Below are 57671 nucleotides of genomic sequence, written 5' to 3' on the forward strand. Positions count from 1 at the left end.
AGTTTAAGCTAAGTTTAATGAGAAGTGCTGATATGTTAATGAGGAGAGCCAATAAGTTAAAAGGGAGAGCCAATAAGTTAATGAGAAGAGCCTATAAGTTAAAAAGGGATGCCGATATGTTAATGAGGAGTGCGTATAAGTTAAAAGGGAATGCCTATAAGTTAATGAGGAGTGCCAATATGTTAATGAGAAGAGCCTATAAGTTAAAAGCGAGTGCGTATAAGTTAATAAGGAGAGCCTATAAGTTAAAAAGGGATGCCGATATGTTAATGAGGAGTGCCTATAAGTTAAAAAATTACAAATATTTCTGCCTCATTTTGAGACCACAAAAAACAGTTACACCCAATTTCTTACCACTTACGCCCGTATATGACCAGTTATTACTTCTCGCTTTTAATATTGTGATAAAAACCTTACTTTTCAATCAATTTAAAAACTATTCTATTTGAGATAGTTGACCTAAGAAATTACTATCAGAGTATTGGTGGTAATTCGACAATGAGTTCTGGTGTAAACAGCAATGAATACATCTCAATCTCATATATAAAGTATCAATTTGATACGCAGTGATTTTTAAACATTTAACTTAATTTAATATATTATGAATGCAAAAATCAGGTTAGCAGCGCTGTTGTTATTTTCAGGCGCATTTTGTGCACAGGCACAAAACACAGTAGTAGGAACAGGAGTTTCTGGAACCGGAAATGTGAATCCCCCTTCTACACAGAACACCGTTGTCGGGTCTCTTATTGGAGGGGCAGCAAACACGGGAGGCTCCAATTCCTTTTTTGGCTATCAGGCCGGAATGTCCAATGCAGGTGGTGGAAAGAACACTTTCTTGGGCGCGCTAGGGGGAGCAAGTAATATTTCAGGTGGTGAAAATGTCTTTACGGGCTATTCGTCGGGGAATAAAAATTCGTCAGGAAACTATAATGTATTTACAGGTGCCTACACAGGTTTTAATTCTTCCAAAGCAAGCAATAATGTTTTTACGGGCTGGTCTGCCGGATATTCTAACATTAAGGGAGAACATAATGTATTTAGTGGTTATAGGTCAGGTTATTTTAACTTAGCGGATGGAAATACTTTTTACGGAGCCTATTCCGGGTTGAATAATACGACAGGGATTGGGAATGTTTTTTCTGGAATGAATGCAGGATATAGTAACACCACAGGAGGCGCTAATACCTTTACAGGAGCCAATTCAGGATACTCTAATAGTGGAGGCTGGAACAACAGTTTTTATGGCTATGACTCAGGGCGCTCAAACACAACAGGATTTGCTAATACTTTTACAGGGAATAATTCAGGATATAGCAATACAACAGGTGAATCTAACAGTTTTTATGGCTATGATTCAGGCCGTTTAACCACAACAGGAAATCAAAATAGTTTCCTTGGCTTTAATGCTGGCTATGGTAATACTGCAGGTAATCAAAATGTATCTGTCGGTGCCAGTTCAGGGTATAAAAATGCTATAGGAGTTAACAACGTTTTTGTCGGTTTTGTAGCAGGATTTTATACAACTGCCTCATCCAATGCTTTTGTAGGTTCTGGAACTGGATTTTGGAATTCTACAGGTGAAGGAAATGCTTATTTCGGCTCAAATGCAGGATTTAATAACAAGACTGGTTCTCGTAATGTGTTTCTCGGTGATTCTGCTGGATATAATGAATTAGGAAGCAATAAGCTCTATATCGCAAATAATTCTGCGACAACCCTTATCTATGGCGACTTTTCAACCGGCAAAGTAGGTATTGGAGGTATCAATACCTATGCGACAGCAGATACATTTCCTACAACGGCAGGAGCTGTAAGCTTGGCTAATTATAAGCTTTTTGTTAAAGGAGGCATACTGACAGAAGAAGTACGTGTCAACCTTATGTCGGCTTGGGCAGATTATGTCTTTGCGCCAGACTATCAATTAAAGCCATTGGCTGAGGTGGAAACTTTTATTAAAGAAAACGGCCATTTACCAAATGTTCCTTCTGCAGCAAAAGTAGCAGAAGAGGGTCTTGAATTAGGCGAAATAGCTAAAGTACAACAAGAAAAAATTGAAGAACTGACACTTTATTTGATCGAACAGAACAAAAAAATTGAAGAACTTACGAAACAGGTGAAAATTTTATCGGAGAGAAATTAACTATACGTTTAACATCAAAAATAGACAACATGAAAAACGTATATTTAACTTACTTATGCTTGCTGCTGTTTGCCTTTAAAGGCTATTCGCAAGGAAGCGACGTGATATTCTGGGTAGACAATAGTGGTTCTATCGACCCCGATGAATACAATCAGATGGCTGGATCTATCCAAGCCATAATGGAAAAAGTAATAGCCTGTAATCCTGACAACAGAATTGCCGTAGTGCAATACGGATCAACCGGAGGAGCTGCAGGTGCCAAAATCTGGATTGAGACTCCTTTTACCAATGTGGCTACTGCTTTTGCAAATAGGGGAGGTACTGCTGGTGTTCTTGGAAATAGTGATTTTGCTCATGAATCGCTTGGATTGATCGGAAATGCGCTTGATGGTATACCCAACGCAGGCATAATAAGCCCTACAACCGTATTGAATCGAACGCCAGGCAACTCTCTAGTAATTTATTTTTTTACGGATGCTGCTAGAGATGGTGCAGGGTCGTATTTGGTTAATGCTGCTGCTTCAGGTGTTGGAACAAATGCTGCTTTCCAAAATTATACTACTTTTAAGACGACAAGAAATGCCACTTTTATCTTGACGATGGTTTCTACAGGTTTCGGTTCTTTGGACCTAGCAGCAAAATATGCTGGTGCAGCGATAGCGAGCGGAGGGGGCTCTTATACAGGAATAGTAGAATCATATCCTGCTGACCCCGATGGACCAGGCATAACCCCGCGATTCTTGCTTTATAAGACAACTTTTAGCTTGACAGCAACTGAAATTGATAACACAACAGAAGATATCTGCTCTGTTGCAGTTGAAAATTGCGTGCCCAATCTCGTTCTTGTGTCTCCAACTCATGACGTAAATATCGGGATTCAAGATAATCGCCAAGCATCGAATTCAATAACTGCATCAAATAGCATTTTTGGCACCGTTAGTAGTCCGGGTGTCGGGGTCTATCATGCTGGGAATACGATTGTGCTCGAACCAGGATTCCATAGTATGAATGGTTCCCGATTCAGAGCCTATATACAAGAATGCCCGAGTGATTTTGTGGGCAGGGAAGCTAATTCTGTGCTGACTAAAGATATCAATGAAGAAGAGAAAATCAGCCTGTTTCCAAATCCTTCCAGTACTAACGTAACCATTGCATTAACGCAGTCATTGATACAGCGCATTTCTATTGTATCTATGGACGGAAGGACGATGCTTGACAAGGAAGTCAGAGGAACTGAAAGTTATGAGGTTGCCGTTAACGATTATAAAGAAGGCATCTATCTTGTTACGGTTATAGCTATGGATGGAAAGATTTTTAAATCAAAACTGGTTAAAAAATAATCCATAAGCAGACAGCTAAAACCAAGAATACTACAACATTTTTTGATTGCGACGGCGGGCTATGATATATACCCGCCGTTTTGCATTTTAAGTTTTATCAGTTGCCGGCTTGAAGCTATTCTTCATTAAAAATGCATTTGGTATATTTGCGATACCCGTAACTAAAGCTGTTGCCTAATTGAGAGCCTTTCTTTTTATACTTGTGTTTTGTATCGCCCAGCATGCGGCTTTTGGTGCTGCGAAAGACTCCCTGTTTGCACAGCTCAGCCATGCCGTAAAGAACAAGCGAGCCTATACACAAGAAAAAGACAAGCGCATTTCGGTCTATAAGAAATTGCTGGCTGGCGAAAATTCTCCAGAAGAACAGTATAAGATAAACGAAAGCCTGTATAAGGAATACCGAAAGTTTAAGATCGATTCGGCTATTTACTATGTCAACCAAAATACAGAACTGGCAGCACAGCTGCAGAATAACGATTTAGGGGTGGCTTCGCAGATTCAATTGGCGAACCTTTATTCGTCGTCGGGAAAATACAGAGAATCAGAAGCTATACTCAAAAGCATCGACAGCAAGAAGCTGGCAAAGCCGATTCAGGTGCTGTATTATGAATTCTACAGCCAGTTTTTCGAGCATTATGCGACCAACAATTACAGCAAGTTCTATATCGAACAGATTGAGGTATATCGTGATTCGCTGTTGCATGTTCTAGATCCGAACTCGATCAAATATAAGATCAACCTGGCCCAGCAGAACATCTATAAAAACAGATTGGACGTTGCCAAAAAAGACCTGCTGTATTTGATGCGCACGTCAAAAGCAAAGGACGAGAATTACGCCATGTTCGTCTATTTATTAGGAGATATTTCTGGACTCCAGAAACGTTGGGACGACCAGCGGATGTACTACAGCCGCGCCGCGATAACTGATATCGAAAACGCCATTAAAGACAACGCGGCCATACAGAACTTGGCGGTTATTTATTATGATTTGGGCAATATCGATAGGGCGTATAGCTGTGCCCAATCGGCTATCGAAGATGCCATATTCTGCAACGTCAAATTCCGCACCCTGCGCATGTCCGAGCTGTATTCGATTATCAATACGGCCTATCTCGACAAGGAAGCGAAAAACAAAAGCGAGCTTAAAAACTACCTGATTCTTATCAGCGTGCTGACCGTATTCCTGGTGCTGGCCATCGTGTATGTGTACCGACAGATGAAAAAAGTGTCGCGCGTCAAAGAAGAACTTTCAAAAACCAGCCAGAAACTGGCTGAACTGAACAAAGAAATACTGTCGGCCAACGAAAACCTAAAAGACACGAACGGGCAGCTCTACGAATCCAACCGTATCAAAGAAGAATATATCGCCTATTTTTTCGATATCTGTTCTGCCTATATCAACAAGATGGAGGACTATCGGAAAATGCTGAACCGCAAAGCCCTTAACAAACAGCACGACGAACTGTTCAAATTGCTGAAATCAACCGATATTGTCGACAACGAGCTGGAAGAACTGTACAAGAGCTTCGATACGATATTTATCAGCCTCTATCCTTCGTTTGTTAAAGAATTCAATGCCCTGCTATTGCCAGAAGAACAGGTCACGCCAAAAGCCAACGAAATCCTGAATACCGAATTAAGGATTTTCGCCCTGATACGCTTGGGCATTACCGACAGTGTCAAGATAGCCGCCTTCTTGCGCTATTCCTTAAGCACGATTTATAATTACCGCACGAAAGCCAGAAACAAGGCCGCCGTTTCCCGTGAAGAGTTTGAAGTCATGGTCTCTAAAATAGGCGTGATACAAGCAAAACAATAATCTGCTACCTCGCAGGAAATTCAATACTGCTGCACAGTAGAAAAGCAATTATTGTACAACTGTATAGCTAATGTAGGGGTGTCAAAATCCATTTTAAACTTTCTATTGGGACTACTTTTTGAAGACCTCTTTTTGATGTAATCCCCTGTATTATCAAGGTGTTACCTTTTTGAATCACTACTTTTTTACTCGCGTCTTCCCAAACGCAACTATAACGTTATAGTTTTACATTCGAATCCGGATTTCAAACCAAGATTCAAATGTAAAACCTCCATAAAACCACACTTAGTTTTATTTGTTATGAAAAAAAGTATAATCACATTTTTGACCTGCTGCTTGGGAATCGTATCACAGGCACAGCAATCAAAAGACCCTAAAATGAATGCCTTCATCAACGACCTGATGAAAAAAATGACGGTAGAAGAAAAGCTGGGGCAGTTAAACCTTCCGAGCCAAGGCGACATCATTACCGGACTGGGCACTAACGACAACATTGGCGCCAAGATCAGAAAAGGCCAAGTAGGAGGCCTGTTTAATATAAAAGGTGTTGATAAGATCAGAGAAATCCAGCGCATTGCAGTAGAAGAAAGCCGCTTGAAAATCCCGATGCTTTTTGGGATGGATGTAGTGCACGGTTATGAAACTGTATTTCCGATTCCGTTAGGACTGGCGTGTTCTTGGGACATGAATGCTATCGAAGAATCAGCCCGAATTGGCGCAACAGAAGCCAGTGCCGACGGTATCAATTGGACCTTTGCGCCTATGGTGGATATTGCTCGCGACCCGCGTTGGGGACGTGCCTCTGAAGGAAGCGGTGAAGACCCTTTTCTGGGCGGACAGATTGCCAAAGCGATGGTACGAGGATTTCAAGGAAAAGACAACAGCTTTTCGTCGAATACCAACATCATGGCGTGTGTGAAGCACTTTGCCCTGTACGGAGCAGGCGAGGCAGGAAGAGACTACAATACCGTAGACATGAGCCATGTTCGAATGTACAACGACTATTTCTATCCGTATAAAGCAGCAGTAGAACAAGGTGTCGGCAGCGTGATGGCTTCCTTCAATGTTGTTGATGCTGTGCCTGCACACGCCAACAAATGGCTATTGACGGATGTATTGCGCAAGCAGTGGAACTTTGACGGCTTTACGGTTGCCGATTATGGCGGCGTGAGCGAAGTCGTTGCTCATGGATTGGGCGATTTGCAGACCGCATCTTCGTTAGCGCTTGCCGCCGGCTTGGATATGGACATGGTAAGCGAAGGCTTTCTTACAACACTTAAAAAATCATTAGACGAAGGCAAAATTACCGAAGCACAGATTGATACTGCTTGCCGTCGCATATTGGAAGCCAAGTACAAGCTAGGATTGTTTAAAGACCCATATAAGTTCTGCGATGCCTCTCGTGCCAAAAAACAGATTTTTACCAAAGAACATAGAAGCATAGCCCGCAGGATCGCTTCAGAAAGCTTCGTATTGCTCAAGAACGATAAAAATATCCTTCCATTGGCGAAAAACAAGACGATAGCAGTAATCGGTCCGCTGGCCGACAGCCGATCGAATATGGTCGGAACCTGGAGCGTTGCCGCCAAGCTAGACAAGCCGTCTTCATTAATCGAAGGATTAAAAGAAGTAGGAGGCAGCCGTACGACCATCCTCTATGCCAAAGGCTCGAACCTGCTTAGCGACCCTAAGATGCAGCAAGATGCCACGATGTTCGGACGCGACATACCGCGCGATAACCGAACAGAAGAAGAGCTGACGAAAGAAGCGTTGGCCATTGCCGCAAAAGCCGATGTTATCATTGCGGCTATGGGAGAAGCTTCTGAAATGAGCGGCGAATCCAGCAGCCGTACCGATATTGGTATTCCGGAGGTACAGAAAAGATTGCTGGCCAAATTATTAGAAACAGGCAAGCCCGTTGTCTTGGTCCTTTTTGCCGGACGTCCGATGACTTTGGTCTGGGAACAAGAAAACGTTCCGGCCATCCTGAACGTATGGTTTGGCGGAACCGAAGCAGCACAGGCTATTGGCGATGTCGTATTTGGAAATACCAATCCGAGCGGCAAATTGGTTTCTACTTTCCCAAGAAGCGTGGCGCAGATTCCATTGTACTACAACCATCTGAATACAGGAAGGCCAGCCTCTGATAAAGGGTTTGAGAAATTCCGAAGCAATTATATGGACGAGAAAAATGGGCCGCTGTATCCGTTCGGATTCGGATTAAGCTACACGCAATTTGAATACGGCGACATCAAGCTCAATAAAACAGACCTGGATGCGAGCGGAACGATAACTGCAACCGTTACGGTAAAGAATACAGGAAAGACAGAAGGTGCCGAAGTCGTGCAGCTGTATATAAGAGACTTGGTCGGCAGTATTTCAAGACCCCTAAAAGAATTAAAAGGATTTGAAAAAATCAAGCTGAAAGCAGGCGAGTCAAAAACTGTCAGCTTTACCATAAACGCCGAATTATTAAAATTCTACAATTCCAATATCGAATATGTAGCAGAGCCGGGAGAATTTGAAGTCATGATTGGCACCAACAGCCAAGACGTCAAAACGGGCCGATTTAATCTAAAATAACCGTTTTTATTATAGTTATTTTTTTGTGATGGAAATAGCCTGTAAGCAATTACAGGCTATTTTGTTGTATGCTATAAGCACGGCCTAGCTAAAGTGCGTGGGTACTCGGGCAGGCGATACGCCATATTTCTTTTTAAAAGCGAAAGAAAAATGCGATAAGTCTTCAAAACCGACTTCGAGATAGACTTCGGTCGGTTTTTTCTTTTTTTCGACCAGCTGATAATAGGCCAGCTCGAGCCTTTTTTCCGTCAGCCACTTTTGAGGCGTTGCCTTGAAATGTTTTTTAAAATCCCTGTTGAAAGTAGACAAGCTCCGTCCGGTCAGGTAGCCTAGTTTCTCCATAGGCATGTTGAACATGAAATGGCGCTGCATAAAATCGACCAAGTCAATTTTGCCAGGCTCGTCAAAATTAGCGAGTACGCTGTCTACGTCGCTATCAATCGCTCTTAAGATACTGATGGCTTCCGTAATTTTTAGGGATGCAATGTTTTCAGGAAACGCTCCTTCCATATCAAAATAAGGAATCACAGAAGCAAGGCAGCTTTCCAGCAGCGGATGGTTCTTAAAGCTATATATTTTCTGCGAAGGCTTTATCCTGCTGTCGATCTCGACCTTTTCATAGAACTTCTTTAATCGTTCTGTCGAAAGGTGCATGACCACTGTCTTATGCGGCTGTCCGTTTTTTGGATAATTGATGACCGTAGCCAATACGTTTCTCGGAATCAGGAAAATGTCGCCTTCCTTAAAGTGGAAAACCGCATCCGCCTGTATGATTTTAGTTTCTCCCGAAATAAACCAAATGAGCATGTGATCCTCAAAAATCAGATCCGATTTAAAAAGCCTGTCCTCATAGCTGGAGAGCTTGATATCGCGCGTCAGGTATTTAGATATAGGATTCATAAATAAGCAAGTTCAGGAATTTCGCCAACCCAAAGATACTAAACCCAAAAATTAATCCGATGGATTGGCGATAAGAATACGTTCCTCTATTAGTCGATTTTAAAAGATACTCCCGTCATTTCCTCACTTGCTTCCCACAATCTTGCAGCGTTGCTTTTATCGAGCGAATACAAACGCACGCCGCTTGAAGCTCCTGCAGCGGCACTATCGTCAAGCAATTCGGCAACTTCCACATCTTCGCAATAAACGCCTCCGATAGACTCAAGTAACGGACTTGTCGCGCACCATACTGTCGTAGCTGCGCCCTGCGGAATAGTTTTCAGGCTTGCCGCTACTTCTGGAAAGATATTGCCATCGGCATCACAAAAGCCCATCTTTTGGAATAGCTCTAAAGGCGCTTCCCTTCCTAATTCCGTTCCGCCTATGGAGCCGGGATGTAATGAATACGCTCGTATGCCGAATTTTTGCGCTCGGCTGTCTAATTCAAGAGAAAACAAGTTGGTTGCTGTTTTTGACTGTCCGTACGCCTGCAGCGTTTCGTATTCCCTATAAAGGAAATTAGGGTCGTCAAAATCAAAAGGCGCTATGTGGTGGCCCAAAGACGATACATTGACTACTCTTGCTCCGTTTGCTTTTTTTAGGGCAGGAAACAGTCTTGCCGTAAGGTGGAAAGTACCTAGATAATTAGTAGCCAATTGCGACTCGAAGCCGCGGCTGTCCCTGCGAAGCGGCACCCACATGATGCCCGCATTGTTGATCAGCAGATGCAAGGGCCTGCCCGACGCCAAGAATTTTGCAGCAAAGGCATCGATAGAAGCAGGGTTTATGACATCGAGCGCTTCGACTTCTACATTGTTAATACCTAGCAAGTTTCTTTTGGCTTTTTCGATATCCCTTGCCGGCACGATTACCGTGGCTCCGGCAGCAGCCAGCGTTTTTGTGGTTTCCAGGCCAATGCCCGTGTTTCCTCCTGTCACAATTGCGATTTTTCCTGTAAGGTCGATGCCTTTAATAACATCAGTTGTCGTCGATGCTGCATTGTAGCCAGAACCTATCGGCTGCTGCAATGCTCCTTGATAATTGTCGTGTCTCATTTTTAATTGTATTACTGTTATGAGGCAAAATTAGACACGGAACAGCCTCATGACTTTGTTTTAAAAGTCAATTTAGTTTGTTTAGAATGTCATCTGGATGGAAGATTATGGTGTTATATCTACTTGCCTTGGGAAATTTTTGATTTTAGAGGGTTGATTTTGGGGTGTTTGCGTAAAGTTTTTAAATTTTAAACCAAATACATTGTATAGCAATGTATTTGGTTGTATGTTTGTCTCATGGAAGAAAACTTTACAACCAAATGGATATCGCAGCTCAAGAAAGGTACTCTGTCCTTCTTGGTGCTTAGTATTTTGAAAGACGAGAAGGAATACTACGGATACGACCTCATCAATGAGATAAAAAAGAAAACGAGCATCGACATTGCCGAAGGCACGCTTTATCCCTTGATGAACCGACTAAAAAAGGAAGATCTGGTAGCCTCTCAATGGGTCGAGCAGGAGTCTGGCATTCCCCGGAAATATTATAAGATTACTCCGCTGGGACTGGCTACCGTTACCGAAATGAAAAATTATTGGGACAACCTCAATGCAACAATTAATCTGATATGAAATTCAAAGAAATAGAATTTAAGGACCAAAGCGCAAAAAGAATCTACCTCGATTATGTGTCAAGAGTCCAGCACGCCACAAAAGTGCTGAACAAAGAAAACCAGCAGGAAGTACTGTTGGAAATCAACAGCCATATTTATGAAAGCCTTAGCGATTATCCCGAAAACGGAAAAGGGGAGGTTGAAAGATTGCTGGATAGCCTTGACAAGCTAGGGCAGCCAGAGGTTTTCCTAAAGCCTTTGGTGGCAGAGAAGAAATTAGACGAAGCCACAAAAACCTTTAATCCCGTCAAGATTGTCAAAGCACTGGCGTTGAATATCGGAAATGGTATTTCGTATGCCGTCTTTGCGGTGCTCTATCTGTTACTGTTTGGTTTTCTTTTCCTGATTATAGCTAAGATTGCCGATCCGCAAAACGTAGGACTGTTTTACCGTCCGAACCAAGTTTTTATTCTCGGCTATTATAGCAAAAACGGAATCAGCTATACTGCCTACGAACAGCTAGGCAATTGGTTTATACCCTTGATGCTAGCGCTCGCTGTCTTCTTTTACCTGCTTATCACGCTACTACTACGATTAAAAAGAACCTTGAAATAATATACAATGACTAAAAAAAACATAGCAGGACTATTGTGCTGCTTTATCTCATGCCTTGCATCTGCGCAAAAGATAGACACGCAGCAACTCGACCGTTATTTTAACGCGTTGGAAGAAAACAACAAATTTATGGGCAGCGTTGCCGTTTCGCAAGATGGCAAGATCATCTATGCCAAGGCCATCGGTTTTTCTGATCTTGAAAACAATACGAAAGCCAATACGGCTACCAAATACAGGATCGGTTCTATCTCGAAGACCTTTACGTCGGTTTTGGTCTTGAAGGCCTTTGAAGATAAAAAGCTGGACTTGGATACCACGATAGAAACGTTTTTTCCGACCATCAAAAACGCCAACAAGATTACCATACGGCAGCTGCTTAGGCACCGAAGCGGTATCTATAATTTTACGGATGATGAAGAGTTTAAGATATGGAAAACGCAAGCCAAGACCGAAAAAGAAATGGTAGCGATTATCGCAAAAGGAGGAAGCGATTTTGAGCCGGATACACAAGCTGCCTACAGCAATTCAAATTATGTATTGCTGACGTATCTTTTGGAGAAGACCTACAAAAAGCCGTATTCTGAATTGCTGAAAACCTATATTGCAAAGCCAGCCGGACTGAAAAATACCTATTTTGGAGGGAAGATCAATACGAAGAACAATGAAGCCGCATCGTATGCGTTTGCCGATGGCTGGAAGCTGGAATCGGAAACGGATAGCTCGATACCTTTAGGCTCTGGAGGAATCGTTTCTACGCCCAGCGACCTCGTACACTTCAGCGATGCGCTTTTTACTGGGAAATTGCTAAAAAAGGAAACCTTGGAACTGATGAAGACCATCAAGGATACTTATGGCATGGGGCTTTTGCAGCTTCCGTTTTATGAAGACATAGCTTACGGACATCGTGGAGGGATTGATAAATTTACTTCTGTCTTTTCGTATTCTTCCGATAAAAAGCTCTCCTTTGCCCTGACCTCGAACGGATCAAACTACAACGGTAATGAAATTCCTGTTGTCGTGCTGAGCGCAGTCTATGAAAAGCCGTTTGATATTCCGGAATTCAAGACCTTCCAAAACAATCCTGAAGACCTTGAAAAATATGTCGGGACCTATGCGTCGAGTCAGCTCCCGTTCAAATTAACTGTATCAAAAGAAGGCAAGACGCTTGTAGCACAGGCTCCTGGACAAGCTCCGTTACAGCTAGAAGGCATTGAAAAGGACAAGTTTGCTTTTGAAAAAGCAGGAATCATTTTGGAATTCAAACCAGGAGAAAAGGCCATGGTGCTAAAACAAGGCGGCGGAGAATTTGCATTTGTGAAGGAATAAAGGCATTCGCATCGAGCTGTTTTTTTTCGTATTTTTAAGAGGAATAAGCCTTAATTATTAATAATTTTTATAACTGTAAAATATTATTAATTTGACTTATGAGCAGATAGCAGGTAATTTTGCCCTGTATTTCAAATACAAACAAATAAATGTATCTATCTTAAATCTTTAAAAAAATGAAAACAAGACTTTCCTTCCAAAAAATCAAAGCTGTATTTTTTACGGCTGTCATGATGAGCTTGTTCGGCTATGCTCCAAAAGCAATGGCACAGACAGGACAAACGGTTAAAAATGTCGTATTGGTCCATGGGGCTTTTGCAGACGGTTCAGGCTATAATGCGCTGTATGATATTCTTACGAAAAGAGGATATAACGTTACGGTCGTGCAAAATCCGCTAAGCTCGCTGGCTGCCGATGTTGAGGCTACGCTTGCTGCATTAGACAGACAAGACGGACCAACGATCTTGGCAGGGCACTCTTATGGTGGCTCGGTCATCACGCAAGCGGGTTCTCATAAAAATGTAGCCGCATTGGTTTATATCGCCGCCTTTCAGCCGGATAACGGAGAGTCTGCGTTGGATTGGGCACAAAAACTGCCGCCTGCACCAGAAAACGGAATCTTGCCTCCAGATGAAAAAGGCGTGCTTTATTATGACAAAGCAAAATACCATGCTGGCTTTTGTGCCGACATTCCTAAAGAGAAAGCCGATTTTATGTATGCTTCACAAGGAAGGTTCTTTGCTCAAGCGATTGCTGCCAAGATAACCGACGCCGCATGGAAAACAAAACCTTCTTACGGAATAGTAGCTACTCAAGATAAAAGCATATTGCCAGAAATACAGCGTACTATGTATAAAAGATCGAATGCCAAAATCACCGAAATAAAAGGCAGCCACGTCGTGTTTATGTCGCAGCCGCAGGCCGTTGCTGATGTCATCATCAAGGCATCAAAAGAAGTAAAAAAATAAGAAAGCTAACGCAAGGCTTCGGGAGTCTTGCCTTATAAATCCAAAAAAGAAGAACGGGCCTGTATAGATCCGTTCTTCTTTTTTTAGGCAGCCCATAAGACTGCCATTGAAAGCCATGCTTGCTCGTTAAATAGGCGGAAGGTTCTTGCCCAGATACGACTCGACAAAATCCTTTTTGTAGACTTCGCCTATCGGTATTTCAATAGTATTGATATAGATGGTATGGGCATCAAAAGAAGTAATGTGCTCAGTATTGACCACAAACGATTTGCTGACCCTCATAAAATGGTCGGAAGCAATCAGCTCGTGCACGGTCTTGAGGTTCATTCCGGCAATAATCTTGTTGTTTTCGAGATGGATCACGGCAAAATCTTTGAGTCCCTCGAGGTACAGTATATTCTTATAGGTAATCTTATGGTAGCGTCGGTCTGCCTTGATAATCATAAACTCCTTTTCCATCTTTTCGGGAGCCGGCTGGCTGCCGTTGAGAAATTGGTGATAGGCAGTCGCTTTCTGCAACGCTTTTTCCAGGCGTTCTTGAGATATCGGCTTCAGCAGGTAATCGATAGCATCTACGGAATAACTGTCGAAAGCATACTGCGGAAAGGCCGTCGTGAAAATAATCAATGTCTCTTTTGGAACTTTTACGGCAAACTCCAAGCCCGTCAGTCCCGGCATTTCGATGTCAAGGAAAATGAGATCGGTGTGGTTGCCTGTCAAGTATTCCAATGCCTTGTCGGCACTGTTGAATACTTCGCTTATCTCGATGCCTCCAATGGTTTGCAAGTGGAACAGGAGGCCCCTGCGTGCCAAAGGCTCATCATCTACTATGATGCATTTCATAACGGTATGGTTAAGGTGACTTTATACAATTCTTCGGTTTCATATAATTCCAGGTCATGCCTGCCTTCGTACAAAAGGTCGAGCCTTCTTCGGATGTTGGCTAATCCCAGCCCGCCTTCTTCCGGCCGAGGCGAGATGACTTTGGATTTGGTATTCTGGCAAGTAAAGACCAGCTTGTCCTTGCTCGATTTAAACGATAGGCTGACATTCGAAGGGGCATTCGCTGTCTTGCTGTGCTTGGCCGCATTTTCTACAAAAATAAGGAAGAGGTTAGGCGGAATCGACAGCAAGGCGGTTTCTTCGGGTGAATGGTTTTCAATCGAAAAGCTGAAATCGTCTCTTCGGATGTTTTCCAGTTCCAAGAAATTCGTAAGGAACTTGATCTCCGATTGCAAGGATACCGTATTCTTATTGTTGTCATAGAGCAGATAACGCAGGAATCCGGATAGCTTCATGATGATTACCGAAGCAATTTTAGGCTCCGTAAAAACAAGCGTATTTACGTTATTGAGCATGTTGAATAGGAAGTGCGGATTGAGCTGGTTTTTTAGCTCGCCCAGTTCTGCCTCTAGCGAGCTTTTTTTCAAGTCGCTCATGCGCACGGCATCCCTGCGGCCACGCTGGAACAGCTTTATGCTGGTGGAAGCTAGCATGACAATAATCCACAGGTTTGTATGGTCTATGATAGCCATAAACAGGCTTGAATTTTCCTGTTCTTTGAAACTTCTGTATCCTTCGAACTTGTACTGCAAGGTGCCTTCGATGCCTACATAAAACAGTATAATCATAAAAATGAGTACCAGTAGGTACTGTAGGTATTTTTCTTTAAAGAGGAGCCTGGGTACCAGTACGTACATGTTCAGGTAGACCAGCAGTGCAAACGACAATGTATTTGCTACCCTGAGATAAAAGGCATAATTGCCCGTAAGCTCTATAGGTCCCATGGGTTGGCTGAATTCGGTTAGGATAAGATACAGCCATATCACCAGGTGTCTGTAGATGCGGTAGCGCTTTTCTATTAAAAAATTAACCATCGGGCTCGGCTGGGAGGATAGTTCTTTTGCCATCAGTCTATTTTTTTGTAAAGGAACTAAAAAAGCAGGCTTGTTTGTAGTTTCTATACCAACCTTATAATTTTCTCTACCAACCCGGCCTGTTTTTGGGATGAAAGCCGAGTAGTATATGTCCTAGCGTTTTAGTAAGTAGTAGCTATGTAGCAGTTTCGTTGCACTCTTGTTCGGGTTTTGCCCTGTTTTTGGCATATAAACCAAAAGAGGATCGGAAGGAGACTGGGAGAAAACTGGGAGATAACTGCCAGAACATACGGTATGGATACGGTATAGCTATGGTATGGCTACGCTTTAGCTGCGGAATAGCCGAGGTATATGACGGGGTAATACAGGAGTTGGAATTGGCCTCAAGTAGGAAGGCAATTGTATAGGAAAGAAGTATAAAGATAGGTGTTTTTGTTGTTTTGTAGCTAACTTGTTGATATTATTTTGTATAGCCTTTTTTGATGATGTTGTTTTAACATAATTAAGTAAGATTTTTATGTAAAAAATGTTACATTTGGTATACCAAATCTAAACAACATACACTATGGGCATTATTATATCGAAACTGGCCTTGAGCCAAACGAATACGGTTCCTTTTGAAATTGACCTTAGAGATTCTGACTATCCTATCGCGCCGTTGGTATTTGCCGAAAATACGGCAGAGCAAGACACTTTCCGGTTGCGGATTATTGCTTGTATTCCTTCTGATATCACGTTGCCGCCTACCTTTTTGGTAGAGGAGGACGGCAATCCGGTCAAGGTGAGCATTGCCGGAGGGCAGACGGTCTCGGCTCGCAGCTTTATTATAGAGTATGATGATTCTACGAGCACGCCCGAACAGCAATTTACGCTGTGGAGTATTGTTGTAGAATACAGCCTGAGGGGTATGACTTCTGTAGATTATATCCTTACCCGTCTTAGAAACATTGACCCAAAAACATCAAGGGGTACTGTGACGACCGTGCAGGAAGCCTAAGGTTTTTGAAAAAAACAACCTACCCATGCTAAAACCTACTATTTTTTACTGCTTCTTTTTTATGCTGTTCTGTTCTTCTATGCTGTCCCAAGAAGAATCGGAAATGAAGACGTTTGTCGGAGAGATGAAAAAGAAATCGCAAGTCTATAAGGACGCGATTAATTTTAGAAAAGCGCAATTTTTTTTTCTTACGAAAGAATGGGACTCGACCTTGTTTTATTCTATGAAACAGCTGGATGCTGCACCTGTGGCCGAATTGGATGATTATTGCCATTTCTTCAGGGGCGTGAGTTTTAAAAAAAAAAGCTTTTTGACGGAGCCAAGAAAGAGTTCTATCTGATCTCGAAATCCTTTCCGTTCTACTATAAAGTCAAGACGCATCTGGGAGAAATCTTTCTGGAACAGGAAAACTATTCTAAGGCAATTGACTATTTCAAGGAAGTAGAGGAATTGCCAAACAAGGAGCGTTATGATTTCAAGGCAAGCGCGCTGTATCATAACTTGGGAATTTCTTATTTCCATATCGAGCAGTATGCCGAAGCAGAGAAATACCTCTTCCGTAGCTTGGAACTGCAGGAAAGGGATAAAGACACTGTTAGGATGGTCAGTTCGTATATGGACATTGCGAATTTGTATTATGCGCAGTATAAGGACAATGAGGCAATACCGTATTTTGAGAAGGCCTACCAACTGTCTAAAAAAACCAAAGACTTTGAGCTAAAACAGAACTCGGCCTTAAATATGGCAGTGATGGAGGAGAACCGGAAGCAGTTTTCTAGGTCATTGGAATACCGCAAGGAGTATGAGAGCTGGAGGGATTCGCTAAACAACCAGAACAAAATATGGGCGCTGGCGGAACTGGAAAAGGAGTATGCGGTAACCGAAAAGGAAAAGGAAATCAAGGTGCTGAGAACGGAGAACAAACTGAAGATTGCCGAGCGCAATGCCTTGCTGCTTTCGTCTGTTTTCTTGATGGTGCTGTTTGGTGCGGGAACTTATTTCTTTAGGCAAAAGATAAAAAGCAACCGAATCATACTATCGCAGAAGAAAGATCTTGATCAGTTGAACCTGACGAAGGATAAGTTATTTTCGATCGTGAGCCACGATTTGAGGTCGTCTGTAAATGCCCTGAAAACCAGCAATAAGCAGTTGTTTGAGCAATTGGAAGCGAAGAGCTGGGCCCAACTGGATAAACTGCTGCAAAGCAACAGCTCGATTACCAATAGCATCTATAATTTGCTGGATAACTTGCTGAACTGGTCGATGCTGCAGACCAAGCAGCTGTATTTTAATATAGAAGCTATACACCTGCCATCGGTCGTACAGCAGGTAGCATATAATTATAAGCCGTTGATGGCCTATAAAAACATTGCGTTTGAATATGCTATTCCGAAGGGTATGTATGTGCAGGCTGATCTGGATTCGGTCAAGATTATCTTGAGGAATTTGTTAGACAATGCTATCAAGTTTTCTAAAGAAAAGGGCATAATAAAAGTATATTGCGAGGCTGGGGCAGCAGATTCTTGTCATCTGGTCGTAGAAGATTTGGGAGTAGGCATGCCGGAAGAAACCCGAGAAGAACTGCTACGGGAGTCAATACTGCTCAACAAGAAAAAAGGGCAAAACGAGATTGTAGGCACGGGATTAGGGCTGCAGCTGTGCAAGGAAATGGTGAAGAAAAATAACGGGCTGTTGTTGATAGAAAGCCAAGAGAATATAGGAACCAAAATTATAATTCAATTACCCAAAACAGCAAAATGATGGAAGGCATCTATTGAAAGTATTTTGGCAGAAGGCAATCATTTTGTAAAAGCGCCTGCTATTCATGCTGTGTTTGGCAGGCCTTATAGCAAAGAATAGGCATTTTGTTACATTCTATTCTTCTTGCTTTATTTTTGAGAGTAGTATTGCGTTACAGAATAGGATCCAGCATGCCCAAATATCTTTTCTTCAAAACAAAAAAAATGAAAACGAAACAGAACAAACAATCTTGCAACTATTTTTTAATCCGTAAAATATAATCACATGGACAGAATTAGATTAAACTTTATCAACAGATCAAATGATACCAATAATAGCAGTGTCGTGATTTTTCAACAAAATGTGGCAGAAGATTTCGGAGAACTTGCCATAGCGTGGAAAGTAATCGAAAATTGCGGACGGCTTGACAACCATCCTTTTGTCTTCCCGTTACTTTTCAGCGTATCGGCAAGCGATTCTTATGGAAATTATACGCCGCTGCTTACGGCTTATGATGGACAGGCTTTTGATATGATAAAAAGCACTTCAGGAGATATCCTCCAACTGTCTTCGACTCCTGCGACAAGTCCGACAGAAGTTGAAGTAAGAAACCAGTTGATACAAGGCGCTATTAATGCCAACTGCTACAAAGACGGCAAATTGCTGGCTACCAAAACAAGTTTGGCGCCAGGACAAAAAGCAGTGTTTGAATTCCAACCTAGGATTTATATAGGAGTTGTTTCTCAGATTCGAGAAGGTGAGGTGATGAATTCGGCTATTATTTCCCAAATCAACTCGGAAATCAACTTGTTCGGCATCACGAGTGCGGATATCGTAATGACAGGAGGCGGTCCTGGCAAATCGTCTCCGGCATTTAGCTTTACATTGGAAAATATCAACAAATAATTTCGATACAATCATAACCGATACACAATTACTAACGAACTTAAAAATACATACAATGGAAAATGTAGAAGAAAACACTTGGTATACGGGCGACTGGCGACCTGATGGCAATAATACCCAAGCCCCTTATAATGGACTGAAAATTGTGGCAACAGCAAATTATAGCGAAAAAACCAATCCGCCGACTGCAAGAAAATTAGTTTCTGTAGACTTGGAGGTAGTAGACTACACCTACAATCCGAATGGGGTATCGAGTTCCTTGCAACTGACTAAATCGGCTGTATGGTATGCTATTCCGATACCACCAGATACTACAGTATCGCCGCCAGAACCCAATATGCAGTTTACGGTGGTCGGTGTAGGCGGCAATCCGCTAGGCCATATAAGGTTAGACGTCACGCCAGTAGGTAGTTTCGTCAACATCCAATTTAGTTATGGGCCAACGAGTAGGAAAAGAGAAGAAATCGGCTATATCATGAGGTTTCCGAATCAGGACGACACTATTCAAGTAGAAGGATAACCTTTCTGTTTTCCGCAAGCCAAAAAGCCCATTATAGATGGGCTTTTTTAGTATAAGGGTTTGTATAAAGCTAAGAGTACAGCGCTTGTTTAAAGAACTTTGTTCGGCTTGCTCACATATTTATTGCCTATCACAAAAAACCGCCAAGGCAAAAGCGCGTGCTCTTGTGCATAGGCAACGCCTACACGAGGTACTGCTGCAATTTCATCGGCCGTATAGCGAATACCATGGTCTTCAATCCAGATTTCTTCTCCAGTTAATTCTTTTTTATTAAAGGAATGATCAATACCCAAAGCTTTAGCGGCAGAGCCAGGGCCGGAGGAAATAGCGGCTTTTGTCGCGGGCATCGTCCGTCTGAGTTCCATGGTTTCTATGCCGATGAGTGGTTCTATAGCTCTTATCAGTACCGCATGGGGCTCTCCCAGACCAGAACTCACGACATTGAAGAGATGGTGTATGCCGTAACACAGATAGACATAGGAAACGCCGCCTTCGCTATAGAGTGTCTCTGTCCGATTAGTACGCCGGCCACCATAGGCATGCGATGCCTTGTCTTGCACGCCAAAATAGGCTTCGGTTTCTACGATTACGCCTGCGGTTACTTTACCATCAATTTGGGTAAAAAGCACTTTTCCCAAAAGGTCTTTGGCTAAAAAGATTACATCTTGATTGAGATAATAGGAGAGTTGTAGCTTCAAAATCAATTCATTTATTGTTTCGTAAATAGGGGATAGTTGATATAAAATTCCCATCGGAAGGGTCAAGAACTCCTATCGACACAAAGGTATCGCAACCTCGGAGACATTTCTAACGGATGAAGGTAAAAAGTTATTCTGAACTAAACGTGCTTCTGTTTTCAAATCTCACTTTTCTTTGTCTACGTTAGTAAAAGAAAAAGCCACTCTTTTGAGTGGCTTTTTCAACTATAGTAAGCAAACAGTCCTAAAATGGATTATACGAAAAACCAATATTGAAATAGCCGTTCATATCTTGCTTTACTTCAAGATTGTCTTTGTCGCGTCTTTCGCCTCGTTCAGATAACTGACCTCCAAAGATGTTGGCAACGCCGCCTCTAAAGGTTGCGATCAGGCTTTTGTTGAGGTGGTATTCATAAATAAAGCCTGTCTTGACTTCGTTTCGGCTAAAGCTGTTTACGTTGGCAAAACCAGATTGGCTCGTGTAGGTGTAAAAACCTTCGCTTTCGAAAGCGCTTCCTAACGACAGCCTGCCGTTTTCGAGCAGCGGCCTTCTCATGTAGATATATCGTGGAACGATGAGGTCAAGCGTCCAAGCGGATCCTGCAAACTTGTGTTCGTAAGTGAAAACAGGGAGGGCCGGAAATTGAGAAGCGGGATCGACAAAGGCGACAAAACCTGCCCCGATGGTAGTTCTTTCGTTTTTCTTTAGGATGAGGGTGGTGAGAATCATACCTGTAATTCGTTCATAGCCTTCGTCTGAGCCGTCTGCAGTGACCGTGGCATTGAACATCACGGGCTTCTTAAAGAGCATCGAGAACTTGGTATAGCTGAGCGAGGTAGAGAAAAAGTGGTAGTCTTCACTTTTGGTCAGCGGAAAATCTTGGAAGTCTTCTGATACATTCCTGACTTTTTCTATGTCGAATGATTCCAGCTTGTATCTTGCCGATGCGGTTATCGACCAGGTTGGTTTTTTAATCAGCTGTACGTTCATTGCGGCCTTGAATCTTCTTTGGCTTTTGATGGTGCCTTCTTCGAGGTCTTTTCTTTTGTATTCAGAATCATAGTCCGTTTCTGAAAACAGCTCGTACTGAAGGTCGAGGAACCGCGTGGTGGGAAACTTGTTGGTAATTGCCTTGCCGGCTCTTTTCTTGATAGAATCGGATTGGGTTTGCGCCGAAACAGACATGACGGGCAAGAGGAGAAGCACAAAAACATTTTTCATAGTTTATAATTTTAGGGGTTAATGTTACAGATTGTTTATTTTGCGGGAGGGTGGTTTGTGAACGGCATTGTTTCTTCTGATGATTTTACGGCAATGCTTGGCGCTATCAGCTTGTAGACTACTGGGGTCACCAACCTTGTCAAGACGGTGGAACTTATGAGTCCGCCAATGATTACCCATGCCAATGGTGAATAGAATGGGGAGTTTTCGAGCACTAACGGCACCAATCCCAGAATTGCGGTCATAGAAGTGAGGATGATGGGCAAGAAACGGGTTTCTCCAGCTACTTCAATGGCTTGGTCAATGTCCATACCTTCTTCGCGGAGCTGATTGGTGAAATCGACGAGAAGAATGGAATTTTTGACTTCTATTCCTGCCAGGGCAATGATACCGATGCTTGCCATAAAGGATAGCGTGTTTCCTGTCAAGAACAAGATGACCACGGCACCTACAATTCCCAATGGGATAACAGACAGGACGATCAGCGAGCTCTTGAATGTCCTGAACTCTAACAACAGGATGGCCATAAATCCGAAAACAGTGATGAGGATAATGGTTCCGAGCCCGCCGAAGCTTTCCTGGCTGCTTTCGAGTTCTCCAGCGGCTACATAGGAATAGCCTTCGGGGAACTGAATCTTATTTATTTTTTCTAGAATCTTCTGGGTGGTTTCTTGGGTATTGTATCCGTTTTTTACATCGCTTGTAATCAGGGCATATCTGTTTTTGTCATAGTGCTTGATGAGCGGTACTGAGGTTTCATATTTCAGGTCGGCGACTTGCTGTATCGGAATTAGATTGCCGTTTTGCGACGTGATGTATAGCTTTTGGAATATTTCGGGCTTTGGGTGCTTGTCTCGACTAACGGATACGTTTATTTTATAATTGTCTCCCTTTTCGTCTTTATAATCGGCAACATTCAGGCCGCTGATGCCCATGCGGATGGTCTGGTCGATAGTGCTTGAGGGCAATCCGATTAATGCAGCCCTGTCTTTGTTGATATTTACTTTTATGTCTGTTTTGTAAGTCTGCAACAGGTTGTTAGGATAGATAACGCCCTCGATGTTTTTAATTTCGGTTTCTACTTTTGCGGCCAAAGAGCGCAGGGTATCGAGGTTGTCTCCAAAGACTCTTATGGCGATGGGTGCTTCGATAGGCGGTCCTTGCTCGAACTGTTTTACTTCGATTTTTGCTCCGGAATAGTTCTCAAACTTGGCTCGGAATTTTTCTATGATCCCCTCTAATTCTTCGATATCCATTTCATGCAGTCGTATGAAGATCTGTGCATAATTCGCGGCATCTTTGTGCGGATTGACATTATAGTAGATACGGGGATTTCCTTGTCCGACATTCGTATAGACGGCTTTGGCTCTTTTGTCTTGCATGATTGTCTTTTCGACATATCGGGCAATCTCATTAGTCTTATAAAGATTGGTTCCCAAAGGGGTTTCGATATTGACTAAAAACATCGGCTTTTCGGACCTAGGGAAAAGACTGAAGCCTACGACGTTTGTCAGGGCAATGCTTCCGATGAACAGGGCAACGGCGATTCCGATCGTAAGATAGGGTCTCGCCAAGGCTTGGTGCAATACGGGTTTATAGACTTTGTTGATTCCTTTTTGTAATTTTCGCAATACGATGTTTCCTTCTTCGTGGCTGTGTCTTTTTAGGATAAGGCTCGCTAAAAATGGAACGACGGTTAGGGAAACTAATAGGGAAGCCAATACAGTCGTGATTACGGCCATCGGCATGCTTCGGATAAAATCTCCTGACACTTCGGGTAGGAATACTATCGGCAGAAAGGACACAATCAGGATGGCGGTACAGCCGATAATAGCGACACCAATCTGGTGCGTGGCATCGATGGCGGCTCGATAGGGAGAATGTCCGTTTCGGAGGTAGCGCTCAATGTTTTCGATGACTACGATACTGTCATCCACTAAAAGTCCTAATGCTACCACGAGTCCGACAATGGTAAGCTGGTTGATGGTATAGCCCATAGAATCTAAGAGGAACAATCCGATGGCGATGGAAAGCGGAATGGAAATCATCACGACGGTTGCCGCACGAAGCCCGAGCGGGGTGAGGGTGAAAATAACGAGCAGTATGGCTATGCCGAAATCCCTGAAGAAATGGTTAAGCCTGTGGCCCACATCTTCGGCTTGGATAAAAGTGTTTTCTAGTTTAATGTTGGCAGGAAGCTTGTGCGAGAATTTTTCAATTATTGGGGCGATGTTTTCATTGTTCTTGATAATGTTGGTTTCTTTTTTCTCGCTTACGGCTATGAAAATAGCACGTTTTCCGTTGTAGCGGGCTATGTAGGTTTCGTCTTCGTAGCTCATGGTGACATCGGCAACGTCTTTGAGGTAAACGATACTTTCTCCTGAGGTCTTGATGACTGTATTTCTTATTTCTTCGAGGTCTTTGTAATCGCCGCTGGTCTTGACATTGTATTTTTTGTCGCCTGCATCTACGCTTCCGGCCGGAATGTTTTCGGCTTCTCCCTGGATGGTGTTCATTATAGCATCGAGAGCGATGTGGTTGTTGGCGATTTTTTCGAGGTCTACATTGACCTTAATCTGCTGTGCAGGATAGGCGAGGATTTCTACTTTTTTGACAGCTCCTACTTTTTCGATTTGTTTTTTTAGTTCGTCGGCACTGTCATAAAGTTGTTTGTACGTTGCGGTGTTGCTCAACAGAGCAATCTGGTAAGTATTTACGTCGGAGGGATCGATCTGCTCGACTTCAAGGCTTTGGAGGTTGCTGGGCAATATGCCTCTTAGGCTGTTGATTTCGCGTACGACCTCGTTGTGTTTGTCATCTACGTTGACGCCATAGTCGAATTCTACGGTAGTGACAGAAACGCCGTCGTTGATTTCGGTTTTTATTCTTTTGACATCATTGAGTTCGTTAATTTTGTCTTCTATCGGCTTTACGATAAGTTTTTCCATGTCCTCAGGACTGGTTCCGGGATAGACGGCTACAATCGGAAAATTAGGCGCATGAACGACTGGGTCTTCGCCTCTCGGCATGTTCAAAAAGGAATTGAGCCCAAGCGCGAGCGCGAGCAGAAACACCACTATTGTAAATTGGTAATTCTTGACTGAAAAGTTTACTATTTTCATTGTATCGGGTTTAGGGGTGTCGTATTATTTGGTTCCTGAGAGCTTGATTTTGGAGTCGGGCAGGAGATAGGCAGAACCGTCGGTAATGACAGTGGTTGTGTTTTCTAATCCGGAGCTCACGGCTACGCGGTCATTTTCTGTGAAGGCAATTTTTATCTTGTGCTGTTTTATGGTCTTGCCGTCGGGCTCAAGGGAGTAGACCGTTCCTGAATTTTCGTTCGCTTCAACTATGGCCGCACTTGGAATAAATTGCAGGAGTTCTTTATTTGAGGGATGAATCTTGACTTTTGCTGCTAATCCGTTGGCGAATTTAGCGCCTTGCGGATTGATTTTCAGCTTGACAGAGAAGGTTCCGGTTTCTGGATTGGCACCTACGCCTATTTCTGAAACTATGGCTTCAAATTCCTTTTCGCCATAAGCATCGGCGGTAATGGTGGCTTTGTCTCCTTTTTTTAGCTTTACCCAGTCTTTGTCAGACAATCCTAGTCGGATTACCCAATCGTTGTTGTTGGTGGAATTGATAGTATAGACGGCTGTTCCTGCGTTGGCAATTTCGCCTTCGTTCATCAGTTTTTTGATGACGCTTCCGGATTGGTTGGCATAGATGGCAGCATGCTGCTTGTTGAATTTTGCAATCTGGTAGGCTTGCATTGCGGTGCTGAGCGCGGTATTGCTGTTTTCAAATTCTTCGGTTGTAGCCGCATTGTCTTTGTAGAGATTCTCCATTCTCTTATAGTTTCGCTGTGCTTTTTCGAAGTCGTTTTTGGACTGTTGTAGCTGTGCGGCAATTTCGGTCGTGTTGAGGGTGGCGATTAATTGTCCTTTTGCGACTCTGTCTCCTTCTTGCACATATAGCTTTTCTATAATACCACCTACTTTGAAGGAAAGGTTGGCTTCGACATCGGACGTGATGATGCCGCTTGAAATAATTGGACGGGCGTATTCTTCTGTAATGATTTTTGCCGTCTTGATTGTGATGGCATCGTCTTGAACGGCCGCTGTTTCTTTTTTGCCACAGGCAACGATTAGGGCAAATGCCATGAACGGGATAAGTTTGTATCGTTTCATATTTTTATTTTTTGAGTTTTAAAATTGATAAGAGGCAGCGGTGCGTTCTACTTCTGCCAGTTTGATGAGTACGTTGGTGTTGGACTGCTCAAATGCCAGTTGTCCGTTGATGAGCTGCGTGAAGGCATCGTTCAGTTCGACCAACAGCACAAGCCCTTGGTCGTATCTTGCCTTGGTTTCGCGGTAGTATTCTTCGAGGGATTGCAGGTTTTCTTTCGCGCTCTTAAATTGTGCTTCGGCAGTATCGAGTTCGTTTGTGGCGGTAGTAAGCTGGAATTGGAATTGTTTTTCGGTTTCATCAAGCTGGGTGTTTAGCGATGTGGCTTCTGTTTTGGCAATTTTCACTCTGTTACGGGTCTGGAAGCCGGTGAAGAGATCCCATTTGAGTGAAACGATTCCCGTCAGGTAGCGGTCGTCTGGGTCGAACTTGAGGTAGTTGTTTTGGTATCCTAGATTTAGGGACGTATTTATAGTGGGAAAATAGGAGGCTTTTTCTAGACTGATATTGTATTCTGCTTGCGTAAGGGCGCTTTTTAAGACAGTTATTTCTTCCCTGCCAGATGTTTCAAAAGATGGCGTTTTCATTTGTGTTTTCGAAAAGCGGAAGCCTGTCGTGTCTATGGCTACTTTGTCGGTAAGGGCGGTATTTGTCAAAAAATTAAGATAGGCATTGGCTGTTTTCAGGTTGTTTTCAGCCTCGGCTAATTTTGCCTGATTGTCGTTGATATCGGAAAGAATTCTCAACGCATTGCCTTTTAAAGCCTTACCGTTTTTGACTCTTGATTCGGTCAGCTTATAGTTTTCCTGCAACAGTTTTGCTGCGTTTTTAAATATTTCGATCTGGTTGGTTGCCATAATGCTGTTATAATAGGCAGTCTTGATGTCTTTTACAAGGCTTCTTTTATAGACCATGACTTCAGCTTGTTTTTGGTTGATGGCTTCTTTCCTGATTTTGTTGCTGATGTAGATTTCGGCATTGACCAAAGGAAGAGTTACCGATAACCTATGGTCGTAGAAATCGTTGGCATTGAGGTTGAATTTCTGGTTGGCGATGTTTTGGAAATTGTTGGTTCCGGTCAGCTGATTTAAAGTGCTGTAAACCGGATTCATTAAATCTCCAAGAGGCAAGTCAACGGTACGCCCTCCGCTGGAATAGAAGTAGTCGCTCCTGAAAGAGAGCGTAGGATAGAAGAGTCCGCGGGCTTCTTTTAGTGCATAGGACGCTTTTTGCAGGTCGAAATTTTGCTGCTTGAGGGCGAGGTTTTCCTTCAGCCCTTTTTGGATGTAGCTGTCAACGGTATTGTTTTGGGCATAGGTAGGACTTATGGCCAAAATCGCTACGGCTAGGATGGTGGTAGTTGCTTTCATTGAAGTGGTTTTATTTTATGAGCGGTGTTTAGTTTGTGTCTAAATTTTTTTAGACAACGAGCGACTATGATAATTATTAGTATACTCATGTTATTAAATGAACAGTGTTTATTGATGATGCCAAAAAAATACCGTTGGTACGGCATGATTTTAACGCAGAAAATTATTGCATATTGTGGCTGTTTAAAAATTATGTTGCAATACTGTCTACGAAGGTGTCGAAAGATCGTATAAAAAAGTCTTTCATGTTGACTTCTTCAAACATTTTGCAACGGTCTCTAATATGCAAGGCTATTATTCCGTGCAGGTAGCCCCATATAGCGAGTGAAGCGAGTTCTGGGTCTTCGTATCGTATTCTTTTTTGTTCGACGCATCTTTTCATTACAGACAGCAGGAAATCATAAGCAATCAATCCGCTTCCCCATTGTTCTTTTTTTCTGTTGATAAGCTCTAATGGCTTCTTGATAATGAACATTAGGTCATAATACTCTTGATTGTCAAAAGCAAATTCGATATAGATGTGTCCAAGCCTTTTTAGATAGACGATAATATCGTCATTGGTATCCAGCTTTTCAAAATCCTTGTTCATCTGGGCAAAACCTTGCTGCATGATATAGTGCAGTATCTCGGTCTTGTCTTGAAAATAAAGGTATATGGTTCCTACGCTGTATTCTATTTTGCTGGCAATGGCCCTGATGGATGTCTTTTCATAGCCTTGTGTCAGAAACATTTCAGTGGCGGCTTTCAAGATAATCTCCTTCATTTCAAGCTTTTCTCTTTCTTTTCTCTCTTTGATTCCCATGATCTGTTTTTATGATTGCAAATATAATGAACGGTGTTCAATAAAAAAACTTTTTTGAAGATAATTTGTATTTATAAGGGTTTCTTGCCGTAAAGAAGGATTCTCTTAAAGGCATAAAGAGCCGGCAGTTTTTGAAAATGCGCTACAATTTTCTTTTTAAAGGTTTCGATAAAAAGTTCTTGGTCGGCGCCTTCTAGACGTTCGAGGTACGGAATCAGAGCGGAACCTGAAATAAAATCATAGAGCGTATCATGGTTTTCTGTAACGATCGGATATACTTTTTGCATAATGTTGATATTCGTCAGGCCGCCTTCAAAGAATAGTTGTGCGTAATCGTCTATACTTACTAGAGGCGATATCCTTTTCCATCCGTCGAGTGCTGTTCTAAAAGGTTCTTGGTCGACAAGATCGAGCAGTATCTGATTGAGCACGTTTTCTTTTTGTACGGGCATTTGGATTGCAATCTGTCCGCCTGGATTGAGCATTGCAATTAGTTTCGGGAATAGCTGGTGATGGTTGTCTGACCATTGCAGGGCAGCATTGCTGAAGAGCAGGTCCCATCTTTTATCTAGCTCTGCGGTTTCTTCTATGGTAGCAAGGCAGAAATGAAGCCGATCGGTCTTATATTGACTTGATTTTGAAAGCATTTCGGCTGATGAATCTACTCCAAGAAAATTAGAATTTTTAAATCGTTCTGCGAGCAAAGAAGTCTGTTCGCCTGTGCCGCAGCCGATATCAATCGCGTTCATTGCTTCAAGTGGTTCTATGAGGTCGGCAAGGTCAAAGAAAGGTCGGTAGCGTATGTCTTTGAATTTATTGTATGTTTCCGGATTCCAAGGCATGATACTGTATTTTGATAGGCCTGAGCGAGGCAGACGAAAGATACAAAATTTTGCAATGCGGAGGTACAATCAATCGACTTAGCAATTTGCTATTGGTTGGCTTTTTCTACAATTTCGCGTATGCTTTTGTCGAGCTGGTTGCCGCAGGTTATGAAATGCTCGAGCAGCTGCGTCCCTTCTGGAGACTTCATATCGATATCCTTGGCGAGATGCAGTATGCCCATCATATTGGCAAGCGGCGCCCTGACAATATGCGACTGGGTGAAGGCAATGTCTTGCAACTTTTTGTTTTTTTCTTCAATGTCTTGGATATAGCGGACGCGTTCTGTAATATCATTAGCGGCTACAAGCACATGTTTTTCATGGCTTATATAGATGATGTTGCTGACTAATTCGACATAGATGATTTCTCCATCTTTTTTCTGATGGCGGTAGAGGCCGCTTGAAAATAGCTTGTCGTGGTTTCTTAAAAATTCGATGGCTTCATCAAGTTTTTGTACATCTTCTGCCGGCCGAATGTCTTTTAACGTCATCTCTTCGAATTCTTCTTTAGAATAGCCATATTTCCGTATTGCGGCATTATTGACGGTACGGAATTTTAGTGTCTCTACATTATAAATCCACATAGGCATAGGACTTAGCTGGAAGAGGTCGGTATATCGTTTCCGCGATTCTTTTAAAGTGAGGAGTATCTTGTTTTTTTCTATGGCATGCACGATACTTTTGTAGACGAGCCATGAATTCATCTCTCCTTTTATGATGTAGTCGGAGATATTCAGCGACAAGAGTTCATGGGCATAATCTCTATATTTTTCATCTAAAAGAACGATGACTTTGCAGAGGTCGATAACCTTTCCTATTTCTGAGATTAGGTCTTGCTCTTTGTTTTCTTGTAGGTCTAAGTCGAGAAATGTGATATCGAAAGAGGAATGGGCTAATTCGTTTTTGGCCTGCTCAAAATCTGTTGCATGGACAATTATCGGGGAAGAGATTCGCTTATGCAGCATTTTTTGCATGATTTGAAAATCTTCGGCGTTATCCTGAATGAGTAGGATCTTATAGGGGGATTGATCTTTTGCCATACATTAGTATTTAAAAGTTGAAACGGTAGTCTGGGGAGACTGGCGGGTAGCCTTGTTACTAATTTACGTCAGAAGTACAGGGCGTATGTTATAGAATAAAGGTGTTTTATTATATATTCATGGACAAAATGCGAATATTTAGCTGTTTATAGTATGTTTCTTAGAATTGCCTTCATAATTGTATACTATTTCTCTTTTTTAAGAGAAAGGCAAATCCACAATAAAGGTAGTACCGCGGGCTTCGTTATTTTCAAACCAAATTCTGCCTTTGTGGGCTTCAACGATCTGCTTTGAAATCGCGAGTCCCATACCAAAAGGCTGCTCGCCTGCAGTGCCGGGTCTTTTGGCTTCGGTAAAAAGATCAAATATCTTTTCGCTCATCTCGGGCGGTATGCCAATGCCTTCGTCTTTTACTAATATGCGGATGTCGTGTTCTTTCTGCATCATTTTGATGTTGATTCTGGTGCCGCTAGGACTAAACTTGATGGCATTTGCAATGAGATTGCTGATGACCCGCCAGAGCTTTTCGCGGCTTGCCGCAACTACTGCGGGAATAACTTCTAAACTAAGCTGCTGTTCTTTGGCTGCTGCCTTGCTGTTTAAGAGCGACACGCAGTATTTTAGCATTTCGGCTATATCTACCGGTTCTTTCTTTAGTTCTTCGCTGCTAAACTGCAATTGCAAAAGATTATCCACCAGCTCAAGCGAATGCTGGCTCGATGTCTTGATCAAGTCAAGCAGGATTTGGTCTTCCTCGGGCCTGTCGTTTTCCTCCAGCATCATAGAAGTGACAGAATAGATGCCTCCCATAGGATTGCGGAGGTCGTGTGCTACAATGCGCAACATGCGCGTATTGTCGGCTTGGCTTTGCTCGAGTGCAGACAATGCTTCCTTCATCTGGTTGTTTTGCTGTTTGCTGCGACGTAAATGCTTGCGGATGGAAATAATCATAAAAACAGCCAGCAAAAAAGCAATGCAGGATAATATAGTCAAGGCCACTTGATACATATAGCGGCCTTCTAAAGCCTTCACCTGTTCGTCTTTGAGCGCATAGTCGATATAATCGATACCCGATTGGTTGTTTAGTTTTGCCTCTTTGTCGTGAATGTCGATGAGCTTTTTGCTGTAGTTTCCTGCCATGGCATGATCTCCGCGGGTGTCGTAGAACTCAAACAGCTTGCGGGTCAAGATCTCGCTATAGAATAAGTAATCGTTGTGCTCGGCAATGGCTAAGGCTTGACTGTAATAGGTTACGCTTTTTTCTGGATCGGTCTTTTCTAATTGCTGTGCTATATCTATGTGCATGTCCATTGACACATAGTATAACTTTTGATCGATGGCTGTCGCAATAGTTTGCTCTAGCAACGCCAAGCCTTCGGCGCGCTTGCCATGGCTGATAAGGTCATCGGCTATGAGCTGATCTATAGCTACCAACGTTCGCTTGTCTTTGTATTTTGCAGCAATTTGTTTGGCGATAGTAATATAATATCGGGTCGAATCTCTACTGAAACGGGCAGGATACGACAGCAAATAGTTATAAATAACCAAAGACCGGATGGAGTCTGTGCGGAGCTGTCTTGCCTGCCTAAACGCCTGATCGTAGCGCTGGATTGCCTTATCGTCTTTGCCCATTTCTTGATAGACCATGGCAATGTTCATTAAGGCTTGAACCGAATTGACGGAATCTACCATTTTCTTATAGCCCGTATATCCTTCGTTATAATACTTTAAAGCCAGCTGAAAGTTGCCCTTGATATCAAAAAAGATACCCAGGTTGTTCATCGCATCGGCCTTGCCGCGTTCGTAATGGTGCCGCTCGGCAATGTCGCGAGCCATTCGGGTATAATAAAAAGTACTGTCTGCATTCTTTTCATACAGCAGCGTGGCCATTCGGTTGAGCGCATCTACATAACGCAGGCTGTCCTTGATTTTAGGAAGAGAGGCCTGGATGTTTTTTAGCTCAGAGGATTGTCCCCAGCCTAAATAGCACGATAGTAGCAACAGACAGAAAAACAGTAGTCTTTTTTCCATAGCCTAAAAGTTTATTCTAGATTGATGTTTGGTAGATGGGAATGCCCGAAGCACTTGCTAATTTAAGCATTTATATGATATGTAGTTTATAGTGGATAGTTTATAGTTTATAGTTGAAAGTCATAAAGTTGTAAAGTCGTAAAGTCTTAAAGTTGAAAGTAGGAGGAGTAGGGCAGCAACCTACAAGCAAAGGCAAGCATTCCGATAAAACCGAAAACATCTCCAAACCCAACTACCAACTATCCACTAACAACTGTCAACTATAAACTATCCACTACCAACTATCCTAAATATTTCTTCTTGAATCCCTCATAATCAATTTTCGATTCCTATTTTTGTGTAAACTCACTTTTAAGATGATGAAACGATTAGCATTATTTCTGTTTACCACAATTGCTTTTGCCCAATCCAAGCAAGAAATCAAAGAAGGAAAGATAAGACGCGACAAATACCTTTTTACAGTCGAAGCCAATCCGAAAAAATTCAATGCTACTGTCAAGTTTGATTACGTGTATGACGAATTGCTGATTCCAGTTACGATAAACGGAAAGACGTACAATTTTCTTTTCGATACCGGTGCCGTAACCATTCTGTCTCCCGAGCTTGTCGCAGAGTTGGGATTAAAGCCTGTGACCTCAAATAAGTTAATTGATGCTGCTGGAGTGCAAACAGAAGCACCGATTTTTATGCTTGACAATCTAAGCGTATCGGGCGTTACGTTTTCAAAGGTGGGGTGTGCCTCAATGAGCCTTGATTCCTTTTCTACCGTATTTTGCAGCAAGATACATGGCGTTTTTGGCACCAACATGATGAGGCTTGGCAACTGGAAGATTAACTACGACAGCCATACCATCGATTTTTCTACCGATAAGATAAAGCCAGGCTTTGAGCATAATACAGTAGACTTCGAGCCCAATTTTTCCGGCAGCCCTATAGTACATCTTATTACAGGAGGCATCCGGTTTCCTGCCTTGATTGACACCGGAAATAATAAGTATATCGATCTTCCAGATACCGTATACAAGCAGTCAAGATTGCCAAAAACCGCTATTTCAAGAAAGAGCCATGGCAGGGCCTCTTTTTCACTGAGCGGCAATAACAACCAAGAAGAAATAGCTGTCTTGGCAGATTCGCTTTACTTTGGGGAAATAGCGCTGACAAACCAGCGGCTAGGTGTCAGCCCAAGCTCCCAGATTCTTATAGGAAACAAATTCCTGAAGCAATTTAAAGAAATCATCATTTCTTGGGACAAATCGAAAATCTACGTTCCAAAACAGACGCTGCCGCTTGAAAAAGAATTTGCGTTTGGATTTACGCCATTCATAGAAGACGGCAAATTGGTTGTGGTAGAAATTTGGGAAGGTTCTGAAGCTAAAAATAAAGGAATGGCAATAAACGACGTCATTCTAAAAGTCAATGAGGTAAACATGACGGCAATGACCCCAGAACTTTGGTGCGAATTTCTAGGCATGACCAAAGACAAAGAGTCTGTAACCGTAGAATTCCAGAAAGCAGATGGCAGCACAAACTCCTTGCAGCTCAACCGTTTTGAACTGCTGAAACTTTAGCCCTATTTATCATCTACTTTTAAAGCCTTATGAATACCCTTTATTTTTTTGTCTGAAATCCAAGACAAGAAGAGTATGATCATGCTTATCAGAGACGATATGGCATTTGCAATGATCAACGGCCAGTCCGATTGCAGTATTCCATAAATCACCCATAAAGAAGTACCCGTCAGCAATACGAGATACGTATTTGCCGACACGCCCTTGCTTGTTTTCTCCTTAATAATCTTATAAGCCTGCGGGAAATTCGCGATTGTGGTAAAGAAGGCCGCCAATATCCCGATGATTGATGTTGTTTCCATAGTGTTGTGCATTAGGCGCAAGCTAATTTCTGCCTAAAAAAACGATTGGGCTTATACTTATCCTTCAAAATGTTTCATGATTGCCGTTTCTTGTCCACCTCATACAACATACAAACAAATGATAAAATCATATAAGAGTATATTGTGGGAAGGGGCTTACTTTTAAGTAGCGTACGTCATTAAAGCAATACCGAGAAATAATGCCAGAAGGTCCAAGCATAGTCATTCTAAAAGAAGAAGTCCAGCAGTTTGAGGGGAAAGAGATCATTGCTGTTTTTGGAAACAGCAAAATCGACCAATCCCGGCTGCTGCACCAAAAAGTAATCTCTTTTCGGAGCTGGGGAAAACATTTTCTGGTCTGCTTCGAAGACTTTACGCTGCGCATCCATTTCCTGCTATTCGGAACCTACCGCATCAATGAAGCCAAAGAGTCGCCCGTACGGTTGAATCTTACCTTCCCGAACGGCGAGATCAATTTGTATTCCTGTTCGATAAAATTTCTGGAGGGCGACATCAATTCACATTACGATTGGAGCGCCGATGTGATGAATGAAAGCTGGAATCCGAAAAAAGCGAAAGAAAAACTGAAAGAAATCCCCAATAAGCTAATCTGTGATGCCCTGCTGGAACAAGACATTTTTGCGGGCGTGGGAAACATAATCAAGAATGAAGTCTTATATAGAGTCCGCATCCATCCCGAATCGCTGGTGGGAAAGATTCCCAAGAAAAAAATCAATGAGCTTGTTGAGGAAGCCCGCAACTATAGCTTTCAATTCCTAGACTGGAAAAAAAACTACGAGCTCAAGAAGCATTGGCTGGCACATACCAAAACCCAATGCCTACGGTGCGACCTTCCGATACTGAAGAAACATACCGGAGTCAAAAAGCGCAGGAGCTTTTTCTGCGAGAACTGTCAGATACTGCACCAATGAAAAAAGAAACGATACTGATCGGCTGTTCAAGCTACAACACGGCAGAATGGAAAGGCCTATTCTATCCAGAAGACCTGCCCAAAAGCAAATGGTTTCAATTCTACTGCCAGCATTTCTCTACCTATGAGCTCAATGCTACATTTTATAGGTTTCCGACCGTCAAGAGCCTCCAATCGTGGTACGAAAAGAGTCCAGAAGAATTCACATTCTCCGTAAAGGCTCCCAAACAGATTACCCACATCCAAAAGTTTGCCGACTGCGAAGCACTCATTAAAGATTTCTATGCCGTCTGCAACGCTGGATTAAAAGACAAATTAGGATGCGTATTGTTCCAACTGCCGCCAAGTTTCGCCTATACCGAAGAAAGGCTTCAACTGATTTTAGGATACCTAAAACCCGAATTCAAGAACGTAATAGAGTTTCGCAACGAAAGCTGGTGGAACAGCCAAGTCTTCGATGCCTTTTCAAAAAGCAAGGCCGTCTTTTGTAACGTTCGCTATCCGAAACTGCCGGAAGGTATTATCAAGACTTCGAGTGTCGGATACCTGCGATTCCACGGCAGCCAGAAATTGTTTTATTCCAGCTACAGCAAAGAAGAACTCGAGAAAGTGCATGATGAAATCAAGAAGAGCGGTGTCGAAACCTTCTTTGTTTATTTTAATAATACGGCGAGTTCGGCCGGAATACTAAATGCATTAGAAATGAAGCGATTGCAATAGCTACCAAATCCTGCAATTTTTGTCGAGAATGCTATAAAGAAAGAGACAGTTAAAAACCCCAACTTTATAGTAAGAGCAAACAAAACTAAATAAACCAGGATTATGAAAAAAAATGACGCCAATTCGGACGGTGCCGAAAATAAGAAGCAGCACGATTTAGCCAGAAATAAATCAGATGGCACCGATCAATTCATGACCACAGACCAGGGAGTCAAGATCAACGACGACAACAACAGCCTTAAAGCAGGGGAGCGCGGACCTTCGCTCTTGGAAGATTTTATCCTTAGGGAAAAAATCACGCATTTTGACCATGAGCGCATACCAGAACGTATCGTTCACGCCAGGGGTTCTGCCGCACACGGCTACTTTCAGCCCAATGCAGATGCCAGTACCTATTCTAAAGCAGGATTCCTGCAAGACCCCAATGCCATCACGCCTGTTTTTGTGCGCTTTTCGACAGTAGCCGGCTTTCGCGGCTCTACAGATTTGGCAAGAGACGTAAGAGGCTTTGCCGTCAAGTTTTATACCGAAGAAGGCAATTTCGATTTGGTCGGAAACAACATACCCGTCTTTTTTATTCAAGACGCCTCAAAGTTTCCAGACCTTATCCATGCCGTAAAGCCAGAACCTCATAACGAAATTCCGCAGGCCGCGTCTGCACACGATACCTTTTGGGATTTTATCTCGCTTATGCCAGAGTCAATGCATATGGTCATGTGGGCAATGTCAGACAGGGCGATTCCGAGAAGCTATCGAATGATGGAAGGCTTCGGGGTCCATACCTTCCGATTGATCGATAAGAACAACAAATCGAATTTCGTCAAGTTCCATTGGAAGCCGAAATTAGGAACGCATGCCGTTGTCTGGGATGAGGCCGTAAAGATTTCAGGCAATGATCCTGACTTTCACCGCCGCGACCTATGGGAAGCTATCGAAAACGGAAGCTTTCCGGAATGGGAGCTGGGGGTGCAGGTAATACCTGAAGCCGACGAGCACAAGTATGATTTTGATTTGTTAGACCCTACCAAACTGGTTCCAGAAGAACTGGTTCCGGTTACCATTATCGGAAAAATGGTACTCAACAGGAACCCTGATAATTTCTTTGCAGAAACCGAACAGGTGGCTTTCCATCCAGGGCACGTGGTTCCCGGAATTGATTTCACTAACGATCCTTTGCTTCAGGGCAGGCTGTTTTCGTATACCGATACGCAGCTGTCCAGACTAGGAAGCCCTAACTTCCACGAGATTCCTATCAACAGGACGATTGCTCCGATGCACAACAACCAGCGCGACGGACACATGCGACAAGAAATCAATACGGGCAGGGTAAGTTATTTTCCAAACTCGCTAGGAGGAGGCTGTCCCTATCAAGCCAAGATTGCCGAAGGCGGCTTTGCAAGCTTTAACGAAAGGATCGATGCCCGCAAGGTAAGAGAGAGGAGCGAGAGCTTTTCCGATCATTTCAGCCAGGCGAAGCTGTTTTTTGAGAGCCAGACCGAGGTAGAACAGCAGCATATCATCAATGCCTTTCGCTTTGAGCTGAGCAAGGTAGAAACCCCAGAAATTCGTACCCGAATGCTTGGGTTGCTTTCGCAGGTAGATAAAGGGCTGGCGCAAAAAGTGGCAGCAAGTCTAGGGATTGCCGTTCCAGACAAGCCAGAAAAACCAATGAACAAAGGTATCGGCGCCGATGCCGACCAAAACAAGCACGAGCCTAAAGCCGTAAAATCATCTGTCCAAAAGTCTGATGCCCTGAGCATGATTAACAACAAGACCAACTCCAAAACAATCGAGTCGCGCGTGGTAGCCTTTTTATGTTCCGACGGTGTCGATTCGCAATCGATAAACGCCATGAAAGCCGCCTTAGCAAAAGAAAAAGCAGTCGTTAAAATCATAGGCACCAATGCAACAGCCATCGCAGGCAGCGATACTAAAAAGATAAAAGTAGACCATAACCTGCTCACTGTCTCATCCGTATTGTTTGATGCCGTATTCATACCGGCCGGAAAAGGAAGCGCAGAGGCACTGGGCAAAGAAGAAAAAGCCATCGAATTCCTAAACGACGCCTACAAGCACTGCAAGGCCATAGCTGCCGATAAGGAAGGGATAACGCTTCTAAACCACACCAATTTTATACTAAAGCTGTCCGACGAAAACAGCAAAGAAAACGGCGTATTCACGAACGAAGTGCCAAAAAGCAATCTGCCGCAGGACTTTATTGAAGCGATGGGTAATCATCGTGTGTGGAAGAGGGAAAATAGTTTATAGGGGATAGTTTATAGTGGATAGTTTATAGTTTATAGTTGATAGTTTATAGTTTATAGTTTATAGTTTATAGTTGATGGTTTATAGTTGATGGTTTATAGTTGATGGTTTTTAGTGGATAGTTGGATTTGGGATTTGATATTTAGGATTTTTGATTTTAGATTTATGAGTTATGATGTATGATTTTAGATTTATGATTTTGGATTTATGATTTTGGATTTATGAGTTGTGACTGCGGATAAATAAATTTGTTTATTTAAAGCTTTCCACTTTTCCACTTTCTAACTTTACAACTTTCCATCATCAAACAAAAATCTAAAATCAAAAATCCCAAATACAACTATCCATTTTCCACTAAAAACTAATAACTTTCCACTATAAACTATAAACTATCAACTATCAACTATAAACTATCCACTATCAACTAACTACAGTACATAGCTGCTTATCACATCACTATAAACCCGCTGCATTGCGGCTCCTATGGCGGCTATCCTAAATTCGTACTGCTGGCCGCTTTCGAGGTTTGTAAGCAGGAGCGTGGTTTTGGTATGTACCCAGATTTGCCAGATTGTTTCTCCTTTTTTGCGGTATTCATACTGGTAGCTTTTGGCACCGCGAATGGTCTTGATGCTCAGTTTTATAGAACCGGCGTTTTCGGCACGCACCATAAAGTTTTGCGGCTTCGATAAGATGCCTATTGCTTCGGGTATCTTGCTGAGCGTAAAGCCCGAGCTTGCCAAAGCCGACTTGTCTCCGTCGGCTTTCATGTGCACATACAGCGCCAGCTTGTCGAGCAGAACGATCAATTCTTTTCGTTTGTCGTCTCGCCTGAGCTGTTCTCTCTTTCCGCCTTCTTTCGCCTTGATGATGGCTTCATCAAAAGCAATAGTCGCTTCCTTAAGGTCGGCAATAGCCGGCACCGGATCTTCAAAATGAGGATTGTTGGTCATGCTGTCTGCAATAAGCTCTGCTTTTTGCTCCAGGTTGGCATCATTATACCTGCCGAACGAGGTAATAATCTTGATTCTTGACATAAAGATTAAATTTAAAATTAGACATTATTGAGGTAGGCATAAAAGCCTGAAACTCCATAAGAATCCTACAGAAATGCTTTATTGCAGCCGCCCGGAGTGCTATAGCATCCCTAAAGATGCTGTCTGCATTTGCCAGAAACCTATCCTGCATCTGCTCGGTGCGCTATCCTATCTGCCCGGTGCTGTATCGCCTTGTGGCAGATACTGTCTGATAGGAGCTCGATGCGGTATGAAATCGGCTCGATGCTGTACAGCATTCCATCAGATACCGTCTGGAACGGGCGGGATATAGTATAGCATCTGACCGATGTTGTACCACAAGCGCCTGATGCGTTCCTGCATCCGACCGATGCAGCCCTAAACCGACGGGCTATAGGGCCAAACCTCCTGCTCATTATACCGAAAGTTTTCTATACGGTCTTTCGACAGCAAAGCAGCAGCTAGAAGCTTCTGTTTTCTGGATACAATACTAAAAGTTCGATGGTAAAAACGCAACCGAAAAGTAATAAGTGGTCAAATACGGGCGTAACTGGTCAGTTTTACGGTGTAACTGTTTTTTTGCCTTGGCTCAAAAGGGGCAAAAAAAGGACGAAAAAGGGAATGTAAAGATGTATTTTTTTGATTTTTAGGCAGGCTTGTTACGACACCAATAAAAAAAAGGATAGCAAGACGCTATCCTTTTTTAACTTTAAAACAATTCTCCCTCATCCCCGGACCCCCATCCGGTGAAACAAAATTAGGGGATTCGGTACGGGTTGTCTTTATATTTTAGGCAATATAGTTTACATCATTTCTACATCACTATCAATCAAAGTTGCTTTTGCAATCGATAGGGCAGTGCTTTTTGGGTCTGGCAGAAGATTATTTTTTTAACGGCCCCAGATGCTTGTAGGTATTGATAAGCAAGCCTGTAGGGGTCGCCTTTGAGTCTACAAAAGCAAGTTCTTGGGCATTAATGCTGTCGGACAGCAAGCGTTTGCCGTTGCCAAGCAAGACAGGGTAGGTAATAAGCACCACCTCGTCTGCCAGTCCGTTGTCAAGCAGCATCGACGTAAGCGTCGAGCTTCCTACGACAATAAAGTCGGGACCGCTCGTTGCCTTGAGGTCGCGAATGGCTCCTACAAGGTTTTCGCCTAGACTCTTCACAGGGGCCCATTCTAAGCCGTCGGGCCTATGCGTGGCAACGTATTTGGTTGCCGCGTTTATGGCATTTGCCATAGGGAAATCTCCAGCATTTGGCCAAAAGCCGCTAAATATATCGTAGGTATGGCGTCCGAGCAGCAGGTCAAAGTTTGGGCCGTAGGCTTCAAAGAGCATTGCCGCTCCGGCAGGACTCCGATACGGCGTCGTCCAGGCACCATACGCATAATCTCCATCATGTTCTATGACCCCATCTAGCGAGATGTGTTCAAAAATTCGGATCTTTCTCATCGTTGTCTGTATTAGTTGATTACAATCCAAAGGTAGCGAGATAGTTACTCCCGCGGGAGGTGCAATCGGGACATTATTAGGGTGCTTTTAGACCAACTGCAGTGGCATACGATGAAGTTCTTTCGCAATCTACAAACCAGCGATGCTATACCATTTTGGGCGAAGTATCTTTTAGGTACTGAAGCGTCGCTTCTTTGTTGGATAAGTCAATCGCCCGTTTTTCATACCAATCTACCAAAACAAGCGCGTACTTTTCGCCTAGATGATGCAATAGCCCAGCCATAGCCAACCTGTTGCTTTCTACGGAATGCCCTTCATCATAATCAAACCAGATCTGTTTTACTATGTTGTTTTCTGAACTAAAGAAAATAGCATAGGATGGATTGCTGAAACAGCTGGCCTCTTGAATCTGGTGCCGGTAGTTATCCAGCTGCTGGTCTTTTACAAATACAATTTCTCCTTCAGGAGCTAGGTCGTGGCTAGACAGTATGGCTTGCAAGTCGGTAGCTAAAAGAGTGGCATCCAAAATAGGAAAAGGCCTGTCGCCGCCGATTGGGCGCTGCTGAAAATAGTAGTCGCTTGTTTCAGCGTGCTTCCATGTATTGACCTCATTCTCTTCGAGATATTCTAAATGTTCAAAAACCGCTGTAATAAATTCCAGGTTTTTATTTGACGTTAGTTCCCAAGTCAGGTAAGAAGATTCATAATAGTTATTCATAGTTAGATAGTATTAAGAGAGTGCCGTTTACCAGGCAGTGTTATACTTCTTTATTTCAAAGATAAGAAAATGTCTTTTAGGTCATTAAAAAAAAAAATGTGGGGAAAAGAGCGGTTCGCAGCGGCATAAAAAAACCTGCCACTAGTAACAGTTGCAGGTTTTTGCGGAGCTAGAAGAACTCATTATAAGGCAGGCAAGCCTTATGATGCTTCTGTATACGTAGTTCCAGAACGTGTTTTAGGCAAATCAGCATTAATTGCATTTACGATGTTGGCCTTTGAAGAGCCGTCAATCTTAACCTTGATAGGACCTACCTGCTGCACATTTTCGGCATCATAGCCTAAGTCATCAATACAAAAATTATAGGTTTTAGATGCCGTAGGAGCATTGCCCGTATAATCAAATTCAATTGTATAAAAAGCCATATTGTTTTATTTTAAGTTGTTAGTCCCTACTATTGAGGCATTTCGGGTTGTACCTCGCATTATTTCCTGAATGCGAACAGATTCACTATGTCGACAACAACTTTGCGCTATATAAAGCTACGTTTTGATTGAATGGAAAATAAAAAAGATGTTTTCAATAGGGGATTTAGTGCTATAGGTGCGTATTTTTCTGTCGGGAAGGAGAAAAGGGGCTTCCATGCCATAGGAAATCACTAATTTTGTAAAAGACTTGTTTATAAGCATTACGATACTAAGCACAGCACTATGGTTACCGCCAAGCAAGAAGAAAAAATAAGAAAGAGAAAGAAAGAACGCATCGCCACGCATCTGCTGCCTTGGGTAACGGCTGTGGCTATGTTTATACAGTCGCTCGACGGTACCATCCTAAACACGTCGCTGCCTGTCATAGCGCGCGACATGCAGTACTCTCCGACACAAATGCATTCGGTCATCGTCACCTATGCCTTGACGCTGGCCTTGTTTATTCCGCTTTCGGGCTGGCTGGCCGATAAGTTTGGCACGAGAACCATGTTCAGGATCGCCGTCGGGCTGTTTGTTGCCGGATCGTTGTGCTGTGCGCTTTCTGTTAGCCTGCTTACGTTTAACCTTTCTAGGGTATTGCAGGCGATTGGTGCCTCGATGATGGTACCTGTAGCGCGTCTTGCCATACTGTACCAATACCCCAAGAGCAGGCTTTTAAAAACCATGAACTTTATTACCGTATTCGGCCTGTTGGGCATGGTGGTTGGTCCGAGCCTTGGCGGCTTTATCTCGGATAACTTCAGCTGGCATTGGATTTTCCTTGTCAATGTACCGATAGGGATTCTCGGTATTTTTATGGCCAAACGTACGATGCCGAACTTTAAAAAGGCAGTAGGACGATTTGACTTCAGGGGGCTGATGTATTTTAGTCTGGCGCTTATCGCAATCACGATGGTTCTGGAAATCATAAGTACGGGACTGACGCATTGGATGTATATCTTGGGCGGCTTGCTGCTATTCAACTTGCTGGCGGTGTTCTACTACATCCATTACAAGAGGACTGAAAAGCCGATTATCGACCTCAGGCTTTTAAATATAAAGACGTTAAGGATAGGGCTTACGGGCAGCCTGATTACCCGGCTCGGCATCGGCGGACTTCCGCTATTGTTGCCGCTCATGCTCCAGACGGGTTTCGGCTATTCTGCTTCAACGGCGGGACTGCTGCTGCTGCCTTCGGCATTGGCCAACGTAGCCATAAAGCCTTTTATGGTGCGTATCATCAAGGCGCTGGGATACCGAACCGTACTAATAAGCAATACGATCTTATTGGGAGTAGTGCTGGTAATCTTGGGGTTTGTAGAACGAGATACTCCGTTAGGGTATTACATACTGCTGATGGTGTTCTACGGCTTCTTTACCTCCATACAGATGTCGGCCATGAATACCATCACGCTTGTCGATCTGGATGAGAATACCAAAAGCGGAGGCAATACGATGCTGGTCATCATGCAGCAGCTGTCGGTAAGCTTTGGAGTTTCGGTAGCCAGTCTGGTGCTTTCCTTTTTCCAGTCGGATGCTTTTGATATGAACCGTACGCAGCCTTTCCATTATACGTTTATAGTGCTTTCTATATTCACGATACTATCCAGCCTTACCTTTTCAAGATTAAGCAAGACGGATGGGAGCGGGTATGTATGATGGTTTTCTAAATCAGGATGTATCAAATTTCAAAGCTCTTGCTTGGATATGTGGCTACTTCTCTGTAGGATACAATTTGGATATTTCTTGCAAAAACTCCACCGATATTGGCTTTTCACGAAAAGCGGTGACATTCGGGTCTTTGTTGGCCCTGTCTAGATCTACGCTGTCAATTGAGGAAGAAACGATGAATACTTTGCAGAATTCTTTCAGGACAGCAGGAAGCTTGTCATAGGCTTCCATAAATTCAAAGCCCGACATTACGGGCATATAGATGTCTACTAAAATTATTCTTGGCAGAGCAGACAGGTCAAGAGCGTTGAGCTGCAAGAACTTTAGAGCATCTTCGGCTATACTGTATGGCATTACCGTTTTTCCGATATTATTTCGTTTAATAGTCTGGGTAGTTATATAAAGGTCTATGTTGTTATCATCGATAATCATCATATTTTCAAAAACTGGGGAAGCTTCAATCATGGGGTTAGATTTTTTAGTGTGACAATAAATGTGGTTCCGATGCCTTCTTTTGATATCAGCTTGACGGAACCCTGTAATTTTTCGACTGCTTCCTTTAGGATGTAAAGGCCTATTCCTGAGCCATCGGTATTTCCTGAAATGCGAAAAAACATTTCAAATATCTTTTCGTGGTTATCATCGGCTATGCCGATACCGTTGTCTTCGACGATTAGTTCAAGTGTGTTTTCGCTAGAACAGCACGAAACTTTTATGAACCTTTCTGAGCTGGCATCGGAGTGATGTTTTATAGCGTTGGAAATCAGGTTTTCAAGGATGATCGTAAACCTTCGGAAATCGGAATAAAAATCGATTTCTTGCTGAATTTCTACCTGAAAATCGATATCTCTGGAGTTCTTTCCGTTACTGAGCAGGTCTATAACTTGGGTAATCGTTTTTTTTACGTCTATTCTTTGGATCTCGAGGCCCGAGCGGTTATTCTGGGAATAGCTTAGGATATTCTTTATGGAACCGTCCAGCCTTTCTATATTATTCCGGATCAGTTTTATATGCTCTAGGGTTTCTTTCTCCATGCTGTCTTCCTCTATAAAAGATATCAGCCCGAGGATTGAAGTCAGAGGCGAACGTAGGTCGTGCGAAACGCTATATACAAAGCGGTCGAGCTCATGATTTGTCTTGGTCAATTCCCTGTTCTGCCTTTCTAATTTCAGTTCGGCAATAATCCTGTTGGTAATATCATGAGAATAGCAGGCGGTACCGATGATCTCTTTATTTTTTCGGATGGGATAGAATGAAAATTCGGACCAGATCTCGACAGGCGAGCTGTCGTATTCTATTTCTGTAAAAGTCTCGCCTTTTAGCGCACGGTCATAAAATTTTTTGAAGCGGAGCAATTGCTCTTCTGGAAAGCCTTCCAGATGAAGCGTACTGGTTTCTTTTACGGCCTGTTTTCCAGAAGCTTGGCGTACTAAGTTATCGAAAGGCTGATTGGAGGTAATCAGCTTATAATTCGTATCTACGCTCCACATCAGGTCGTTTGTGTTGTTTATCAACGCATGCAAGTTATTGCGATCAAATTCGCGCTGTCCTGCTGCTGATTTTTTTTCGGATATATCCGAAAAATTTGAAACCAGCGCTCCAATGCCTTCTTCATGGAGCATATTGGTAATGGTGCCGTTGCACCAGATCCAGTGTCCGTTCTTGTGCAGCAGCCTGAGCTGCTTGCTGAACGATTTTCCTCGAGACTTTAGCAGCCGTTCTCTCAAATTTATAATAGCTTTGGTATCTTCTGGATGGAAGATGGCCAGAAATGGCAAGCTTATAAATTCTTTAGAAGTGTATCCAAGTATTTTTTTTATCGATGGGCTGGCGTAAATGATCTTTCCTTCGATTGTGGATAAAGTTTTGATGTCGGTGCTTTTCTCAATTAAGGCCCGAAACCGCTTTTCATTTTTGATGATCAGTTCTTCTGCGATGTCATGCCTTTTTGCTTTCTCAAATGCATCAAGTGCGAATGAAATGTCGTCCATCATTTCGGTCAGCAGCCGCAGCTCGTCGCTGTTAAAAAAGTTCGGTACTGTCGAATACAGGTTGAATGTGCCGATGATAGTTCCTAATTTCTTTACCGGCAGCACCACATAAGACTCGATAGCCATTTCTTTGGCAAAGGACTTCCATGCTGGCAGGCAAGGTGCTGTTTCGATATCATTACAGATATAATGGGTGCCTGTTTTCAGTACGATGTGTTGCGAATCATCTAACAGGTACGGAAGATTGGTAAATATGCTGAGGTTTTCGTCAGGGATTCCGCTATGGTCAACGATGCTGATGTTTTTCTCAGAATGGTTGAAGAGTCCTATCCATGCCATCTTAAACTTGCCGAATTCGACGGCTATATGGCACGAGTTATGGAAGAGTGCGGCCTCATCCTTTACTCTGACGATATGCTGATTTACTTGGCTGATGAAAGCATAGAGGCGGGCGGCCTTTTCGCTTTTTTCTTCTGCCAGTTTGTGGGCGGTGATATCTAGTGACATGATGCATATGCCTTCTTCAACGGCAATAATGCTAAGGTCAAACCAACGGACGGAATGATCCAGATATACAAACTCGATTTCTAGCCGATCTGGCGTTCGATTAATCATGCAGTCTTGAAGAACTTTGAAGATATCGGTGTTTTCTATGCCTGGATATTTATCCATCATGGTCAATATCCTAAAATTATCCTCCGGGCCAATTGCCTGTGCCATCACAGTATTCACATACAGGTATCGCCAGTTAAAATCTATAACCTGTATTCCTTCCATTAACGAATCAAGAGTGTGACGGATCTGGCGCCTGCTTATATTGTTAGTGTATTGTTCCATATATGAAAATATTTTTATCCAGCTAGTTACAGATGGGTAGTTGCTGGCAAAGAATGTTTGGGTCAGTGGAAAACGGGGAAAAGATAAATACAGAAAGTATGTGCTGACGGAAAGTATTCACTGCAAGGTAGTGATTAATAGTTGCTTATTCGCACTTTGAGAAGGAAATGTCGAATGCAGCGAAACAAGGATTAATCTACGGAGAAAAAGCTCATAGGCATTTCCCTCGCGGTCTAGCAATACTTTTTATAGATAAGACCTCCTCACTACCAGAAGGAGTACATACGTTTCTTATTACAAAAAAACGGGAAGTGCTTTTGGAACGAAATAGCTACGATTAGCAGAAGAACCTAGAGGTTGCTTAAATCTTTAAGCCTCATCTTTTGTGTTTTTTACCAAGCCTATGCCAGAGAAGAAAAAGATCAGTCCGATAACGCCTATGACAATTACAGTCGTATAGGCTGTACTTTTATTGATTAGCTGATATGCTGTATAAATTAAACTCCCGATACCTAATAAGGTAAGTACTGCGCCGAATACACGTTTGACATTCATAGTCTTTATTTTTATAAATTATAGCAATGCAATGTCCTGGATTTTATACGATCTTAAGAATAAAAGATTACGGGATATTGAAGAGAATAGGCTAAAATTTTGTGCGACCACGCACTAGCCTGTAACAAAAAGGAAACATCATCAATACGATTATTGTATTCCCCTTTGTTTCCTTTACTAAAGTAGCGATAAAATTCGACCCACACGGCAAAAAAACGATAAAGTTGGCTATCGGTTGAATAGAAGCACTACCGATAATGTATGGTTGCTACTTCTGATGCATTATCCTGTCTGCTTTTTTGCTCATTTGCCCAACTAGAATTAAAAAGTAGATTTTAAGCTACACGTGCCTACTTAAAAAAGGTTTTTTACTTCTGAATAGCAGTTGGTTTGAATAGTTTTTCTGCCTATATGGTTTTATTTAAAAGCTTTATAGTCAGTTTTCTATAGAAAAAAGACAATACACGTGTATATCTGCGTTTGTTGTTTTTGTTTTTTATTCTTCTTGTTTTCTTTCTTTGTGTGGTAATACTTAGTATGCCTTGCGTCAAAACACATCTATTTAGAATTTGTAGAAAACCAGCAGGAAGTTGACAGAGTTTGCCTAATGAGAACTGTATATGTAGCTAATAAATTAATGAATCAATTTGTATATGGCACATAATCTAACAGCACATGAACATAGGATATTGAAGAGCTTCATAAAACAATTCCTAGTCGAAAAAAACGACCGTTTGATTCAAGATCACGCCATTGAGCTTACTTGCATGACTAGATTGCTTAATAGCGTATTCGCTACTTGTTTTGATTTTAAGGCTAGCGTTACGGATGTATTCAAAATATTCGAAGAGTATGGTTATACGCTTTCTGTAGCGGAACCTAAACAGACTGCACGAGCAGAAAGACCTTACCTTGAGACTAATTCACGTGCCATATATATCAATATTTCGCCTATAACGATATTGGAACTTAAAGCGGTTGCTGCCTGCCGCAAGATTGGGCACACAACTGCAGAAATGTTACAAATTGAGGATGCGCTAATGAAACTTAGAGCTTTTTGGACAACTACTATTTAATTCCTGTTCCCCCAGGTCTTTATTTTTTGGTACGCCTCTTACTTTATACTTACCCCATCAGCCTTATCATGTTTTGTTTGAGATGCTCTTTTTATAATTTGAAATTAGATAATCTCATCCTTGACTGTTGTACTACTCCGTGGATATAGGATTCAGTAGAATAATCCTCGGTATCAAATCGAACCAACTTAACCTAAAAAAGATGAACAGCAAATTTCTAATCTTATTATTTGTTATAGGAGCTTATGGACAGGCTGTGACTGCAAAAGGAATGTTTGATGGCTTTACTCAGCTGGAGGTGCCTCTTGCCAGTACAATAGCCATAACAGCTAACAGCCTATCGGTATTTGACATAGCGACTATTTCGGATGCCGAACCCGATGATTACGTACATTATAACCAGTTACAGGAAAACAATAGAAATCTCGAACAATCGCAGAAAGCATCAGGACAGGTCATTATCATATTGATCTCGTTTTCGGTAATCTGTTGTGTCCTGCTAGTGCTTCTGTTTCGTGCGTATAGAAAAATCAGAAGTGATTATAAAAAGAAAGCGGCATTATATGAGAGCATCGAAACTAAAAATATTTCCTTATCGAAAGCGGATGCAATTAAATCGAACCTGGTTTCTATACTGGCACATGATTTCCGTTCGCCTCTTATTTCAACGCTTTATATGATGCGATTGCTAGAACGCAATACGGAACTGCTTACGCAATCAGAAAGAGAATCGTTTTACCTAAACATAAGCAACGATATTTCAGTAACATTAGAAAATTTTGATGCTACCCTGCAATGGATCAAACGCCAACTTGGAGAATTCAAAATCAATTTGGAAACCGTAAACATCCGTTCGCTGCTTGACGAAGCTATTAGCGGCTACAATACGCAACTCAATGAAAAAGGGATTACGGTTATTAATAACATACCCGATGGCATTGTAGCTACATCTGACAGAGAAATGCTGCAATTCGTCAACAGAAACCTGTTGTCGAATGCCTTAAAATTTTCTCCAAAAGGCAAAACTATTGCTATAGATGCCTTCAAGACAGGGAAGGAGATTATCATTTCTGTAAAAGATGAAGGACCAGGGTTATCGGACAATCAAATAAAAAAACTATTTTCTATAAGCAATAAAGGAGGTCCAACACATCAAGGCGCAGGTATCGCGCTTTCGTTTAGTAAAGATTTTATCGTACAACTTGGCGGACGGATTTGGGCTGAAAACCGCAATACAGGCGGTACCATTTTCAGTTATGGTGTTCCATCCCGATCCCTTTCAAAGATTGTGGCTTAATCATTAGAAAGGACAAGCATCGTATTATTCTAAACAACTTTATCTGCTTCCTGGTCGTGATGGATGTTGATGTCGCTTTTTAAATGATCAATGAAATAGGAAGGGGATATGCCTGTTTCTTTTTTAAAGATAGTTGTAAATACTTCTCTCGAGGAAAAACCGCATAACTCGGCAAGATAGCTTATTTTATATTCTCTGTGTTTGGGTTCTTCATAAAGCAATTCTACGATATAGTTTATCCGTAAGCCATTGATGTAGTTAGTAAATGATTTTCCTTTATGTTTTTTTATAACTTCAGAAAGATATCGTGTGTTGGTATTCAGGTGATTGGCCAGCCAAGTGAGGCTGACTTCCTTTTTAGTGACGTTTTTAGCTCTTTCAAACTTCTCCAGTTTAAAGAGCAGCGCATCAGTTGTTTCCTCTGTAATATTCAACGGCTTATCTAGTGAAGGCTTACTATAGCTTTCTTCTTCAGTAAGGGACTTTTTTTCCGTCTTTAGTTTTTCAATTAAGTGTTCATAGTTTTTGTGTAAAATCCTGTTCTTTCTTTTCCAGAATAGTATTACAGCAAAGGCTATAACAACGAGAATGCCTCCGGCAATTATTGCTATCCTGCTAGTATGTTTGTTTTTCTCCTGTGTAATGATATGATTTACAGGCGCATCAATGCTTGTTATTTCTGCTAAGCGAATACTATCATTCAGTTGATCATATAGTTGTAAATATTTTGATGCAAGCTTCTTATCGCCTTTTTCTACATAAGCTGCCGACAATAGGTCATAAGCATCCACCCTATCATAAGGCGAATTCACCTTTTTTTCTAATTCTAGGACATTAGTCGCATATTCTATTGTTTTATCCTGATTGCCATTGTGATTATAAAAGTTGCTTAAATAAACCAATAACAGCATTTTGCTTTGGACGGGAATCTTGTATTTTTCGTTTTTGTGTATTTCTAGGGCATCCAGAAAATATTTTTCTGCAAGATCCATTCTTGGCCCGTCCGGATAAAACATATATAGCCGGCCAAGACTTCCGTTTGTGTTAGCAATGATATCATATTTAGCGTCTAATGTAATATCAGGGTTATTGTCCTCTATTTTTTTTGCTTCTTCCAAACTTTTCTCATAGTAATATAAAATGCTGTCCTGGGATTTGTTTGTCCGCTGAAAATAGAGCGTCATGTTTTCATAAACAAAAGCTGTTCTGTGATGGCGAAGGTTTTTTTCCGGTATTTTTTTTGCATACTTTAAAGAAGTTTGAAATTCTTTATAGCTTTTTTCGCTTATCCCCAATCGCGCATGCGAGAAAGCTCTAAGCCTATAAAGATCAGATAGTAACGTATAATTTTCAGTTTCTAATGCCAGAGGCTCTATTTTGTAGCCAATCTCAATTACTTTACCATAATTACCTCTGCCTACATGAAAAAAGCTTAATGCTATTTCACTCGCTACAATTCCTTCTTTGTACCCGATACGTTTAGAAGCTTCTTTTGCCTCAGACAAGAGCTTAAAACCTTTTACGGTATCACTCGTAAATTTTAAATAGTGCTTGCCATCCTGTACTAATTTGTCTATATCTTTTTTATTTGATTGGGCACTGAGTAGGGTAGTAAACGAACAGAGAAGGATTAAAACTGAAAATATTCTTTTCATAATTTTTTTAAATAGGGTATTACAAATTTAAGTATTTGTAGTATACGTCTTACTGTTATGGCTGTTTTTATCATTTATTCAAAAGGTATATGTTTAAGACCCTTAATTTTATTTTTTAGGGTTTAATTGTTTTAAAATCAGTAATTTATTTGTGTTTTTTTAGTGTGATATATTCCGAAATGATTACATACATGCATTTACTTGCGTAGTTTTTTGGCTTAAAATTGCATCGAATTTCATGCATTCTTTGTTAATCACAAATTACTATGGTTTTAAAAAACATTTCAGATTTTTATTGCAAATTAATTGAAGACGGGACTGAAAAGTATACACATAAAATGGAAGCTGAGCATATTAAGCTATGGAATAAAAGCTTTCTTTCGCTTTCGTTTTTATTTTTTGCTATTGCTGTATGTGATTTTATCTGGATATCCTCTTTAATCTCGTATTGCTTCTTCCTTCTGTCAATTCTTTTCTTTTATGTCATATTCACAGATTTAAAATTTAATGCCCTTGCACAGACTTTTGCCTATCTATTATTAAGTTTTATTTTTTTCTACATATCCTCTCATTCAGGGCTAGGTTCAGGAATTCATTTCTATTACATTCCCTTGATTTTTTCTTTGCCTTATTTTTTTAAGGTCAGTACAAATAAAAAGACAATAGCATTAATAGGCTTTTTTCTTTTTTTTGTGGTGCTTTTAGATGTGACAACAAATTACTTTGAGCATCCGAAGAAGGACATGATTTTTCTGGAATCATTATTAGGGTCACTTGCACTTACATTTTGGCTTGTCTATTTTATAATAAGAAAGCAAGCGATATCGATTAAATTTTATAAAAAGAAGGCTGAAATGTGGGTAAGGGAAGCAGAGATTGATGTGGATAAATTAAAGGAAGTTATCGATATGGCCGTACAAAACAACAGTCATTTTTTTCCAAAATTTAAAAAACTGTACCCTTACTTTTGCGAAAGGTTGGTTGAGATACAACCTAATGTTGTGGCAAGCGAACAGGAATTTTGTGCCTATATAAAATTAGGCTTTACAACAAAGGAAATAGCTAAGTTCACAAACTCTAGCGTTAGAAGCATTGAAGGAAAAAAATATAGGATTAGAAGAAAGTATAATATTAGCGAAAAGGTTGATATCTATATATGGGCTGCTAATTTATAAAGCGCTGAATATTTTAAGTATACAAGTACCCTGAAAAACTAATGTTTTTGAGGGTTCGGTGGAGTGGAAGGGAGCTCAGATAAACCCCTTATATCACTTTGTCCTTTTTTGAACGGCTAAAAAAAATGATGTAAATTCTAAGCAAGTAGCTTCGTAAAGCAGTGCGAATATTTAAAGCCAGATTCAAAGGCCACTTCACTGATTGACTACCTTTTGTAAAAAAAAATGTTCCTTGGCTATACTAATTACCTTTAGTGGCTAGTTTTAAAATAATCTGCAGTTCAAATAGAGTTTTTAGTACTATTTTTGTTATCTGCTAATTTTAGTTTTTCACGATTATGTTGCAACGAGATTTTCTGATATGCTGTTTACCGAATAGAATTAGCTTCAGGCCAAACATCCTTTTCACTATTGTGACAACCTTATTCTTGCTATTTTTAGCCGTATGCTGCAGAGGGCAGTCGGCCAATGATTTCAGCTATCAAAACATCGGTAAAGAACTTCATTATCTGGAGGATAAAACTGCGACGATGTCGCTGGACGATGTGAAAAATCTTTCTGATACCTCATTTACACGAGGCAGCCATGATATCCTGAATTTCGGCAATACTACTTCAGCTTGGTGGATAAAGATCAGTTACACTGCCCAACAGGACCTGCCCCTATATCTCATCATTGATGCGCCCAATATCGAATACATTGACGCATATGCAACCGACAACAAAGGTCGTGCGGTCATTTTCAAAACGGGATGCCTCAGGACTAGGCAGCCCAATGTGTTTGTCCGAAACAACTTTATGATAGATCTTCCGGTCGACTCAAAAATTGAGAACAAAACTATCTATTTAAGGTTAAAGACAAACAATATCTTGCTGGCACCGATAAAGCTTGCCACCGCAGAAAGCGTGATAAACGGACAGGAGTTCAAGCACGGCATCGAATATATCTATATCGGCCTGCTGATAGGGCTCTTGCTGTTCAACCTTTTCCTGTTTGTCAGCGTTAGGGACATCACCTATCTTTATTACGTATTATATGTGCTGACGCTATCGAGCTACCTGCTGATCTACATCAGAGGCTATGGATTTATCTTCGGTGATGAACTGAGGATCTTTTTAAACCAGTATCCACATGTGCTCTTGAGCTTTTCGGTAATAGCCTCCTTGGTGTTCTGCAACAAGTTCCTCCACCTGAAGCGGAGGGCACCTAAGATGCTCGGAATCTTCTATGTAATCGGCGGTGCGGGAATAATTCTTTTTTTTGTCAGTGCTTTGGGATTCAAGCATACAGCAACGGTAATTGCTCAGATGCTGACTGTCACGGTTGCAGTAGTGGCATGGATTGCAGGGGTAATAGCCTATAGGAACGGACACCGTCCTGCAAAATATTATATCCTGGCTTGGTTCTTTATCTGGGTGACCGTAGCGATCGTAACATTAAGCTTGGGCGGGGTAATCCCGTCAAGCGAATTCACCATCCAACTGGTACCCATCGGCTCTACACTCGAACTGCTATTGCTCTCCTTCGCACTGGGCGATCGGTACAAGACGATCATCAGGGCTGAACAGAAGGTGAGGGACGAGAACCTGTTTTTGGTAAGAACGCAGAACCAGCGGTTGGAAGAAAAGGTGGACGAACGTACATTGCAGCTGAACAGCACCATCAAGCAGCTGGAGAGTTCCAATGCCGTCAAGAACAGGTTGTTTTCAATCATTGCGCATGATCTCAGAAGCCCATTGAACAGTCTGCTAGGTATATTGTCGCTGAGCGACATGCAGCTATTGACTCCTCAGGAGTTGCAGGAGCTGCTCGAAGAGAATAAAAAAACGATCAAATCGGTCAATAATACCCTAGATAACCTTCTGTATTGGGCGCAAAGCCAGATGGACGGCCTGGTAACTAGAAAGGATAGTTTTGAGTTAAAGCCCGTACTTGATGAACTGTTGCTGCTCTATCTTCCGCTGATTAAACAGAAAGGCATTCACCTTGAACAGCTTGTCACGGACAATGGCGTAATTACTGCCGATCGCAATCAGATAAGCCTTGTGCTGCGAAATCTGATCGATAATGCCATCAAGTTCACCCCGTCGGATGGAAGGATTTGGTTTACCCTGCAAGCTATCTCCGAAGGGGTGCGCTTTTCCGTGGAAAATGAGGCTGAGGGCCATCTTGATATAGACATGGATAGGATGAATGGGAATAAAATGGCGATTGCTACCCCTGGCACAAGAAACGAACAGGGCGTGGGACTTGGCCTTCTATTGTGCAAAGAATACATCAAAAACAATGGCGGTACGTTTCTCATCGATCGAAAAGAAAACAAGATCAGGTTTTCTTTTCTACTGCCAAGTAAACACTAAAGTATATTTTGTCGCTCACCATTATTCTTGGCACCTGGTTTCATATCTGTTTAATTGAATGACTTTCTGAATTCCAAGGGGGAGAGCTTCGTCTTGCTCTTAAAAAACTTGCTGAAGGACTGCGAATGCTCAAACCCAAGGCCGAACGCTATCTCGCTTACGGTAAGCCCAGATGTTGAAAGCTTTTCTTTGGCCTGTTCAAGTATCTTCATCTGTATGTGCTGCTGGGCAGTAAGCCCGGTGAGTTGCTTTAGCATACTGCTGAGGTATTTTGGAGATATCGCAAGATTTCGGGCAAGGAAATCAACAGACGGAATGCCGTGCAGTACTTGGTCGTTCCTGCCAAAGTAATTTTCCAGAAGATTTTCAACATCTTCCAGCAGTTTATGGTTTGTGACCTTACGCGTAATGAACTGCCGTTCGTAAAAACGCTCCGAATAATTCAGCAGCGTTTCAAGGTTGGAAATAATGATGTCCTGGCTGAATTTGTCGATGTTGGAATAGTATTCATCCCTGATATTCTTTATGATATCATTTATAACCGTCTCTTCTTTATCGGAGAGGAACAGGGCTTCGCTGGTCGAATACCCGAAGTATTCATACTTCTTTATCTTTTTGGCGAGCGAGGTATTCCATAGGAAATCAGGATGTACAAAAAGCATCCAGCCCTCAAGATTGGGGGGCACGCCGCTGTCCTCACCCCGCAAGATCTGCCCTGGTGATAAAAAAGCCATAAGCCCTTCGTCAAAATCATACTTCTGCTGCCCGTAGTGCAGGCCGTCGCAGCCCCTTTTCATAGAGATTACGTAGAGATCGAAGACAACGGCGTCAATACCGGTATCATTTCTAAGGCCTTTAAGGTCGACAATACTGATAAGCGGATGATGAGGGCTTGGAAGCCCCATCAAACGGTGTATTTCCGATACTGATTGTATCTTGTAGGGTGTGGAATTTGCCATAACGCAAGTTAAGTTATTTCTTGAAAGGGTACCCCAGCCAGATCATAATTAATGGCATTGCCAGAAACGGGATCTCAAACACTGCCATCTTGTAGTTGCCGGTCCGTAATGCCAACGCCATTATAAGGACAATTGCAAGAGCATTGAGCAGGTTTCCCAGGAAAAATGTCTGTGGAATCAATAAGAGCGCCATAATCAGGATTGCAAGTAACCCAAGGAAAGGCATGGCAGATTCGCCGATCCCAAGATCGGCCATTGCTTTGGCAGACTCAGGATTGCTCCTGTAATTGAACGTATCCCAGGCATGCCTGGCATTAAGTGCTGCTGATATGACCAGCAGCAGCAATGAGATAATATTTTTAGCCATATTGTATTATTTAAGGATATAGGCATTCATTATGTAGCCCATCGCGATTGCGATCGGCACTCCGATTATGGCGCTTGCCAATGCCCTGCGTGCCTTGTTCGGATAGCGGTTCCTATACCTGAAAAATAGAAAAAAGCCTATCGGGGGAACTGCGTTTGAAGCTATATGCCAGAACCTTGAAAGCGTGTCGTTACCTTTTGTTTCCATCTTACTTATTTTATTCGTTTCCATCTAAAAGTTTTGCCAAGCATCGGCACGCCCTTATAGCCCCGGGTCTCAAGCTCGTCGGCGGCCTTGAGCCTGCCTTTGAGGCTGTAAGTATTGCCATCCTGCACGCTGTAGAGCTTTCCGTCTACGTATCCGCCATCTTCATATACCAATCCCGTAATATGGGTGAGGCCCTGCACCGGACGGGTTTTCAATTTTGCGTCAGGGTTTTTACTGTCTTTCTTGGGCGTCTTGCCATCGGTCTCGAACATGTCCTTGGACCACAAGAGCTTTGCCGAGTAGGTATTGCCCGATTTGAATACTTCTATTTTATAATCTTCGCACTGCCAGACGCCTACGATCTTATCAGCAGGCAATGTCTGGGCAAAAGACCCGATCGATAGAAGTAGCAGTATCACTGCAAAAACATTTTTTTTCATTTTTATGTTTTTTTAAATTGATTATTAAGCTGTCTGAATCTTTGAAATTCCCTATGGCCGAAGTTCATCAGTGCTTTAGGGATGATGTGCCCCAGAAACTTGATGATCTTTACCAGAGCAGGCATTATTTCAGGCGTATCATTTTGTAGTCCTTTGATCGCCACCTGTACTACTTTGTCCGCGTCCATCATCTGGCGTGGATTCGGTTGCAGTATCCATTCATTTTGCAGATTGGTATTGACTCCCGGGGGGATAAATTCAAGCACTTTTACATTCGTTCCCTTCAATTGCAGGCGCAAAGCCATGGTGAAGGCGTGGACTCCGGCCTTTGATGCGCTATAGACAGGTGCCGAAGAGTAGGCCATAAATGCAATGGCAGAGGAGACATTGACAATGGCAGCAGATTGCTTTTTGACCAGATGGGGCAGGAACTGGTGTACCATCCGGATTGTCCCTGAAAGATTGATGTCAATTTCACGCATCAGGTTTTCTAGGCTTTTGGAAGAGTCCAGCATATCAATCAGCCGCATTTCGCCAGCATTATTGATAATGATGTTAAGGTCTGGAAATTGTCGGGTAACTTCTTCAAAAAGCCGTCTTGTATCTTCCGGACTGCCCGCATCGCTCTGAAAAGTGTGGATGTCTCTAAATTGCTTCTTCGTTTCATTCAGCGCCTCAAGCCTGCGCCCCGTGACTATTATTTTAGCTCCCTTTTCGGTCAGCTGCCTTACAAGTTCCAGGCCTATGCCGCTGGTTCCTCCTGTAATGAGGATAGTACTGTTCTTTAAATCCATAGTAATAACATTTTGATGGTACAAAGTTCTGTTATTGCATATGGAGCACTGTAGCTGAAAGTCGCAATGTTGTAGCCATAGTTCTCTAAGCAGTGAAATAATAGGGACATGATCTGGCTTAGCTGCCGCTGACCGAGCAAATGCGTTTGCTGTGGTTTATCAACAGGGACATAAGCGTCCCAGCGAGCTTCAGCGTAAAATTCCTGATGCCTCAAGAAGGATATGGAGAATTCAGCTGAAAAAACTGGAAGACCATGAATTGGTTTCAAAGGTGATCTATCCTGGAGTACTTCCCAAAGTAGAATGTAGCCTGACGGATTTCGGAAAGACGCTGATTCCCTTAATTGCAGCAATTGGAGGCTGGGGAGATGAGCATGAGAAGCGTTTAAGAGCCCTTATCTTGAAACGGTTAAATATTGCCTATTTTACCAAGGAATTTCTCCAGTTTCCGGATTCATGTCTTCGGAAAAAAACTTGCCTGTCGGACCATCACTGCCTATCGTAGCATATTTTATAATTCTTCTGGCAGCATCTTCTACGGAACCCTGTCCGAGCTGACGGTTGAAATCTGTCTTTGTCGAACCCGGACTTACTGCATTGACCTTGAACGGGAGGTCCCTTAGCTCATATGCCAACACAACCGTATACATGTTCAGTGCTGCTTTTGATGATTGATAGACGGCTCCCTTATGCCTATAATGTATGAAATCAGGGTCGCTGTGAAGGGTAATAGAACCTTGGCTGGAGCTAACGTTTACTATCCTGGGATCTTTCGATTTCTTGAGCAGATCCAGTAATGCCTGTGTTACCCTGATAGCACCAAATACATTTACCTCAAAAACTTCCTTGAATTTGTTTATGTCCGTATTCGTTGCAGTATGCATGATAGGCGTATCGCCATCGAACTCGATACCATTGATTCCCGAATTATTTATCAGCACATCCAATGCATCTATTTTCTCACCTAATGCTATGCGGGCCCTTTCTACTGATTCGGTATCAGTTACATCGATCTGAATAAATTCTACATTTGCAAATCCGTCGGAGACCAGCTTGCCGACTGCCTCGATACCCTTTGCCCTATTGCGGCTGCCTATTAATACCTTGTAGCCTTTCTGTAAAAATTGTTTCGCAGTCTCAAGGCCGATTCCTTTGTTAGCTCCCGTAATGAACACTGTTTTCATTTTTTCTATTATTAATTATCACTATTGCAAAGCTATCTGTTTTTAGTATA

Annotated in this window: 51 protein-coding genes; 23 read left to right on the forward strand and 28 right to left on the reverse strand. The window is 42.3% G+C overall.

Going from position 1 to position 57671, the window contains the following annotated elements:
* The first annotated feature begins 601 nt into the window (after positions 1 to 601).
* From OLM56_RS09640 to bglX, 4 genes are all read left to right on the forward strand, one after another.
* Positions 602 to 2143: a hypothetical protein gene (locus tag OLM56_RS09640; RefSeq protein ID WP_264526802.1), complete on the forward strand. Its 1542-nt coding sequence runs from the start codon at positions 602 to 604 to the stop codon at positions 2141 to 2143.
* 29 nt (positions 2144 to 2172) lie between these two features.
* Positions 2173 to 3483, forward strand: coding sequence for a 3-coathanger stack domain-containing protein (locus OLM56_RS09645; protein WP_264526803.1), 1311 nt, complete (start codon positions 2173 to 2175; stop codon positions 3481 to 3483).
* A 178-nt stretch (positions 3484 to 3661) separates the two neighbouring features.
* Positions 3662 to 5302: a DUF6377 domain-containing protein gene (locus tag OLM56_RS09650; protein WP_264526804.1), complete on the forward strand. Its 1641-nt coding sequence runs from the start codon at positions 3662 to 3664 to the stop codon at positions 5300 to 5302.
* Between the two features lie 300 nt (positions 5303 to 5602).
* Positions 5603 to 7885, forward strand: a complete 2283-nt coding sequence (bglX, locus tag OLM56_RS09655) for a beta-glucosidase BglX (protein ID WP_264526805.1) — start codon at positions 5603 to 5605, stop codon at positions 7883 to 7885.
* Between the two features lie 84 nt (positions 7886 to 7969).
* Here bglX and OLM56_RS09660 read toward each other — a convergent pair whose 3' ends face one another.
* Positions 7970 to 8785 carry a helix-turn-helix domain-containing protein gene (locus OLM56_RS09660; protein ID WP_264526806.1) on the reverse strand — a complete coding sequence of 272 codons (816 nt, stop codon included), beginning with the start codon at positions 8783 to 8785 and terminating at the stop codon, positions 7970 to 7972.
* 89 nt (positions 8786 to 8874) lie between these two features.
* A complete protein-coding gene (locus OLM56_RS09665) occupies positions 8875 to 9879 on the reverse strand; it encodes an SDR family NAD(P)-dependent oxidoreductase (RefSeq protein WP_264526807.1) in 1005 nt (334 codons plus the stop codon).
* Positions 9880 to 10116: 237 nt separating this feature from the next.
* Between OLM56_RS09665 and OLM56_RS09670 the strand changes: the two genes are divergently transcribed.
* From OLM56_RS09670 to OLM56_RS09685, 4 genes are all read left to right on the forward strand, one after another.
* Positions 10117 to 10449: a PadR family transcriptional regulator gene (locus OLM56_RS09670; RefSeq protein WP_121377294.1), complete on the forward strand. Its 333-nt coding sequence runs from the start codon at positions 10117 to 10119 to the stop codon at positions 10447 to 10449.
* On the forward strand, positions 10446 to 11045 hold the full coding sequence (locus OLM56_RS09675; protein ID WP_121377293.1) for a hypothetical protein: 600 nt from the start codon (positions 10446 to 10448) through the stop codon (positions 11043 to 11045). The genes OLM56_RS09670 and OLM56_RS09675 overlap by 4 nt, the downstream gene beginning before the upstream one ends.
* A 6-nt stretch (positions 11046 to 11051) precedes the next feature.
* Positions 11052 to 12371, forward strand: a complete 1320-nt coding sequence (locus OLM56_RS09680) for a serine hydrolase domain-containing protein (RefSeq protein ID WP_264526808.1) — start codon at positions 11052 to 11054, stop codon at positions 12369 to 12371.
* A 176-nt stretch (positions 12372 to 12547) separates the two neighbouring features.
* A complete protein-coding gene (locus OLM56_RS09685; RefSeq protein WP_264526809.1) occupies positions 12548 to 13339 on the forward strand; it encodes an alpha/beta hydrolase in 792 nt (263 codons plus the stop codon).
* Positions 13340 to 13465: 126 nt separating this feature from the next.
* Here OLM56_RS09685 and OLM56_RS09690 read toward each other — a convergent pair whose 3' ends face one another.
* Positions 13466 to 14182 carry a LytR/AlgR family response regulator transcription factor gene (locus OLM56_RS09690; protein ID WP_264526810.1) on the reverse strand — a complete coding sequence of 239 codons (717 nt, stop codon included), beginning with the start codon at positions 14180 to 14182 and terminating at the stop codon, positions 13466 to 13468.
* Positions 14179 to 15249 carry a sensor histidine kinase gene (locus tag OLM56_RS09695; RefSeq protein WP_264526811.1) on the reverse strand — a complete coding sequence of 357 codons (1071 nt, stop codon included), beginning with the start codon at positions 15247 to 15249 and terminating at the stop codon, positions 14179 to 14181. The genes OLM56_RS09690 and OLM56_RS09695 overlap by 4 nt, the downstream gene beginning before the upstream one ends.
* A 532-nt stretch (positions 15250 to 15781) precedes the next feature.
* On the opposite strand from OLM56_RS09695, the gene OLM56_RS09700 reads away from it, so the two are divergent.
* The 5 genes from OLM56_RS09700 (at position 15782) to OLM56_RS09720 (ending at position 19379) form a co-directional block, all read left to right on the forward strand.
* Positions 15782 to 16213, forward strand: coding sequence for a hypothetical protein (locus tag OLM56_RS09700; RefSeq protein ID WP_264526812.1), 432 nt, complete (start codon positions 15782 to 15784; stop codon positions 16211 to 16213).
* Between the two features lie 25 nt (positions 16214 to 16238).
* A complete protein-coding gene (locus tag OLM56_RS09705; protein WP_264526813.1) occupies positions 16239 to 16553 on the forward strand; it encodes a hypothetical protein in 315 nt (104 codons plus the stop codon).
* Positions 16554 to 16663: 110 nt separating this feature from the next.
* Positions 16664 to 17974: a tetratricopeptide repeat-containing sensor histidine kinase gene (locus tag OLM56_RS09710; RefSeq protein ID WP_264526814.1), complete on the forward strand. Its 1311-nt coding sequence runs from the start codon at positions 16664 to 16666 to the stop codon at positions 17972 to 17974.
* A gap of 264 nt (positions 17975 to 18238) precedes the next feature.
* Positions 18239 to 18859, forward strand: coding sequence for a hypothetical protein (locus OLM56_RS09715; protein ID WP_264526815.1), 621 nt, complete (start codon positions 18239 to 18241; stop codon positions 18857 to 18859).
* A 55-nt stretch (positions 18860 to 18914) separates the two neighbouring features.
* Positions 18915 to 19379 (forward strand): hypothetical protein, encoded by a 465-nt coding sequence (locus OLM56_RS09720; protein ID WP_264526816.1) that lies wholly within the window; start codon positions 18915 to 18917, stop codon positions 19377 to 19379.
* A gap of 89 nt (positions 19380 to 19468) precedes the next feature.
* Here OLM56_RS09720 and OLM56_RS09725 read toward each other — a convergent pair whose 3' ends face one another.
* The 9 genes from OLM56_RS09725 to OLM56_RS09765 all read right to left on the reverse strand — a co-directional run bounded on the left by OLM56_RS09725 (position 19469) and on the right by OLM56_RS09765 (position 31614).
* Positions 19469 to 20077 carry a DNA-3-methyladenine glycosylase gene (locus OLM56_RS09725; protein WP_264526817.1) on the reverse strand — a complete coding sequence of 203 codons (609 nt, stop codon included), beginning with the start codon at positions 20075 to 20077 and terminating at the stop codon, positions 19469 to 19471.
* A 244-nt stretch (positions 20078 to 20321) separates the two neighbouring features.
* Positions 20322 to 21299, reverse strand: coding sequence for a DUF6268 family outer membrane beta-barrel protein (locus OLM56_RS09730; protein WP_264526818.1), 978 nt, complete (start codon positions 21297 to 21299; stop codon positions 20322 to 20324).
* Between the two features lie 35 nt (positions 21300 to 21334).
* The gene (locus tag OLM56_RS09735; RefSeq protein WP_264526819.1) at positions 21335 to 24421 is read right to left on the reverse strand and encodes an efflux RND transporter permease subunit; all 3087 of its coding nucleotides are present in this window, start codon (positions 24419 to 24421) and stop codon (positions 21335 to 21337) included.
* A gap of 24 nt (positions 24422 to 24445) precedes the next feature.
* Entirely contained in the window at positions 24446 to 25489 is a 1044-nt protein-coding gene (locus OLM56_RS09740) for an efflux RND transporter periplasmic adaptor subunit (protein ID WP_264526820.1), read from the reverse strand.
* Positions 25490 to 25507: 18 nt separating this feature from the next.
* Positions 25508 to 26857: a TolC family protein gene (locus tag OLM56_RS09745; protein WP_264526821.1), complete on the reverse strand. Its 1350-nt coding sequence runs from the start codon at positions 26855 to 26857 to the stop codon at positions 25508 to 25510.
* A gap of 190 nt (positions 26858 to 27047) precedes the next feature.
* Positions 27048 to 27659 carry a TetR/AcrR family transcriptional regulator gene (locus OLM56_RS09750; RefSeq protein ID WP_182493856.1) on the reverse strand — a complete coding sequence of 204 codons (612 nt, stop codon included), beginning with the start codon at positions 27657 to 27659 and terminating at the stop codon, positions 27048 to 27050.
* Between the two features lie 71 nt (positions 27660 to 27730).
* The gene (locus OLM56_RS09755; protein ID WP_264526822.1) at positions 27731 to 28501 is read right to left on the reverse strand and encodes a methyltransferase domain-containing protein; all 771 of its coding nucleotides are present in this window, start codon (positions 28499 to 28501) and stop codon (positions 27731 to 27733) included.
* Between the two features lie 89 nt (positions 28502 to 28590).
* Positions 28591 to 29583, reverse strand: coding sequence for a PAS domain S-box protein (locus OLM56_RS09760; protein ID WP_264526823.1), 993 nt, complete (start codon positions 29581 to 29583; stop codon positions 28591 to 28593).
* A gap of 198 nt (positions 29584 to 29781) precedes the next feature.
* Entirely contained in the window at positions 29782 to 31614 is a 1833-nt protein-coding gene (locus tag OLM56_RS09765) for a tetratricopeptide repeat-containing sensor histidine kinase (RefSeq protein ID WP_264526824.1), read from the reverse strand.
* Positions 31615 to 31970: 356 nt separating this feature from the next.
* Here OLM56_RS09765 and OLM56_RS09770 point away from each other — a divergent pair, with 356 nt between their 5' ends.
* Positions 31971 to 33182 carry an aspartyl protease family protein gene (locus tag OLM56_RS09770; protein WP_264526825.1) on the forward strand — a complete coding sequence of 404 codons (1212 nt, stop codon included), beginning with the start codon at positions 31971 to 31973 and terminating at the stop codon, positions 33180 to 33182.
* Between the two features lie 2 nt (positions 33183 to 33184).
* Here OLM56_RS09770 and OLM56_RS09775 read toward each other — a convergent pair whose 3' ends face one another.
* Positions 33185 to 33484, reverse strand: coding sequence for a SemiSWEET family sugar transporter (locus OLM56_RS09775; protein ID WP_121377273.1), 300 nt, complete (start codon positions 33482 to 33484; stop codon positions 33185 to 33187).
* 200 nt (positions 33485 to 33684) lie between these two features.
* Here OLM56_RS09775 and OLM56_RS09780 point away from each other — a divergent pair, with 200 nt between their 5' ends.
* The 3 genes from OLM56_RS09780 (at position 33685) to OLM56_RS09790 (ending at position 37403) form a co-directional block, all read left to right on the forward strand.
* Positions 33685 to 34416: an endonuclease gene (locus OLM56_RS09780; RefSeq protein ID WP_264526826.1), complete on the forward strand. Its 732-nt coding sequence runs from the start codon at positions 33685 to 33687 to the stop codon at positions 34414 to 34416.
* Entirely contained in the window at positions 34413 to 35135 is a 723-nt protein-coding gene (locus tag OLM56_RS09785; protein ID WP_264526827.1) for a DUF72 domain-containing protein, read from the forward strand. Before OLM56_RS09780 ends, OLM56_RS09785 begins: the two co-directional genes overlap by 4 nt.
* Before the next feature lie 102 nt (positions 35136 to 35237).
* Positions 35238 to 37403, forward strand: coding sequence for a catalase (locus OLM56_RS09790; protein ID WP_264526828.1), 2166 nt, complete (start codon positions 35238 to 35240; stop codon positions 37401 to 37403).
* A gap of 425 nt (positions 37404 to 37828) precedes the next feature.
* On the opposite strand, the gene OLM56_RS09795 is transcribed toward OLM56_RS09790, so the two are convergent.
* From OLM56_RS09795 to OLM56_RS09810, 4 genes are all read right to left on the reverse strand, one after another.
* Positions 37829 to 38437, reverse strand: a complete 609-nt coding sequence (locus OLM56_RS09795; protein WP_264526829.1) for a fibronectin type III domain-containing protein — start codon at positions 38435 to 38437, stop codon at positions 37829 to 37831.
* Between the two features lie 861 nt (positions 38438 to 39298).
* Positions 39299 to 39868 (reverse strand): dihydrofolate reductase family protein, encoded by a 570-nt coding sequence (locus tag OLM56_RS09800; RefSeq protein WP_264526830.1) that lies wholly within the window; start codon positions 39866 to 39868, stop codon positions 39299 to 39301.
* Between the two features lie 145 nt (positions 39869 to 40013).
* Positions 40014 to 40586 (reverse strand): hypothetical protein, encoded by a 573-nt coding sequence (locus OLM56_RS09805; RefSeq protein ID WP_264526831.1) that lies wholly within the window; start codon positions 40584 to 40586, stop codon positions 40014 to 40016.
* Positions 40587 to 40786: 200 nt separating this feature from the next.
* Positions 40787 to 41011 (reverse strand): hypothetical protein, encoded by a 225-nt coding sequence (locus OLM56_RS09810; RefSeq protein WP_121377266.1) that lies wholly within the window; start codon positions 41009 to 41011, stop codon positions 40787 to 40789.
* 285 nt (positions 41012 to 41296) lie between these two features.
* Here OLM56_RS09810 and OLM56_RS09815 point away from each other — a divergent pair, with 285 nt between their 5' ends.
* The gene (locus OLM56_RS09815; protein WP_121377265.1) at positions 41297 to 42712 is read left to right on the forward strand and encodes an MFS transporter; all 1416 of its coding nucleotides are present in this window, start codon (positions 41297 to 41299) and stop codon (positions 42710 to 42712) included.
* 54 nt (positions 42713 to 42766) lie between these two features.
* Here the strand turns inward: OLM56_RS09815 and OLM56_RS09820 are convergent, their stop codons facing one another.
* From OLM56_RS09820 to OLM56_RS09830, 3 genes are all read right to left on the reverse strand, one after another.
* Positions 42767 to 43189 (reverse strand): response regulator, encoded by a 423-nt coding sequence (locus OLM56_RS09820; RefSeq protein ID WP_264526832.1) that lies wholly within the window; start codon positions 43187 to 43189, stop codon positions 42767 to 42769.
* Entirely contained in the window at positions 43186 to 45552 is a 2367-nt protein-coding gene (locus tag OLM56_RS09825) for a PAS domain S-box protein (RefSeq protein ID WP_264526833.1), read from the reverse strand. The genes OLM56_RS09820 and OLM56_RS09825 overlap by 4 nt, the downstream gene beginning before the upstream one ends.
* Positions 45553 to 45921: 369 nt before the next feature.
* Positions 45922 to 46107 (reverse strand): hypothetical protein, encoded by a 186-nt coding sequence (locus tag OLM56_RS09830; RefSeq protein ID WP_121377262.1) that lies wholly within the window; start codon positions 46105 to 46107, stop codon positions 45922 to 45924.
* A gap of 653 nt (positions 46108 to 46760) precedes the next feature.
* Between OLM56_RS09830 and OLM56_RS09835 the strand changes: the two genes are divergently transcribed.
* A complete protein-coding gene (locus OLM56_RS09835) occupies positions 46761 to 47183 on the forward strand; it encodes a hypothetical protein (protein WP_264526834.1) in 423 nt (140 codons plus the stop codon).
* A gap of 202 nt (positions 47184 to 47385) precedes the next feature.
* Positions 47386 to 48480 carry a sensor histidine kinase gene (locus OLM56_RS09840; protein ID WP_264526835.1) on the forward strand — a complete coding sequence of 365 codons (1095 nt, stop codon included), beginning with the start codon at positions 47386 to 47388 and terminating at the stop codon, positions 48478 to 48480.
* Positions 48481 to 48509: 29 nt separating this feature from the next.
* Here OLM56_RS09840 and OLM56_RS09845 read toward each other — a convergent pair whose 3' ends face one another.
* Positions 48510 to 50135: a helix-turn-helix transcriptional regulator gene (locus OLM56_RS09845; RefSeq protein WP_264526836.1), complete on the reverse strand. Its 1626-nt coding sequence runs from the start codon at positions 50133 to 50135 to the stop codon at positions 48510 to 48512.
* A 266-nt stretch (positions 50136 to 50401) separates the two neighbouring features.
* Between OLM56_RS09845 and OLM56_RS09850 the strand changes: the two genes are divergently transcribed.
* Both OLM56_RS09850 and OLM56_RS09855 read left to right on the forward strand, forming a co-directional pair.
* Positions 50402 to 51310 carry a helix-turn-helix transcriptional regulator gene (locus OLM56_RS09850; RefSeq protein ID WP_264526837.1) on the forward strand — a complete coding sequence of 303 codons (909 nt, stop codon included), beginning with the start codon at positions 50402 to 50404 and terminating at the stop codon, positions 51308 to 51310.
* Positions 51311 to 51723: 413 nt separating this feature from the next.
* A complete protein-coding gene (locus OLM56_RS09855; protein ID WP_264526838.1) occupies positions 51724 to 53670 on the forward strand; it encodes a sensor histidine kinase in 1947 nt (648 codons plus the stop codon).
* A 50-nt stretch (positions 53671 to 53720) separates the two neighbouring features.
* Here the strand turns inward: OLM56_RS09855 and OLM56_RS09860 are convergent, their stop codons facing one another.
* The 5 genes from OLM56_RS09860 to OLM56_RS09880 all read right to left on the reverse strand — a co-directional run bounded on the left by OLM56_RS09860 (position 53721) and on the right by OLM56_RS09880 (position 56437).
* Entirely contained in the window at positions 53721 to 54467 is a 747-nt protein-coding gene (locus OLM56_RS09860) for a helix-turn-helix domain-containing protein (RefSeq protein WP_317169791.1), read from the reverse strand.
* Between the two features lie 175 nt (positions 54468 to 54642).
* Positions 54643 to 54996 (reverse strand): hypothetical protein, encoded by a 354-nt coding sequence (locus OLM56_RS09865; protein WP_121377255.1) that lies wholly within the window; start codon positions 54994 to 54996, stop codon positions 54643 to 54645.
* Positions 54997 to 55002: 6 nt separating this feature from the next.
* The gene (locus OLM56_RS09870) at positions 55003 to 55203 is read right to left on the reverse strand and encodes a hypothetical protein (RefSeq protein WP_264526840.1); all 201 of its coding nucleotides are present in this window, start codon (positions 55201 to 55203) and stop codon (positions 55003 to 55005) included.
* Positions 55204 to 55208: 5 nt separating this feature from the next.
* Entirely contained in the window at positions 55209 to 55643 is a 435-nt protein-coding gene (locus OLM56_RS09875) for a DUF2147 domain-containing protein (protein WP_264526841.1), read from the reverse strand.
* A gap of 2 nt (positions 55644 to 55645) precedes the next feature.
* Positions 55646 to 56437: an SDR family oxidoreductase gene (locus OLM56_RS09880; RefSeq protein ID WP_264526842.1), complete on the reverse strand. Its 792-nt coding sequence runs from the start codon at positions 56435 to 56437 to the stop codon at positions 55646 to 55648.
* Positions 56438 to 56588: 151 nt separating this feature from the next.
* On the opposite strand from OLM56_RS09880, the gene OLM56_RS09885 reads away from it, so the two are divergent.
* Entirely contained in the window at positions 56589 to 56942 is a 354-nt protein-coding gene (locus OLM56_RS09885) for a winged helix-turn-helix transcriptional regulator (RefSeq protein ID WP_264526843.1), read from the forward strand.
* Here the strand turns inward: OLM56_RS09885 and OLM56_RS09890 are convergent.
* Complete coding sequence (locus tag OLM56_RS09890) at positions 56863 to 57621, reverse strand: SDR family oxidoreductase (protein ID WP_264526844.1); 759 nt, start codon at positions 57619 to 57621, stop codon at positions 56863 to 56865. The genes OLM56_RS09885 and OLM56_RS09890 overlap by 80 nt on opposite strands.
* Positions 57622 to 57671: the final 50 nt, after the last annotated feature.

The sequence above is a fragment of the Flavobacterium sp. N2550 genome (assembly GCF_025947265.1).
Taxonomy (GTDB): Bacteria; Bacteroidota; Bacteroidia; order Flavobacteriales; family Flavobacteriaceae; genus Flavobacterium; species Flavobacterium endophyticum.

Bases quoted from the DNA above. Each gene is read 5' to 3' on its own strand.
- OLM56_RS09645 (WP_264526803.1), top strand. From the start codon at position 2,173: ATGAAAAACGTATATTTAACTTACTTATGCTTGCTGCTGTTTGCCTTT.
- OLM56_RS09765 (WP_264526824.1), bottom strand. From the start codon at position 31,614: ATGGAAAAAAGACTACTGTTTTTCTGTCTGTTGCTACTATCGTGCTAT.
- OLM56_RS09840 (WP_264526835.1), top strand. From the start codon at position 47,386: ATGAACAGCAAATTTCTAATCTTATTATTTGTTATAGGAGCTTATGGA.
- OLM56_RS09685 (WP_264526809.1), top strand. From the start codon at position 12,548: ATGAAAACAAGACTTTCCTTCCAAAAAATCAAAGCTGTATTTTTTACG.
- OLM56_RS09850 (WP_264526837.1), top strand. From the start codon at position 50,402: ATGGTTTTAAAAAACATTTCAGATTTTTATTGCAAATTAATTGAAGAC.
- OLM56_RS09730 (WP_264526818.1), bottom strand. From the start codon at position 21,299: ATGAAAAATGTTTTTGTGCTTCTCCTCTTGCCCGTCATGTCTGTTTCG.
- OLM56_RS09790 (WP_264526828.1), top strand. From the start codon at position 35,238: ATGAAAAAAAATGACGCCAATTCGGACGGTGCCGAAAATAAGAAGCAG.
- OLM56_RS09695 (WP_264526811.1), bottom strand. From the start codon at position 15,249: ATGGCAAAAGAACTATCCTCCCAGCCGAGCCCGATGGTTAATTTTTTA.
- OLM56_RS09775 (WP_121377273.1), bottom strand. From the start codon at position 33,484: ATGGAAACAACATCAATCATCGGGATATTGGCGGCCTTCTTTACCACA.
- OLM56_RS09720 (WP_264526816.1), top strand. From the start codon at position 18,915: ATGGAAAATGTAGAAGAAAACACTTGGTATACGGGCGACTGGCGACCT.
- OLM56_RS09795 (WP_264526829.1), bottom strand. From the start codon at position 38,437: ATGTCAAGAATCAAGATTATTACCTCGTTCGGCAGGTATAATGATGCC.
- OLM56_RS09780 (WP_264526826.1), top strand. From the start codon at position 33,685: ATGCCAGAAGGTCCAAGCATAGTCATTCTAAAAGAAGAAGTCCAGCAG.
- OLM56_RS09670 (WP_121377294.1), top strand. From the start codon at position 10,117: ATGGAAGAAAACTTTACAACCAAATGGATATCGCAGCTCAAGAAAGGT.
- OLM56_RS09660 (WP_264526806.1), bottom strand. From the start codon at position 8,785: ATGAATCCTATATCTAAATACCTGACGCGCGATATCAAGCTCTCCAGC.
- OLM56_RS09875 (WP_264526841.1), bottom strand. From the start codon at position 55,643: ATGAAAAAAAATGTTTTTGCAGTGATACTGCTACTTCTATCGATCGGG.
- OLM56_RS09640 (WP_264526802.1), top strand. From the start codon at position 602: ATGAATGCAAAAATCAGGTTAGCAGCGCTGTTGTTATTTTCAGGCGCA.
- OLM56_RS09865 (WP_121377255.1), bottom strand. From the start codon at position 54,996: ATGGCTAAAAATATTATCTCATTGCTGCTGCTGGTCATATCAGCAGCA.
- OLM56_RS09860 (WP_317169791.1), bottom strand. From the start codon at position 54,467: ATGAAAAGGGGCTGCGACGGCCTGCACTACGGGCAGCAGAAGTATGAT.
- OLM56_RS09785 (WP_264526827.1), top strand. From the start codon at position 34,413: ATGAAAAAAGAAACGATACTGATCGGCTGTTCAAGCTACAACACGGCA.
- OLM56_RS09805 (WP_264526831.1), bottom strand. From the start codon at position 40,586: ATGAATAACTATTATGAATCTTCTTACCTGACTTGGGAACTAACGTCA.
- OLM56_RS09755 (WP_264526822.1), bottom strand. From the start codon at position 28,501: ATGCCTTGGAATCCGGAAACATACAATAAATTCAAAGACATACGCTAC.
- OLM56_RS09745 (WP_264526821.1), bottom strand. From the start codon at position 26,857: ATGAAAGCAACTACCACCATCCTAGCCGTAGCGATTTTGGCCATAAGT.
- OLM56_RS09680 (WP_264526808.1), top strand. From the start codon at position 11,052: ATGACTAAAAAAAACATAGCAGGACTATTGTGCTGCTTTATCTCATGC.
- OLM56_RS09825 (WP_264526833.1), bottom strand. From the start codon at position 45,552: ATGGAACAATACACTAACAATATAAGCAGGCGCCAGATCCGTCACACT.
- OLM56_RS09870 (WP_264526840.1), bottom strand. From the start codon at position 55,203: ATGGAAACAAAAGGTAACGACACGCTTTCAAGGTTCTGGCATATAGCT.
- OLM56_RS09815 (WP_121377265.1), top strand. From the start codon at position 41,297: ATGGTTACCGCCAAGCAAGAAGAAAAAATAAGAAAGAGAAAGAAAGAA.
- OLM56_RS09890 (WP_264526844.1), bottom strand. From the start codon at position 57,621: ATGAAAACAGTGTTCATTACGGGAGCTAACAAAGGAATCGGCCTTGAG.
- OLM56_RS09880 (WP_264526842.1), bottom strand. From the start codon at position 56,437: ATGGATTTAAAGAACAGTACTATCCTCATTACAGGAGGAACCAGCGGC.
- OLM56_RS09705 (WP_264526813.1), top strand. From the start codon at position 16,239: ATGCTAAAACCTACTATTTTTTACTGCTTCTTTTTTATGCTGTTCTGT.
- OLM56_RS09665 (WP_264526807.1), bottom strand. From the start codon at position 9,879: ATGAGACACGACAATTATCAAGGAGCATTGCAGCAGCCGATAGGTTCT.
- OLM56_RS09760 (WP_264526823.1), bottom strand. From the start codon at position 29,583: ATGGCAAAAGATCAATCCCCCTATAAGATCCTACTCATTCAGGATAAC.
- bglX (WP_264526805.1), top strand. From the start codon at position 5,603: ATGAAAAAAAGTATAATCACATTTTTGACCTGCTGCTTGGGAATCGTA.
- OLM56_RS09845 (WP_264526836.1), bottom strand. From the start codon at position 50,135: ATGAAAAGAATATTTTCAGTTTTAATCCTTCTCTGTTCGTTTACTACC.
- OLM56_RS09750 (WP_182493856.1), bottom strand. From the start codon at position 27,659: ATGGGAATCAAAGAGAGAAAAGAAAGAGAAAAGCTTGAAATGAAGGAG.
- OLM56_RS09700 (WP_264526812.1), top strand. From the start codon at position 15,782: ATGGGCATTATTATATCGAAACTGGCCTTGAGCCAAACGAATACGGTT.
- OLM56_RS09810 (WP_121377266.1), bottom strand. From the start codon at position 41,011: ATGGCTTTTTATACAATTGAATTTGATTATACGGGCAATGCTCCTACG.
- OLM56_RS09830 (WP_121377262.1), bottom strand. From the start codon at position 46,107: ATGAATGTCAAACGTGTATTCGGCGCAGTACTTACCTTATTAGGTATC.
- OLM56_RS09770 (WP_264526825.1), top strand. From the start codon at position 31,971: ATGATGAAACGATTAGCATTATTTCTGTTTACCACAATTGCTTTTGCC.
- OLM56_RS09835 (WP_264526834.1), top strand. From the start codon at position 46,761: ATGGCACATAATCTAACAGCACATGAACATAGGATATTGAAGAGCTTC.
- OLM56_RS09735 (WP_264526819.1), bottom strand. From the start codon at position 24,421: ATGAAAATAGTAAACTTTTCAGTCAAGAATTACCAATTTACAATAGTG.
- OLM56_RS09800 (WP_264526830.1), bottom strand. From the start codon at position 39,868: ATGAGAAAGATCCGAATTTTTGAACACATCTCGCTAGATGGGGTCATA.
- OLM56_RS09675 (WP_121377293.1), top strand. From the start codon at position 10,446: ATGAAATTCAAAGAAATAGAATTTAAGGACCAAAGCGCAAAAAGAATC.
- OLM56_RS09715 (WP_264526815.1), top strand. From the start codon at position 18,239: ATGGACAGAATTAGATTAAACTTTATCAACAGATCAAATGATACCAAT.
- OLM56_RS09820 (WP_264526832.1), bottom strand. From the start codon at position 43,189: ATGATTGAAGCTTCCCCAGTTTTTGAAAATATGATGATTATCGATGAT.
- OLM56_RS09690 (WP_264526810.1), bottom strand. From the start codon at position 14,182: ATGAAATGCATCATAGTAGATGATGAGCCTTTGGCACGCAGGGGCCTC.
- OLM56_RS09740 (WP_264526820.1), bottom strand. From the start codon at position 25,489: ATGAAACGATACAAACTTATCCCGTTCATGGCATTTGCCCTAATCGTT.